The sequence below is a fragment of the Pseudomonas fluorescens genome (assembly GCF_001307275.1).
In the GTDB taxonomy this organism is placed as follows: Bacteria; Pseudomonadota; Gammaproteobacteria; order Pseudomonadales; family Pseudomonadaceae; genus Aquipseudomonas; species Aquipseudomonas fluorescens_AA.
Genome location: NZ_CP012831.1, coordinates 5,093,347 through 5,151,017 on the forward strand (window position 1 = coordinate 5,093,347; position 57,671 = coordinate 5,151,017).

41 protein-coding genes and 2 pseudogenes (2 of these 43 only partly in view) are annotated in these 57,671 nt (G+C 61.1%); 24 read left to right on the plus strand and 19 right to left on the minus strand.

All coding sequences use genetic code 11. The features are described from left to right. The 3 genes from AO356_RS22850 to AO356_RS22860 all read right to left on the minus strand — a co-directional run. Positions 1–202, minus strand: the 5' portion of a protein-coding gene (locus AO356_RS22850; RefSeq protein ID WP_058544518.1) for a histone-like nucleoid-structuring protein, MvaT/MvaU family. Its footprint begins 164 nt before the window's first position; only the first 202 of its 366 coding nucleotides appear in the window; the start codon lies at positions 200–202; its stop codon lies off the left edge, out of view. Positions 203–426: 224 nt separating this feature from the next. Then, positions 427–1,971 carry an EAL domain-containing protein gene (locus tag AO356_RS22855; protein ID WP_060741674.1) on the minus strand — a complete coding sequence of 515 codons (1,545 nt, stop codon included), beginning with the start codon at positions 1,969–1,971 and terminating at the stop codon, positions 427–429. 231 nt (positions 1,972–2,202) lie between these two features. After that, the gene (locus tag AO356_RS22860) at positions 2,203–3,066 is read right to left on the minus strand and encodes a LysR family transcriptional regulator (RefSeq protein WP_060741675.1); all 864 of its coding nucleotides are present in this window, start codon (positions 3,064–3,066) and stop codon (positions 2,203–2,205) included. A 246-nt stretch (positions 3,067–3,312) separates the two neighbouring features. Between AO356_RS22860 and AO356_RS22865 the strand changes: the two genes are divergently transcribed. Together AO356_RS22865 and hppD are read left to right on the plus strand one after the other, a co-directional pair. Further along, a complete protein-coding gene (locus AO356_RS22865) occupies positions 3,313–4,257 on the plus strand; it encodes a DMT family transporter (RefSeq protein WP_060741676.1) in 945 nt (314 codons plus the stop codon). A gap of 250 nt (positions 4,258–4,507) precedes the next feature. Next, positions 4,508–5,584 carry a 4-hydroxyphenylpyruvate dioxygenase gene (gene hppD, locus AO356_RS22870; RefSeq protein ID WP_060741677.1) on the plus strand — a complete coding sequence of 359 codons (1,077 nt, stop codon included), beginning with the start codon at positions 4,508–4,510 and terminating at the stop codon, positions 5,582–5,584. 176 nt (positions 5,585–5,760) lie between these two features. Here the strand turns inward: hppD and rarD are convergent, their stop codons facing one another. The 3 genes from rarD to AO356_RS22885 form a co-directional block, all read right to left on the minus strand. Then, the gene (gene rarD, locus AO356_RS22875; protein ID WP_060743174.1) at positions 5,761–6,645 is read right to left on the minus strand and encodes an EamA family transporter RarD; all 885 of its coding nucleotides are present in this window, start codon (positions 6,643–6,645) and stop codon (positions 5,761–5,763) included. 125 nt (positions 6,646–6,770) lie between these two features. Beyond that, on the minus strand, positions 6,771–7,805 hold the full coding sequence (locus AO356_RS22880) for an aldo/keto reductase (protein WP_060741678.1): 1,035 nt from the start codon (positions 7,803–7,805) through the stop codon (positions 6,771–6,773). A gap of 194 nt (positions 7,806–7,999) precedes the next feature. After that, on the minus strand, positions 8,000–9,310 hold the full coding sequence (locus AO356_RS22885; protein ID WP_060741679.1) for an MFS transporter: 1,311 nt from the start codon (positions 9,308–9,310) through the stop codon (positions 8,000–8,002). Positions 9,311–9,494: 184 nt separating this feature from the next. On the opposite strand from AO356_RS22885, the gene AO356_RS22890 reads away from it, so the two are divergent. The 8 genes and pseudogenes from AO356_RS22890 (at position 9,495) to AO356_RS22920 (ending at position 20,826) form a co-directional block, all read left to right on the plus strand. After that, positions 9,495–10,619, plus strand: coding sequence for a sugar diacid recognition domain-containing protein (locus AO356_RS22890; protein ID WP_060741680.1), 1,125 nt, complete (start codon positions 9,495–9,497; stop codon positions 10,617–10,619). Positions 10,620–10,903: 284 nt separating this feature from the next. Further along, a complete protein-coding gene (locus AO356_RS22895; RefSeq protein WP_060741681.1) occupies positions 10,904–12,040 on the plus strand; it encodes a glycerate kinase in 1,137 nt (378 codons plus the stop codon). A 188-nt stretch (positions 12,041–12,228) separates the two neighbouring features. Next, a pseudogene (locus AO356_RS33445) lies at positions 12,229–12,951 on the plus strand (MCP four helix bundle domain-containing protein); the annotation flags it as partial. A 303-nt stretch (positions 12,952–13,254) separates the two neighbouring features. After that, positions 13,255–13,854, plus strand: a pseudogene (locus AO356_RS33450) (methyl-accepting chemotaxis protein); the annotation flags it as partial. Positions 13,855–13,895: 41 nt separating this feature from the next. After that, positions 13,896–15,083, plus strand: a complete 1,188-nt coding sequence (locus tag AO356_RS22905) for a pyridoxal phosphate-dependent aminotransferase (protein WP_060741683.1) — start codon at positions 13,896–13,898, stop codon at positions 15,081–15,083. 371 nt (positions 15,084–15,454) lie between these two features. Next, positions 15,455–16,258, plus strand: coding sequence for a hypothetical protein (locus AO356_RS22910; protein ID WP_060741684.1), 804 nt, complete (start codon positions 15,455–15,457; stop codon positions 16,256–16,258). Positions 16,259–16,353: 95 nt separating this feature from the next. Further along, positions 16,354–18,363 carry a hypothetical protein gene (locus AO356_RS22915; protein ID WP_060741685.1) on the plus strand — a complete coding sequence of 670 codons (2,010 nt, stop codon included), beginning with the start codon at positions 16,354–16,356 and terminating at the stop codon, positions 18,361–18,363. A 222-nt stretch (positions 18,364–18,585) separates the two neighbouring features. Beyond that, a complete protein-coding gene (locus AO356_RS22920; RefSeq protein ID WP_060741686.1) occupies positions 18,586–20,826 on the plus strand; it encodes an autotransporter outer membrane beta-barrel domain-containing protein in 2,241 nt (746 codons plus the stop codon). A gap of 134 nt (positions 20,827–20,960) precedes the next feature. Here the strand turns inward: AO356_RS22920 and AO356_RS22925 are convergent, their stop codons facing one another. Continuing rightward, complete coding sequence (locus AO356_RS22925) at positions 20,961–21,449, minus strand: hypothetical protein (RefSeq protein ID WP_060741687.1); 489 nt, start codon at positions 21,447–21,449, stop codon at positions 20,961–20,963. 429 nt (positions 21,450–21,878) lie between these two features. On the opposite strand from AO356_RS22925, the gene AO356_RS22930 reads away from it, so the two are divergent. Beyond that, positions 21,879–22,580 carry a response regulator transcription factor gene (locus AO356_RS22930; RefSeq protein ID WP_060741688.1) on the plus strand — a complete coding sequence of 234 codons (702 nt, stop codon included), beginning with the start codon at positions 21,879–21,881 and terminating at the stop codon, positions 22,578–22,580. 4 nt (positions 22,581–22,584) lie between these two features. Next, positions 22,585–23,886: an ATP-binding protein gene (locus tag AO356_RS22935; RefSeq protein ID WP_060741689.1), complete on the plus strand. Its 1,302-nt coding sequence runs from the start codon at positions 22,585–22,587 to the stop codon at positions 23,884–23,886. Between the two features lie 56 nt (positions 23,887–23,942). On the opposite strand, the gene AO356_RS22940 is transcribed toward AO356_RS22935, so the two are convergent. Continuing rightward, positions 23,943–24,584: a DUF1345 domain-containing protein gene (locus AO356_RS22940; RefSeq protein ID WP_060741690.1), complete on the minus strand. Its 642-nt coding sequence runs from the start codon at positions 24,582–24,584 to the stop codon at positions 23,943–23,945. A 41-nt stretch (positions 24,585–24,625) separates the two neighbouring features. Then, positions 24,626–25,279 (minus strand): bifunctional nicotinamidase/pyrazinamidase, encoded by a 654-nt coding sequence (gene pncA, locus AO356_RS22945; RefSeq protein ID WP_060741691.1) that lies wholly within the window; start codon positions 25,277–25,279, stop codon positions 24,626–24,628. A gap of 570 nt (positions 25,280–25,849) precedes the next feature. Here pncA and AO356_RS22950 point away from each other — a divergent pair. Further along, positions 25,850–27,928 carry a putative bifunctional diguanylate cyclase/phosphodiesterase gene (locus tag AO356_RS22950; protein WP_060741692.1) on the plus strand — a complete coding sequence of 693 codons (2,079 nt, stop codon included), beginning with the start codon at positions 25,850–25,852 and terminating at the stop codon, positions 27,926–27,928. A gap of 5 nt (positions 27,929–27,933) precedes the next feature. On the opposite strand, the gene AO356_RS22955 is transcribed toward AO356_RS22950, so the two are convergent. Continuing rightward, on the minus strand, positions 27,934–29,037 hold the full coding sequence (locus AO356_RS22955; RefSeq protein WP_060741693.1) for a DNA alkylation repair protein: 1,104 nt from the start codon (positions 29,035–29,037) through the stop codon (positions 27,934–27,936). Between the two features lie 251 nt (positions 29,038–29,288). Between AO356_RS22955 and AO356_RS22960 the strand changes: the two genes are divergently transcribed. Next, positions 29,289–29,597 (plus strand): RcnB family protein, encoded by a 309-nt coding sequence (locus tag AO356_RS22960; protein WP_060741694.1) that lies wholly within the window; start codon positions 29,289–29,291, stop codon positions 29,595–29,597. A gap of 4 nt (positions 29,598–29,601) precedes the next feature. Here the strand turns inward: AO356_RS22960 and AO356_RS22965 are convergent, their stop codons facing one another. Further along, positions 29,602–29,925 carry a protealysin inhibitor emfourin gene (locus AO356_RS22965; protein ID WP_053122893.1) on the minus strand — a complete coding sequence of 108 codons (324 nt, stop codon included), beginning with the start codon at positions 29,923–29,925 and terminating at the stop codon, positions 29,602–29,604. Beyond that, positions 29,925–30,986, minus strand: a complete 1,062-nt coding sequence (locus AO356_RS22970; RefSeq protein ID WP_060741695.1) for a M4 family metallopeptidase — start codon at positions 30,984–30,986, stop codon at positions 29,925–29,927. Before AO356_RS22970 ends, AO356_RS22965 begins: the two co-directional genes overlap by 1 nt. Positions 30,987–31,131: 145 nt before the next feature. Between AO356_RS22970 and AO356_RS22975 the strand changes: the two genes are divergently transcribed. Continuing rightward, positions 31,132–31,473, plus strand: coding sequence for an FKBP-type peptidyl-prolyl cis-trans isomerase (locus AO356_RS22975; RefSeq protein WP_060741696.1), 342 nt, complete (start codon positions 31,132–31,134; stop codon positions 31,471–31,473). A 44-nt stretch (positions 31,474–31,517) separates the two neighbouring features. After that, complete coding sequence (locus AO356_RS22980) at positions 31,518–32,285, plus strand: ArsR/SmtB family transcription factor (protein ID WP_060741697.1); 768 nt, start codon at positions 31,518–31,520, stop codon at positions 32,283–32,285. Positions 32,286–32,351: 66 nt separating this feature from the next. Here the strand turns inward: AO356_RS22980 and AO356_RS22985 are convergent, their stop codons facing one another. After that, the gene (locus tag AO356_RS22985) at positions 32,352–33,143 is read right to left on the minus strand and encodes an AraC family transcriptional regulator (RefSeq protein ID WP_060741698.1); all 792 of its coding nucleotides are present in this window, start codon (positions 33,141–33,143) and stop codon (positions 32,352–32,354) included. A gap of 109 nt (positions 33,144–33,252) precedes the next feature. On the opposite strand from AO356_RS22985, the gene AO356_RS22990 reads away from it, so the two are divergent. Then, a complete protein-coding gene (locus tag AO356_RS22990) occupies positions 33,253–34,182 on the plus strand; it encodes a DMT family transporter (protein ID WP_060741699.1) in 930 nt (309 codons plus the stop codon). A gap of 83 nt (positions 34,183–34,265) precedes the next feature. Here the strand turns inward: AO356_RS22990 and AO356_RS22995 are convergent, their stop codons facing one another. The 5 genes from AO356_RS22995 to AO356_RS23015 all read right to left on the minus strand — a co-directional run bounded on the left by AO356_RS22995 (position 34,266) and on the right by AO356_RS23015 (position 40,496). After that, entirely contained in the window at positions 34,266–35,285 is a 1,020-nt protein-coding gene (locus AO356_RS22995) for a branched-chain amino acid aminotransferase (RefSeq protein ID WP_060741700.1), read from the minus strand. A gap of 257 nt (positions 35,286–35,542) precedes the next feature. Beyond that, entirely contained in the window at positions 35,543–36,928 is a 1,386-nt protein-coding gene (lpdA, locus tag AO356_RS23000; RefSeq protein ID WP_060741701.1) for a dihydrolipoyl dehydrogenase, read from the minus strand. 3 nt (positions 36,929–36,931) lie between these two features. Next, complete coding sequence (locus tag AO356_RS23005; RefSeq protein ID WP_060741702.1) at positions 36,932–38,200, minus strand: dihydrolipoamide acetyltransferase family protein; 1,269 nt, start codon at positions 38,198–38,200, stop codon at positions 36,932–36,934. After that, positions 38,201–39,259 (minus strand): alpha-ketoacid dehydrogenase subunit beta, encoded by a 1,059-nt coding sequence (locus tag AO356_RS23010; protein WP_060741703.1) that lies wholly within the window; start codon positions 39,257–39,259, stop codon positions 38,201–38,203. Position 39,260: 1 nt separating this feature from the next. After that, on the minus strand, positions 39,261–40,496 hold the full coding sequence (locus tag AO356_RS23015; protein ID WP_060741704.1) for a 3-methyl-2-oxobutanoate dehydrogenase (2-methylpropanoyl-transferring) subunit alpha: 1,236 nt from the start codon (positions 40,494–40,496) through the stop codon (positions 39,261–39,263). A 192-nt stretch (positions 40,497–40,688) separates the two neighbouring features. Between AO356_RS23015 and bkdR the strand changes: the two genes are divergently transcribed. Further along, positions 40,689–41,177, plus strand: coding sequence for a Bkd operon transcriptional regulator BkdR (gene bkdR / locus AO356_RS23020; RefSeq protein ID WP_003202929.1), 489 nt, complete (start codon positions 40,689–40,691; stop codon positions 41,175–41,177). Positions 41,178–41,304: 127 nt separating this feature from the next. Here bkdR and AO356_RS23025 read toward each other — a convergent pair whose 3' ends face one another. Then, the gene (locus AO356_RS23025; protein WP_060741705.1) at positions 41,305–42,168 is read right to left on the minus strand and encodes an MBL fold metallo-hydrolase; all 864 of its coding nucleotides are present in this window, start codon (positions 42,166–42,168) and stop codon (positions 41,305–41,307) included. Positions 42,169–42,375: 207 nt separating this feature from the next. Between AO356_RS23025 and AO356_RS23030 the strand changes: the two genes are divergently transcribed. From AO356_RS23030 to AO356_RS32190, 6 genes are all read left to right on the plus strand, one after another. Then, the gene (locus tag AO356_RS23030) at positions 42,376–43,176 is read left to right on the plus strand and encodes a sulfite exporter TauE/SafE family protein (protein ID WP_060741706.1); all 801 of its coding nucleotides are present in this window, start codon (positions 42,376–42,378) and stop codon (positions 43,174–43,176) included. Positions 43,177–43,336: 160 nt separating this feature from the next. Continuing rightward, positions 43,337–49,564, plus strand: a complete 6,228-nt coding sequence (locus AO356_RS23035; RefSeq protein ID WP_060741707.1) for a hypothetical protein — start codon at positions 43,337–43,339, stop codon at positions 49,562–49,564. Between the two features lie 217 nt (positions 49,565–49,781). Continuing rightward, positions 49,782–53,804 carry a hypothetical protein gene (locus AO356_RS23040; RefSeq protein WP_060741708.1) on the plus strand — a complete coding sequence of 1,341 codons (4,023 nt, stop codon included), beginning with the start codon at positions 49,782–49,784 and terminating at the stop codon, positions 53,802–53,804. 60 nt (positions 53,805–53,864) lie between these two features. Next, positions 53,865–54,791 carry a hypothetical protein gene (locus AO356_RS23045; RefSeq protein ID WP_060741709.1) on the plus strand — a complete coding sequence of 309 codons (927 nt, stop codon included), beginning with the start codon at positions 53,865–53,867 and terminating at the stop codon, positions 54,789–54,791. Further along, positions 54,788–56,404 (plus strand): hypothetical protein, encoded by a 1,617-nt coding sequence (locus AO356_RS23050; protein WP_103308835.1) that lies wholly within the window; start codon positions 54,788–54,790, stop codon positions 56,402–56,404. Before AO356_RS23045 ends, AO356_RS23050 begins: the two co-directional genes overlap by 4 nt. A 25-nt stretch (positions 56,405–56,429) precedes the next feature. Beyond that, positions 56,430–57,671, plus strand: partial view of a hypothetical protein gene (locus AO356_RS32190; RefSeq protein WP_152032442.1) — the beginning only. The gene runs 1,902 nt beyond the window's last position; the window shows 1,242 of its 3,144 coding nt (coding positions 1–1,242); it begins with the start codon at positions 56,430–56,432; its stop codon lies beyond the right edge, outside the window.

A 57,671-nucleotide genomic window follows, 5' to 3' on the forward strand; every position in this document is an offset into this window, starting at 1 on the left:
GCAGGCTCGCCTTGGACGGGTTCGGATCGAGGATCGCGACGATATCGCGCAGGCTCTTGCCGTAGGTTTTCATCAGTCCCTGGAGCTTTTCCTCGAATTCGATTTCCTTCTTGAGCCCGGCATCGTTCTTCAGCGATTCCAGCTGCTTGAGCTGTTCTTGAAGGGCCTTTTCGGCTGCACGAAATTCAGCGAGTCTGGACAAAATGATTACTCCAATCAAAATATTTGGCTGATACCAACCGCAAACAAAGCTATAAGCCAAGCGCCTTGAAGCGACTCGGTGTTAATGACTCTCTCCTGTTATGTGGCACAGGTAGAAAAATTGTAGTAGTTAATCCAGAAAGTGTAAATCGTAACTTTTTCGTTATGTAACAACAGTAAACGCTTTTATCAATTGGCAGGACATCGTCAATAGATCGACGGCAGTTAACTGCCATTAGTGCCGGTCAAGGTCTCGACGAATGCCTGCCCGCTCATCGGTCGGCCAAATAGATAGCCTTGTAGAAAGTTCACCCCATGGGCGCTCAGGTAGTCGCTTTGTTCGACGGTTTCGACGCCCTCGGCAACCATATCCAGGTCCAACTTGCCCGACAGTTCGATGATGCTATCGAGGAGGTGGCGCGACAGGGCGTCGGCACCGATCATCGCGACAAAACTCTGGTCGATCTTCAGGAAGTCCACATTGAACTGGCGCAAGTACGCCAGGCTGGAATGACCGGTGCCGAAATCGTCGAGGGCGATCTTGACGCCCAAATCCCTCAGTTGGTCGAACAGTTGGCGGGTCACGGGGGTCGGTTCGATCAGCTCGCGCTCGGTCAACTCCAGTACCAGGGTCATCGCACCCGGCGCGAAGGCATTGAGAAACTCGCGGCAATCGTCCACCAGCGCCAGATCCTGGCAGTGGCGCGCGGTGATGTTGATGCCGACATGAAACGGCGCTTCGAGGCGAGGCGCAAGCGGCGCTAGCAGGTGCATGGTTTGCTGCATCAGCGCGCGGGTCATCGGCACGATCACGCCACTGTGTTCGGCGAAGGGAATGAACAGATCCGGGCGGACCAGGCCTTCCTTGGGATGGTTCCAGCGCATCAGCACCTCGACGCCGGCCCAGCGTTTGCTGTCGCTGTGCACCACCGGTTGCAGGTAGGGCACGAACTCGCCGGCTTCCAGCGCCCGTTGCAATTCACGGCTGGGAGACGAGGCGCGCTGTTGCAGCCAGTGTCCGAGCGTCCCGGCCACAACGCCGAAGAAGATCAGCAAGCTGAACAGCGGCGGATATTCCCTGGCCATGTAGCGCCAGGTTTCACCCTCGTCGAATCCGGCTTCTACATTGAAGGCGTAGCGCGCTGAACTCAGTTCGGTCTGGGCCACCGCCGACCCGGGCAAGGGGGCTGGCTGGACCTTGCCGTCCGCCGCCAGCCAATTCGGCCCGACTTGCAACCGCAGCCGGGTCTGGCGGCCGATCAGGCGCAGGACGTTGGCCAGGTGATACCCGTCAAGGGTGGCCAAGGCGCCTTGCCGACCCTCATTGAGCCGGTAGATCAGCAACGCGGTGTCCGGCGTCACCGGGTTGCCGTCCAGGAGCCACAGCGTGCCTTGGTGATAGTCGCTCGGGTTGACGCGTTCCTCGAACGCCCCGAACAGCGAGCTGCAATAGAGGTTGTTGTCCCAGATCAGGTTGGTCGAGCGGACAAAGGGCCGGCGCGTCACTTGCTCGCGCAAGGCCAGCTTCACCGCTTCGCAGGGCTGGCCGGCCAAGGGCAATAGTTCACGGGCCGCCAACGCGGTGTTGTCGAGCATCAGTTCGATTTGCCTGACCGACTCCTCGGCGGTCTGCCGGGTGTGTTGCGCCAGCGTCCGTTCGGCTTGCATGTACAAAATGACCAGCCCTGAAAGGATTGGCACCAGGCCGCAAAGCAGGGTGATCAGATAGCGACGGGGCCGGGTGTGCGAGCGGGTGGCGGTCAAGGGCATCGGCACAACCTGAGAATAAAAGGATGAGGGGGAATCGTCGGATGCCGACCATGATAGATGGCTTGCCGAGAGCTTGCTGACCGCAGCGTGACTGTGGGAGCGAAGTCTGTGGGAGCAAGGCTTGCCCGCGATGAACGATCATGCGGTCTGGAGAACCGAGGTGTCTTCATCGCGAGCAAGCTTTGCTCCCACAGGTTCAATGCCAGGCTCCCCCCAGGTTTGATGCCGGGCTCATGACTGTCGGGCCAGTTCGATGAACGCCAGGGTGGCGGGCGAGGCCTGGCGGCTGTCCAATACCGCCAGGCCGATCTGGCGCGGCACCCGCGGCGACAAGGGCCGGGCGACGTAACCGGGATTTCCCTCGTCCGGCAATGACCCTTCGGACACCACGCTCACCGCCTCGCCACGCCTGACGACATCCAGGGTGCTGAGCAACTGCGAACAACGAAAGCGCACGTTCGGTGTCAGCCGGGCGGCATTGAACAGGCGCGTGACCAGCTCCGACGATCCCGCCTCGGTGTGCACGAAGGGGTCGTTGCACAGGTCCTTGAGGCTCAGGCTGGCCTGGGCGGCGAGGGGATGTGAGGCGGGCAGCAGGGCGACCATCTGATCTTCCAGCAACGCGAACGTATCGAAACGCTCCTCGGGCAGCACCACGAAACCGACGTCGATCCGCCGTTCGTCCAGCCATTGGATGATCTGCCTGTCGGGCCCTTCGTCGATGTGCACTTCGATCCCGGGATGCAAGGCTCGATAGCGCCGCAGGATTCCGGGCAACAGTTTCATCGATGACGTCGGCCCGAACGAGCCGATGCGCAAGGTGCCTCGGCGCATGCCCCGGGCATCGGCGGCTTCCTGACGCAAGGTGTTGGCCAGCCCGAGCATGGCCCTGGCTCGCAGCAGAAGCTGCTGGCCAATGTCGCTGAGTTCCACCACCGACTGATGGCGCCTGAGCAACTCCACGCCCAACTCTTGTTCCAGGGATTTGATGGCGTGGGACACCGCGGACTGGCCAATGCCCAAGCGCGTGGCCGCGGCGGTGAAACCCCGCAGCTCGGCGACCAGGGAGAAGATTTCGAGTTGAGTGAGGGTCATGAGTGATCGCTCATTTTACGATGACAATGCATGAGCCAGATAATGAGGTATCTGACTTGAATCAGGAAGCAGCACAACACCTGTAGCGAGGTCGCAACCTGTGGGAGCAAAGCTTGCTCGCGATGAACGATGACTCGGTTTGCCTGCTGAGTCGCGCCGCCTTCATCGCGAGCAAGCTTTGCTCCCACAATTAATCCCCCCGCCACAGGTTTTGCGTTGTTCTCATTAGCGTGCGGTGGTGAAACCATGAAAACCCTCGAACAAACCGTCCCGATCCCGTCGGACCTGCCCGTCTACCTGAAGCTCGCCATGGTCACCATGATCTGGGGCGGGACCTTCGTGGCCGGCCGGATCCTTGCCGATGCCCTGGCGCCGATGTTTGCCGCCAGCCTGCGGTTCCTGCTGGCGAGTCTCGCGCTGCTGGCGTTTCTCGCCCTGGCCGGGATCCCGCTGGCCAGGCCCACTGTGAAGCAGGGGCTGCAATTGGCGGCGCTGGGGTTCTTCGGCATCTTTTTCTACAACCTGTGCTTCTTCTATGGCTTGCAGTACATCAATGCGTCGCGGGCTTCGCTGATCGTGGCCTTGAACCCGGCGGTGATCGGGCTGGCGTCCTGGTGGCTGTTCAAGGAGCGGCTCAGCCGCCTGAAAGTGACGGGCATCGTGCTGTGCATCGGCGGGGCGGGGTTGGTGATTGTCAGTCGTGATCCGTCCTTGCTACAAGGCTCGACGCAGGGCTGGATCGGCGACCTGTTGATTTTTGGCTGCGTGCTGGGCTGGGGCATCTATTCGCTGTTTTCGAAAAAACTCAATGACAGCCTCGGCCCCTTGCAGACCGTGACCTGGTCGATTCTGCTGGGCACGCTGATGTTGTGGCTGACCTGCGCGGCGGCGGGCGAGGTTCGGCTCGATGCCCTGCGCGCGCTGGACATGGAGCAATGGCTGAGCCTGTTGTACCTCGGCGTGCTGGGCTCGGCCCTGGCCTATATCGCCTGGTATGACGGCATTCGCCGGATCGGCGCGACCCGCTCTGGCGTATTCATCGCGCTCAACCCCCTGACGGCGGTGCTGCTGGGGGCGCTGCTGCTGGACGAACGGCTCACGGCCTTGATGTGCGTCGGCGGGGGCGTGATCCTGGTGGGTATTTTCCTGTGCAACAAACCCCTTGCGCGGTCGAAGGAAAAGGCGATTTGATACAGAAGGCGGACAAATCCGGTTACGCTGTGTAGAATCGATTTACGCATATAAGAATAACGTCTTCTGGCAGCAGAAGCCTCGCCCGCAAGAGCCTTGGGTCGACAATGAAGATACTTGGGTTTCAACTGATCTACGGCGATTTCCTCGCCCGCAGCGTTCGTGGCATTTCCTGCGCGCCGCCCCGTGTCTCCAGCATTGCCTGCAACTAACGTTTTTTGTTAATTGACCAGAATGATGAGGCGCCGACATGGCAGATCTATACGAAAACCCCATGGGCCTGATGGGCTTCGAATTCATTGAGTTCGCATCCCCGACCCCCAACACCCTGGAGCCGATCTTCGAGATCATGGGCTTCACCAAGGTGGCCACCCACCGCTCCAAGGATGTGCACCTGTATCGCCAGGGCGCGATCAACCTGATCCTCAACAACGAACCCCACAGCGTGGCCTCGTACTTTGCCGCCGAGCATGGCCCGTCGGTGTGCGGCATGGCGTTCCGGGTCAAGGATTCGCAACTGGCCTACAAGCGCGCCCTGGAACTCGGCGCCCAGCCGATCCACATCGAGACCGGCCCAATGGAGCTGAACCTGCCGGCCATCAAGGGCATCGGCGGCGCGCCGCTGTACCTGATCGACCGTTTTGGCGAAGGCAGCTCGATCTATGACATCGATTTCGTGTTCCTCGAAGGTGTGGACCGCAACCCGGTGGGCGCGGGCCTGAAAATCATCGATCACCTGACCCACAACGTCTACCGCGGCCGCATGGCCTACTGGGCCGGCTTCTACGAGAAGTTGTTCAACTTCCGCGAGATCCGTTACTTCGACATCAAGGGCGAATACACCGGCCTGACCTCCAAGGCCATGACCGCCCCGGATGGCATGATCCGCATCCCGTTGAACGAAGAGTCGTCCAAGGGCGCCGGGCAAATCGAAGAGTTCCTGATGCAGTTCAACGGCGAAGGCATCCAGCACGTGGCCTTCCTCACCGATGACCTGATCAAGACCTGGGACCACTTGAAAAGCATCGGCATGCGCTTCATGACCGCGCCGCCGGACACCTACTACGAAATGCTCGAAGGCCGCCTGCCGAACCACGGCGAACCAGTGAATGAACTGCAATCGCGGGGCATTTTGCTCGATGGTGCTTCCGAACAGGGTGATAAGCGCCTGCTGCTGCAGATCTTCTCGGAAACCCTGATGGGGCCGGTGTTCTTCGAATTCATCCAGCGCAAGGGCGACGACGGCTTTGGCGAAGGCAACTTCAAGGCGCTGTTCGAGTCCATCGAGCGTGACCAGGTGCGTCGTGGTGTGCTGGCGACCGAGTAACACCTGAGTGCAAAAAAAGCCCGCCTGGCAGTGATGCCAGGCGGGCTTTTTATTGAATGACGCAGACCCCTGTGGGAGCGAGCTTGCTCGCGATAGCGGTGGGTCAGCTTGTATCAATATTGGCTGATCCGACGCCATCGCGAGCAAGCTCGCTCCCACAGGGGCTGATGTTGGCCTCAAGCCCTGCGCCGCTGCCGCACCAGGTGCTTGAAGCCTTCGAACACCAACACCGCCACGGCCATCCAGATGGGGATGTAGGTCAGCCATTCACCGGCCTTGATGCTTTCGCCCAACAGCAGCGCAACGCCCAGCAGCAAGACTGGTTCGACGTAACTCAACAAGCCGAACAGGCTGAACGGCAGCAGCCGGCTGGCGACGATATAAGACACCAGCGCGCTGACGCTGATCACCCCGAGCAACGGGATCAGCAGCGACAGCCGCGGGTATTGATCGAACACGTTGAAACCCTGTTCACCGCTTTGCACGAACCACAGCGCCACGGGCAGCATCAGGGTCATGTCCAGCCAGAGCCCGCCGAGGTTGTCGGTCTTGATGCGTTTGCGCAGGATGAAATAGATCGGGTAGCCGATCACCACCAGCAAGGTTGCCCAGGAAAAACCGCCCACCCGGTACAACTCGTTGAACACGCCAAGGGTGGCGAAGAACACGGCGACTTTCTGCAGGTAGGACAGGCGCTCGCCATAGACGATGCGCCCGGTCAGGACCATCGACAGCGGCAACAGGAAGTACCCCAGCGACACGTCCAGGCTGTAGCCATTGAGCGGCGCCCACATGAACAGCCACAGCTGCGCACCCATCAGCACCGAAGAGACGATTGCCGCGATCAATAGCCGTGGCGTGGCAACCAGGCGTTGGATCAGCGCCGTGACCAGGTGCCAGTCCCGCGTCACCAGCAGGAAGGCGGTCATGCATGGCATCGTCAGCAGCATGCGCCAACCGAAGATCTCCACGCCGCTCAGGGGTGAGAGCAATGAGGTGTAGTAGTACATGACGGCGAACAGCGCAGAGGCCGAGACCGATAGAGCGATGCCTTTGGACACGGTGATTCTCTTGAGGGCGATCAATCAACCCAAACTGTTGGCTGGCAAGGTTATCCATGGGAGCAAGTGTGTGGGAGCAAGGCTTGCCCGCGATGGCCGCGCTGCGGTTGAACGGTTGAACCGCGTTATCGTTCATCGCGGGCAAGCCTTGCTCCCACGGGCACTCGCCCCGGCACGAAATGACTCACATCATTGAACCCCGGCGTCGACGCATGCCCCGGCGTCACCAGCGAATCGATGAAGGCTTCATCTTCCGCGCTGATCTTCACTGCCTGTGCCTTGGTGTACGAATCCCATTGCTCCTCGGTGCGCGGCCCGACGATGGCCGAAGTCACGGCGCTGTTGTTCAGCACCCAGGCGATGGCGAACTCGACGATACCCACGCCCCGGCCCTGGGTGTATTGCAGGATCTGCTGGGCAATGCGCAGGGACTCGACCCGCCATTCGGTTTCCAGGATGCGTTTGTCCTGGCGGCCGGCACGGCTGTTGGCGTCCGGTGCCACATCCGGCGCGTACTTGCCGCTGAGTACGCCGCGGGCCAGCGGGCTGAACGGCACTACGCCGAGGCCGTAGTTCTGCGCGGCGGTGATCTGCTCGGTTTCCGCCTGGCGGTTGACGATGTTGTACAGCGGTTGGCTGATCACTGGGCGGTCGATGCCCAGGCTGTCGGCGATCCGGATCACTTCGGCGATGCGCCAGCCACGGTAGTTCGACAGGCCCCAATAGCGGATCTTGCCCTGGCGAATCAAGTCGCCGATGGCCGACACGGTGACGTGCAGCGGGGTGTTGTGGTCTTCGCGGTGCAGGTAATAGATGTCCAGGTAATCGGTGCCCAGGCGCGTCAGGCTGGCCTCGATGCCATTGAACAGGTGCTTGCGGCTCAGGCCGCTGCGGTTGGGCACGCCGTCCGGCGGGCCGAAGCCGACCTTGGTGGCCAGCACCCATTCATGGCGGTGACGGGCGATCGCCTCGCCGACGATTTCCTCGGAGCGACCGTTGGTGTAGACGTCCGCGGTGTCGATGAAATTGATGCCCTGGTCCCAGGCCTTGTCGATGATCCGCAGCGAATCCTCGGTGCTGGTCTGTTCGCCGAACATCATCGTGCCCAGGGTCAACGTCGAGACTTGCAACCCGGAATGGCCTAGCGTGCGGTAGCTCATGACAAGATCCTTTCATCCATGGGAAAGGCTCAATCAAACCCCAGAACCACCGCACGGATCAAACAGAATTCTCAAACCCCCCAAATCAACTGTGGGAGCGAGCTCGCTCGCGATGGCGGTCGAACAGTCAACATCAATGCCGACTGATCCGGCGCTATCGCGAGCAAGCTCGCTCCCACAGGGAAAAAAGGGCCTCAGGTGCGCAGGGTGCGGGTCATGCGCAGCGCCAGCAGGCTGCCACACACGATCACCCCGGCGAGCAGGTACAGCGCCGCGTCGGTCGAGCCGGTGGTGTCCTTGACCCAACCCACCAGATACGGGCTGAGGAAACCGGCCATCTGGCCCATGGAATTGATCAAGGCCAAGCCACCGGCGGCGGCTCCGGCGCTGAGCAGGGCGGTGGGCACTGGCCAGAACATCGGCAGGCCGGTGAGGGCACCCATGGTGGCGATGGACAGGCCGATGATGGCGATGGCCGGGGTGGTGGCGAAGTTGACGGCGATCAGCAGCCCGACCGCACCCATCAGCATCGGCACCACCAAGTGCCAGCGACGCTCCTTGTGCAAGTCCGCCGAGCGGCCCACCAGCAACATGAACACCGCTGCCAGCAGGTAAGGAATCGCACTCAGCCAGCCAATCACCAGGTTATCGCTGAAACCCAGGTTCTTGATGATCGACGGCAGCCAGAAGTTGATCGCATAGACGCCGCTCTGGATGCAGAAGTACACCAGGCCGAAGGCCCAGATCGCCGGGTTCTTGAACACCGCGAGCAACGAGTCGGTGGTGCTTTTTGGCTTGTTGGCCAGGTCTTCGGCATGGTCGGCGGTGAGCACGGCGCGTTCCTCGGCGGTCAGCCATTTGGCGTTGGCGAAGGTGTCGCTGAGCAGGAAGAACGCCAGAGCGCCGAGGATCACCGTCGGGATGCCTTGCAGCAGGAACATCCACTGCCAACCCGCCAGGCCGCCCTGGCCCGCGGCGAAGTGGTTGAGGATCCACCCGGAAAACGGGCTGCCCAGCAGGCCGGACACCGGGATGGCCGACATGAACAAGGCCATGATCCGACCGCGGCGGAACGTCGGGAACCATTGCGAGAGGTACAGCACCACGCCAGGAAAGAACCCGGCTTCAGCGGCGCCGGTAAACAGCCGCAAGGTATAGAACTCGGTGGGGGTGGTGACGAACAGCAGGCAGGTCGACAGCGTGCCCCAGGTGATCATCATCAATGCGATCCAGCGCCGGGGGCCGAACCGGGTCAGGGCCAGGTTGCTTGGCACGCCACACAGCACGTAGCCGATGAAGAAGATCCCGGCACCGAGGCCGTACACGGTTTCACTGAATTTCAAGGCATCGAGCATCTGCAACTTGGCGAAGCCAACGTTGACCCGGTCGAGGTAGTTGAACAGGTAGCAGATGAAAATGAACGGGATCAAGCGCAGGGTGATGCGCTTGTAGACGGTATTTTTTTCGTCGGGGGTAGCCAGGAGGGCCGTTGCGCTCTGGGACATGGCGGGTCTCTCTTTATTATGATTTTTGCGAGCCAAGGGGTAACGTTGACCGCCCCTTGAGTCTCGGCCAGCCCAAGGGCCCGTGTCTTTGTGCCTGGGCACAGGGTTTGGAGGCAGACCCTGTGCGCCTGACCAAACCCATGCCTGAAACAACAATCCACGCCGCCTGCAAGGAACACCGCCCATGTTCGAACTCGATCACGACCTGGCGCAGGACATCGTCGACCGGGCGATGGCGATCCTGCCGTACAACGTCAATGTCATGGACAATCAGGGGTTGATTCTCGGCAGCGGCGAGCGCGAGCGGGTCAATACCCGCCACGAAGGCGCGCAACTGGTCCTGGCCAACGGGCGGGTGGTGGAAATCGACGAGCATACCGCGATGCACCTCAAGGGCGTGCAGCCGGGGATCAACTTGCCGTTGATGCTCGATCAACGGCTGATCGGCGTCCTGGGCATCACCGGCGAGCCTGCGCAACTGCGTACCTATGCCGAACTGGTGCGCATGACCGCCGAGATGCTGGTGGGCCAGCGCAACCAACAGGCCGAGCAGCAATGGCGCCGCCAGCGTTGCGATGACTTGTTGGCGTTGCTGCTGGGGGACGCCGGGGATTCGCCGCGACTGCTGGACGAAGCCCGGCAAATGGGGCTCAAGCCACAATTGTCGCGGGTGCCGTACCTGTTCGAGCTGGGCCTGGAGCATGGACCGGGCCAGACCGTCGAGACATTGAGCGCCTGGCTGATGTCGCGCTACCCGGACAGTTGGTGCCTGACGTCGTCCAAATCTTCCTTGCTCTGGTGCCGGCCGGTGACCGCCTCGGTGGAGAACGAACGGCTGCTGGCCAAGCTCGACGGGTTGGGCTGGAGCATTCTGCGCGTGGCAGTGGGCGGCCAGGCCGAAGGGCTCGCGGGCCTGCGTCGTTGTTACCGGCGAGTCGGGGACCTGTTGGCCTACGGGCGCGATGTGTTGCCGCAGTCGCGCCTGCTGACGCTTGCCCGTTATCGCCTGCCGGTGATGCTCTGGCGCCATCGCAGCGACGACGCCCTGGATGAATTGCTGAGCCCTTTGCGCAAGGTCATCGCCAAGGACAGCAACGGCCAATTGCTCGCCACCTTGCGCAGTTGGTGCGAGCACGACGGCCAGAGCCAAGCCTGCGCCGAAGCCCTGGGCATCCACCGCAACAGCCTGCGCTACCGCATGGAACGCATCGCCGAACTCAGCGGCGTGGATCCGTTGCGCCTGGACGGGATGCTGGCATTGTACCTGGGGGTGCAACTGTTGCCCCAGACCGAAAGCACACCGCTGTAACCCTGTGGGAGCGAGCTTGCTCGCGATGACGGTGGCACATCCAATACCTATGCAAGCTGACACACCGCTATCGCGAGCAAGCTCGCTCCCACAGTTTGATCTGCGGCCCTACTTCTGTGGGAGCGAGCCTGCTCGCGATGAGGCCGGCAGCTTCAACCTGAATCTTCCTGGAAAACCGGTATTTGTGAAATTGAACAATAATGCGCGGTGTCTTTTGTGCGGTGGACCGGCGTCAGGCCTGCGGTCAACTGGCAGCATGCTGTGCATCGGAACCGGAGAATAATATGAAAATAATCATCGCCCCCGACTCGTTCAAGGACAGCCTCAGCGCCCAGGGCGTCGCCGATGCCATCGCCCAGGGGCTGGCCCAGGTCTGGCCGGATGCGCAGTTGATCAAGTGCCCGATGGCCGACGGCGGGGAGGGGACGGTGGAGTCGGTGCTGGCAGCCTGCAACGGTCAGTGGCGTCACACCCGGGTTCGTGGTCCGTTGGGTGTCGTCGTCGAGGCACGCTGGGGCTGGTTGGCCGAGAGCCGCACCGCGATCATCGAGATGGCCGAGGCCAGTGGCTTGCAATTGGTAGCGCCGGGGCAGCGCGATGCCTGTGCCAGCAGCACCTACGGCACCGGCGAGCTGATTCGCGCGGCCCTCGATGAAGGCGCCGAACGGGTGATCCTGGCGATTGGCGGCAGTGCCACCAACGACGCCGGCGCCGGTGCGCTGCAGGCCTTGGGCGTGGCATTGCTGGATGACCAGGGCCAACCCCTTCCTCCCGGCGGACTGGCTTTGGCGAACCTGGCGCGCATCGACCTGAGCGAACTCGACCCCCGCCTGGCCCACGTCAGTTTCGAGATCGCCGCCGACGTCGATAACCCGCTGTGCGGACCCCATGGCGCATCCGCCGTCTTCGGTCCGCAGAAGGGCGCCTCGGCCTCTCAAGTGCAGGCACTGGACCGGGCCCTGGGGCATTTCGCCGAACAGTGCGCCCAGGCATTGAACAAGGATGTGCGCGACGAACCGGGCAGCGGTGCCGCTGGCGGCCTGGGTTTCGCGGCCAAGGCTTTTTTGGGGGCGCAGTTCCGGACCGGCGTGGACGTCGTCGCCCAATTGACCGGGCTGGCCGATGCGATCGAGGGCGCCGACCTGGTGATCACCGGCGAAGGCCGTTTCGACGCCCAGACCCTGCGCGGCAAGACCCCCTTCGGCGTGGCCCGCATCGCCCGCCAGCAGGGCGTACCGGTGCTGGTCATCGCCGGTACGCTGGGGGAGGGCTACCAGGCGCTGTATGAACACGGCATCGACGCCGCCTTCGCCCTGGCCAGCGGGCCGATGACCCTGCAAGAAGCCTGCGTCGACGCGCCGCGCCTGCTGAGCGAGCGCGCCCAGGACATCGCCCGGTTGTGGCGGGTGGCGCGCCGATAAAGCGGTCGCGCATTACACCTGGCGAGGGAGCAAGCTCCTTCGCCACAGAAGCCTCGTGAAATATTTTTTTACATCCCCCTGCAAAAAGCCTGGAGCCTGGCCGATAACGACCTCAGGCGTACCCACAATTATTCCAACCCGTACGCTGGCGGCATGGATGCTCGACCCCATCACAACGAGGTCTTCCCATGTCTCTACGCAGCTTGAATATCGCTCCCCGGGCTTTTCTGGGCTTCACCGTCATCGCGTTGCTCGTCGTTGTCCTCGGCTTATTCGCCGCCAATCGCATGTCAGTCATCCGCCAGGCTTCGCTGGACATGGAGCAGACCCAAGTGCCCAGCGTCGGCTACCTGGCCAACGTGCTGGAAAGCGTGTTGCGCATGCGCATTCTTTCGTTCCGGATCCTGGTCAACCGCGACCCGGCCAGTCTGGCAGAGGCCGAGGGCCGCATCGGTGTGCTGGTGGAAAAACTGAACAAGGCCAATAGCAGCTACGCCGCGTTGCCGGCCTCGCCGCAAGAGGCTGAGCTGTACAAAGTCTTTTCGGCGACCCTCGACAAATATCTGCAAGCCCAGAAAGAAATGCTCGAGTTGTCGCGCCAGAACAAGGCTGACGAACTGCGTACCCACATCAATACGCGGATCAAGGAAGGCACCGACCTGATGGGCGAGCAGCTCAATAAGCTCATTGCCCTCAACATAGCCAGTGCCGGTGAGGCATCGGCCCTGGCCGGCGAGCATTACAACAGCGCCATCACCGGCATCATCGTCGTCTCGCTCATTGCCGCGCTGGCCACGGTCGTGTTGGCCTTGCTGCTGACCCGCAGCATCGTCGCGCCACTCAACCGGGCCTTGGAGGCCGCCCGGATCATTGCCAGCGGCAACCTGGTCCAGGTCATAGCGGTTGATGGCAAGGATGAACCCGGTCGCTTGCTCCAGGCCTTGGCCGCGATGCAGGGCAGCCTGCGCCAGACCATCGAGCAGATCGCCGGCTCCGCCAGCCAATTGGGCGCGGCGGCCGAAGAGCTGAGCGCGGTCACCCAGGAATCCTCCCGCGGCCTGCAACAGCAACACAATGAAATCGAGCAGGCCGCCACTGCCGTCAATGAGATGACCGCCGCCGTCGAGGAGGTCGCCCGCAACGCGGTGTCCACTTCCGAAGCTTCGAACCAGTCGACCCAGGCTGCCCAGGAAGGGCGCTCGCGGGTGGTGGAAACCGTCGATGCGATCCAGACCATGACCCACGACGTGCAAGCCACCGCTTCGATGATCGAAGGCCTGGCGGTCCAGGGCCGGGACATTGGCAAGGTGCTGGACGTGATCCGCGCCATCGCCGAACAGACCAACCTGCTGGCGCTCAACGCGGCCATCGAAGCCGCCCGTGCCGGGGAAGCCGGACGCGGTTTCGCAGTGGTAGCCGATGAAGTCCGGGCCCTGGCCCATCGCACTGCCCAATCGACCCAGGAAATCGAAAAAATGGTCGCCGGCATCCAGAACGGTACCGGCCAGGCCGTGCAATCGATGCAGCAGAGCAACCAGCGCACCCAAAGCACTCTGGAGATGGCCCGGGCCGCCGGCGTGGCCCTGGAGCAGATCACCCAGTCGATCCACCAGATCAACGAACGCAACCTGGTCATTGCCAGCGCCTCGGAAGAACAGGCCCAGGTCTCCCGCGAAGTGGACCGCAACCTGGTGAACATCCGCGACCTGGCTACGCAATCGGCCAGCGGCGCGAAACAGACCAGCGACGCCACTCATGAACTGTCGCGCCTGGCGGTGGGTTTGAATGCGATGGTGGCGCGGTTTGTGATTTGAGATAGGGTTGAGGCTGGACATCGCGCAACCAGGAGACGTACATGCGCTTTTCAGCCTTGACCCAACGCATCACCGGCGACGGTGCCGCTGCCTGGGATATTCACGACCGGGCGCTGGCCATGCGCGAACAGGGCATGGACGTGTTGCTGTTGTCGGTGGGCGACCCGGACTTTGACACGCCACGGGCCATCGTCGATGCGGCGGTGGGCAGCCTGCGGGCTGGCGACACTCATTATTCGGACATCCGCGGCCTGCACACCCTGCGTTCCAGCATTGCCCGGCGTCACCGCCTGCGCTGCGGCCTAGGCGTAGGCGCCGAACATGTGGTTGTGCTGCCGGGGGCGCAATGCGCGGTGTACGCGGTCGCGCAATGCCTGCTCAACGCAGGCGACGAAGTCATCGTCGCAGAGCCGATGTATGTCACCTACGAAGCGGTGTTCGGTGCCTGCGGGGCAAAAGTGGTGCCGGTGGCGGTCCGCCCGGAGAATGGTTTTCGGGTCGAACCGGCGGACGTTGCCCGCCTGATTACCCCGCGTACCCGGGCGATGCTGCTCAACAGCCCGAACAACCCGTCCGGCGCCAGCCTGCCGATGTCCACCTGGCAAGCCTTGGCGCGGTTGTGCATCGAACATGACCTGTGGCTGATCAGTGACGAGGTCTACAGCGACCTGATCTACGAAGGCGAACACATCAGCCCGGCCAGCCTGCCGGGCATGGCCGAGCGCACCGCGACCATCAACAGCCTGTCCAAATCCCACGCCATGACCGGCTGGCGCATCGGTTGGGTCATCGGGCCGCAGGCGTTGGCCGGGCACTTGGCGAACCTGTCGCTGTGCATGCTGTTCGGCTTGCCGGATTTCGTGCAACGCGCCGCCCAAGTCGCGCTGGAGCAGGCTCTGCCTGAGGTGGCGCAGATGCACGAGGAATATCGCCAGCGCCGCGACCTGGTCTGCGCCATGCTCGATGACTGCCCGGGCCTCAAGCCGGTGCGGCCCGACGGCGGCATGTTCGTGATGGTCGACGTGCGCCAGACCGGCCTCGACGCCCAGGTGTTTGCCGAGCGGCTGTTGGATGGGTATGGCGTGTCGGTGCTGGCCGGCGAGGCGTTCGGACCGAGTGCGGCGGGGCATATTCGGATCGGGTTGGTGGTCGATCAGGTGAAGTTGGCGGATGCGTGCCGGCGAATTGTGTTGTGTGCAGCAGACCTGTTGCGGGTACGGCAGGTTTGAAGAATTGGTCATCGGATGGTCGGACCTCGGCGGGCATTGCGATACATATCCTGTGTGAGAGCGATCTGTTCGCGATAGGCCATTAGTCCATCGTAACCTCAGCGATTGTCCCCTGATTAAACCAGATGCTCGGTTCGGTATCTGGGTCATCAGTGTTACGCAAGCGCTTCAGCCTTTAGTGATAACCCTTCGAATAGACAGTCTGTCAGTTCACGTCCTGCATGGCGTATGGGCATGCATGGTTGTTTTTTCGAGAGCAGCGCATTCCGATAAACGGTATTGAGACCTGTCAGACCTGACAGTAGTCACCGCATCCGCCTCGGCGTTAAATCGCTTCAGTAAAAAAATGAACATGAACAGTGGACTTACCTATGGCGCCCAATCAACCGCTGATATTCGAGACACCCAAGGTGGTGGGCGTTGCTGATCCGGATGTCGATCCTGAGGGACATATTCCACCTGACTTATTACTGACGGGAATTGAGGTCGTCGTTCCTTTATGGCCTCAGCATGCAGAGGAACCAGGAGAAAGGGATATTTTGACTGTCCGTTTTGAACAAGTCGGACAAGCTCCGGTGGAGATAGTAAATGTCTATGAGCCGGCGGATATGAAACCTGAGTTCCTTATACCTATTGGCCCGGAGTATCTGACGCATGATGGTGTAGGCCAGTTGTGGTATGAACTTCTCGATACGGCTGATAATCCAGCCGAGTCATACAAGCGATTACTGACTATCGATCATGTACCTGTCCCTGATGATCTTCTGAAAGCTGTATTTGTACACGCCACCCCTTGGGGTTATCTGAATTGTGACACGGTGCCTCCGTTATGGGAGGGCGTCACAGTCAAGATTCCACCGTTAACCGGATTTCTCGTTGGGGATCGCTGCGAAGTATTCTGGCGGGGGTTTTTAAGTCTGAATGACAGCGGTCCAGAAGTCATCAGTGCAAGAAAGACCGTTATTCGCCCTGCTTTAAGTGAGCAGGATATTCTCGAAGGCTACGAAATAGTTATCTTGCCCTATGATGTTCATATAAAGCCAATGGAGCGGAGCTCCTCTGCTACCGTCACCTATCGTGTTTATCGCGGTACGAAACTGGTTGGCTCTTCGGAGCTGGCGTTGGTGAAAATAGATAGGATTCGAGCGGGGCAGGAACTTCCGTGTGGTCCTTGAATGGGGTAAAAAAACAGGTATTTGATCGGGAGGCTGCAGAAGTACATCCTTCTTGGCATCGTGTCGCAATGATTGTGAAGAAATGGAGACGCTAAATGAACTCGATATTTAAACAAGCCGAACTGTCCAGAAGAGCAGTACTTGAAAAAAAGTATGGGAAATCCGGTGGGCCACTTGCAAACCCTCCGGCTGTCACCATTACGGCACAAACACTTCCGAACGACTTGAGAATTCCGGTGGCGGCGCTCGACGCGCCACTACGGTACACCATTCCTCGACCCTCCGAGCCTGAGGACCCAGATGATCTGATCGAGTTCAAAATCCGCAAAAAAGGTGAGGCAGGTTGGCAGGATATTGAAGAGTTTCTTGAGTTAGGAGCTATTGCGGATCGGGAGTGGCCATTGTCGCGCTTTATTCCCATGGAATACTTGACAGAAGACAGGGTTCCAGAAACACCCACTGAATATGAAGTTCAGTATATTTATTGGTATGGCGGGACTAATGAGGGGTTGTCGGATATTACGACGTACGCCATTGACCGTACTCCTCCTTATAGAGTCAAGGAGCCGCCATCGAACCGGTCCCCCCAGGCTGCTGCATTTCCTGCGGATCTGGGGCCGAATGATCCGATTGATGAAGCCTATATTGGCAATAATCCGAACGGCATCACGATCAAAGTTGGAAGTTACAACTATCATGCGACGGATACAATCAAGGTTTTCTGGGGTGTGGCACCGGACGTTAATCGCGACGAACCCGCCTATGAGGGGCCGCTGCCATCCTCATATGAAGTTCTCGTGCCCATCAGGGTGTTTGTAGAGTCCGATGAGGGCGTCAATACACTTCGATATGTAGTGACGGACCTTGCAGGTAATATCAGCAAACCCTCCGATCCCAGCTATCGTGAGATCAAACGTATCCCCGATCCGACGGTTTTTCCACCACCGGTGGTGCCACTGGCCAACGGCGAGGATGGCGATGATTTAATTGATTTGCGCGACTGTAATGAAGGGGTCGATATCATTGTCGAGGTGCCCACGCCGAACGTACCTACGGACACTGTTATGGCTTATTGGGGCAGTGAGCCACTTGGCGAAAAAAGGGTGCAGGAAAGTGTTGATGGAAAGTTGACTTGGAGGAACGTTGATTTCGAAATTATCAAACGGGTTTATGGCGATACGGACGGAGATGAACTGACAAATATCAGTTACCAGATGTTCAGGGGGACTCCTAAGGGTGGGAGTGATGTGGATATCAAGGTTAATATTTTTTATGTTGGTCCGGAAAATCCGGATGAGCCCAGCCCAATAAATCCGAGGATGACTGCTCCTACTTTAGAAACCCTTAAAGGCTCTATTGATGAGGTTCTAGAGTCGGATTTCGGTGATCCGGCAACGATTAAAATTGATCTGTTTTCCGCGCCTCCGACCCAAGAAGGATGGTTGATTGATGTATTCTATGATGACGTCAAAGTAGGCGACACTATCCGTTTGACCAATGGACAAGAAGGTACCCAGCTTACACCAGCGTTGCCATGGCAAACGATTCTTGACCAGGGGAGCGGAACGAAGGTGCTGCGATGGTCGCTCTATACCGCGACCAACCCTAACCCGATGGGTTCTCTCCCTAAAGATGTCCAGGTAGAAGAGTTTCCTATTCAGACGCCTATGCCGGAGGTGTTGAACCTGGCTGGACCCCTTAAACGGATCGGTTGTTCCACTTTGAACTTTGGGGCTTCCGGTGATGGCACCCCACGACGTAACTTGCAGGTGCGCATTCCGAAAAGCTCTTACACGGTTGACGGAGAAACTGTCACTTTGTCATGGGCCGCCTATACCAATGAGATCCCCCCAATCCTTATTCCAGGCACGGGAACTACGGTGGATCTTAATATCAGCGGTACGTTTCCCGATGCGGGAGAGGTCATCGAGATAGGTACTTACGAGACGCACTTCAAGCCGGCTAATCGTGGCAACGGTCGCCTCAGTTATACCATTACGCGAACAGGCACGACGCCAACGCCACCGTCAGCGGAAGCCGAACATTATGTGTTGGTGACCAACAGTGAAGCGCAGTATTGCGAAGATGTTAACCCAGGGCCATAACGGAGTGGCGGTTCGAAAGCGAGTGGCGAAGCTGTTTTCGCCGCTCGCTATGACGTCTGGTTTGTTATGGAGAAACCATTTCCTCATGGGATTTTTCAACGCCAAAAATCAGATTATTCCTACATCGATTTGCATAGTTGCACGCTAGCCTAGCGCCCCTCATTTGGCCGGCGTTCCAATCCGCGAGTGACAGCCATTCAGTTCTTCAAGCAGGTGTCTACTATGCGAAGCAAGTTTTCATTCATTTCGAACACGCCTTTCCGTTTTGTTCTCCTATGTTCACCTCTACTGGTATTTTCCAGCCAGATTGCTGCTGCGCCCATTGTGGGCGGTACGGAGACCATTACCGGTGGCACTCCTGAGCGTTGGGACCTCACTTCGAACGCTACATTGAATGTCAACGGTGCACAGACGCTGTTCATCAATGCAGACGGTTCGACACTCAACGTCAATGCCGGTACCACCCAACAGATCAATGCCGGAAATGGATCCAAGGTCAACTTGAGTGGCGCGACCGTTACGGGGGTTGGCGGTTTGGCGGCTGTCCTGTTGAGCAACAGTGAGGCCAATATCGAAAACAGCACCATTACTGGCAATCGCGTCGGGTTGCAGGTCGTGCGTGAAGTGAGCACGTCGACAGGATCCACTGCGACTGTGAATGGAAGTACGATCACTGGCGTGACAGGTGGGGCGCTGGTGAGTGGGTACAGCAGCCTGGACGTCAACAATTCGACGGTTCAGGGTACCGGGGCTACCAGTTACGGGGTGAGACTGCTCAGTGCTCAAGCCATGGCCACCAACAGCACGATAATCGGTGGACAAGATGGCATTATCCTTGGGCTCGACTCGAGCGCGATTCGACCGGTGGACCTGACGCTGGACAATACAACCGTCCAAGGCCAGACCGGCTCGGCCATTGTGGTTGACTTCGCCAACGCAGGCACCTCTAAAGCGACCATCACCCTTAACAACTCACAACTTGTGGCCGGTAACGACACCTTGCTGGATGTCCGCGGGGGAGCCAACGCCTCTATGGAGGTCAACAACAGCGTATTGACCGGCAATCTCGTTAATGAAGCCGGCAGCACGCTCGATGTCACCTTGCAGAACAACTCGGTGTTGACCGGTCGCCTGGAAAATGTCTCCAGCATGACCATAAATGAGACCGGTCTCTGGGAGTTGGCTGGTGATAGTCAAGTCGAGACGTTGGCCCTAAATGGCGGAACGGTTCGTTTCGGTTCCGATAGCAGTTTTTATCAATTGGATGTGAATGAGCTTTCCGGGAACGGTCGGTTCGAGTTGGGTACGGACTTCGTTACCGGCCAGACCGATCTGTTGAACGTGACGGGCAATGCCAGTGGTCGACATGAGTTACTGATCAGTAGCAGTGGCGTGGATCCGGTCGAGATGGGTGAAGCCATTCGGGTGGTGCAAACCGCGGGTGGTGATGCGCAGTTCTATATGGACAGGGACGTGGATTTCGGAACCTTTTCATACGGTCTGGCAAAAAGCGGCAATGACTGGATTCTGGATCCGAGCACCCGTACGGTCAGCCCGGGTACGCGTTCAATTCTGGCGTTGTTCAACACGGCGCCAACGGTATGGTATGGCGAGCTTACGTCGCTACGTACACGCATGGGGGAACTGCGTTTCAACGGTGCTGAGGCGGGCTCCTGGGGCCGCGTCTATGGCAACAAGTACAATGTGGCCGATGCTTCGGGTGTTGGGTATAAACAAACTCAGCAAGGTTTCACCCTCGGTGCCGATGCGCCGCTACCATTTGGTGACGGCCAATGGTTGGTGGGCGTGATGGCCGGGCATAGCAAATCCGACCTGGACCTTACCGGGGGCACCTCGGGCACGGTCAACAGCAATTACTTGGGCACTTACGCCACTTGGATCGATGCCGAAAGCGGTTACTATTTCGACGGTGTGGTTAAGTTCAACCACTTCCAGAATGACGCCAAGGTCGGTTTGAGCGATGGTCGCAGAGCAAAAGGTGACTATGACAATACCGGCTTGGGTGGGTCTGTCGAGGTCGGTCGGCACATCAAGCTTGACGATGATTATTTCATCGAGCCCTACACTAAATGGTCAGCCGTGGTCATTCAGGGTAAAAACTTTTCCTTGGACAACGGTATGCGTGCCGATGGTGATCGCACCCGTTCATTGCTGGGTGAGGCGGGAATGACCGTGGGGCGCAACTACACGTTGGAAAACGACATGCAGGTACAACCTTATGTACGTGTCGGGTTGGCTCATGAGTTCGTCAAGAATAATGAGGTCAGTGTTAACAATAATGTCTTTAATAACGATCTGTCAGGGTCTCGGGGTGAACTGGCTGCCGGTGTTGCTGTAGCGCTCACGGATCGACTGCAGATGCACGTCGATCTTGATTACAGCAAAGGTGAGCATATCGAACGCCCCATTGGTGCAAACTTCGGTGTTCGATACGGGTTCTAAAAGCTTGCGACCCGAATGAATATCGCGAAAGCCAGGAAGGTTGTGTGAGGACGCACCTAAGGCCGCCCAGACAAACGCCCCGATAGGTTCGGGGCGTTTGCTGTTGGGCACGAAAGGGCGAAAAAAGGCGGGCGTCAGGCCGCTTGAGTACCACGATAAGCCTTGAGTGCAAGTGAACGGTCAACTTTTGCATTAAAGGTCAGATTGATAGTTAATGTCGTTTTTTCTTCGTTCTCGTCTTCATACTCGACGACGGCGTTTGTCAGTGTGCCTAAAAAGGTCTCAGTGATCAGATTGAATGCAAGATCTGCGTCGCCACTTACTTGTGTATACAAAATCGGTTTTGACGGATCGCTGTTATCAACGAAGTTCAACCGTACGGCATCGGAGTCCGGACTCAAGGAGTAGACCGCATTGGGTAATCTGCGGCTGAACGACAGATTGATTTCCTTCGTGATATAGCCAGGTGCCGGTCCGCGCTGCCGGGCAAATAACACACGAGCCTCTCCATGTTCTGGCGGGAAGGTTTTGTAGGTAAGTTCTACCAAGCCAGCGTTGAATGTTTCACTGTTTATCGTTCCTGTGCAGGTGCCGAATTTTTGTGTGTTTCTGATCGCGTTCATCAATACGCTCTCCACTGTCGTGACGAAAGGTATCCTGGCGAGAGTTCCGGGATGACGTATCAAAGCGCTGATAGTTTGTTCTGTAAACTGTCACCCATGACAGTTTACAGGCTGAAAAAAATGTGTTTCTAAAATATTGCCTGGGAGATGATGGTCAGAGGGACTTCATCTCCGGGCTTGAGGATGTCGTGGGATGATGGAGGGGATCGGTAAAGCTTTGTAGCGTCTATGTGAAATTGTGTAAGGGGTTTGCTCGTAGGTGGGTGAGGGCGTATATCCTTGGCCGCTTGAGATTCTCTGCGTCTGGCAGGCCCTCATCGCGAGCAAGCTCGCTCCCACAGTGGTTTTGTGTCGTACCGGACATCCCTGTGGGCGCGAGCTTGCTCGCGATAGCGGCATGGCCGCGCCACAGCACTTTCTGGAAACACCATGCCCAACATCCTCCTGGTGGAAGACGACACCGCACTTTCTGAACTGATCGCCAGTTACCTGGAGCGCAACGGCTATCAGGTCAGCGTCCTCAGCCGTGGCGATCATGTGCGTGAGCGGGCGCGGGTCGATCCGCCGGACCTGGTGATCCTCGACCTGATGTTGCCGGGGCTGGACGGCTTGCAGGTCTGCCGCTTGCTGCGGGCCGATTCGGCGACTTTGCCGATCCTGATGCTCACCGCCCGGGACGACAGCCACGACCAGGTCCTGGGCCTGGAGATGGGCGCTGACGACTACGTCACCAAACCGTGCGAGCCTCGGGTGTTGCTGGCGCGGGTGCGCACCTTGTTACGGCGCAGCAGCCTCATCGAGCCGCAGACGGCCAACGACCGCATCCTGGTGGGCAACCTGTGCATCGACTTGTCCGAGCGCACGGTGACCTGGCGCGGGCAGGCGGTGGAATTGTCCAGCGGCGAATACAATCTGCTGGTGGTGTTGGCCCGGCATTCCGGCGAAGTGCTGAGCCGCGACCAGATCCTGCAACGCCTGCGGGGTATCGAATTCAACGGCACCGACCGTTCGGTAGACGTGGCGATTTCCAAGTTGCGGCGCAAGTTCGACGACAACGCCGACGAAGCCCGCAAGATCAAAACCGTGTGGGGCAAGGGCTACCTGTTCAGCCGTTCCGAGTGGGAATGCTGAGCCGATGTGGAAGCTGCTGATTCGCCTCTACCTGGTCACCATCGTGTCCTACAGCGCGGCGATCTACCTGATGCCGGAACTGGTGGTCCGCCTGTTCCACGAGCGTTTCCTGACCTACAACCTCGATTATTCCCGGGGCCTGCAAACCCTGTTGGTCAAGCAGTTCCGCGCTGTGCCCAGCGCACAGTGGCCGACGCTGGCGGCGCAGATGGACAAGGAATTCGACCCGCTGCGCATCGAACTGGCCGCCATCGATGACAACGGTTTCAGCGCCGAGGAGCAGGCGCGTCTCAAGCGCGGCGAGAATGTGGTGCGCCTCGGCGACTGGGCCTGGCGAACCCTGGCGGCGGCACCGCTGGATGAGCACACGGCGGTGAAGATGGTCGTGCCGCCGGACCCGGCCGATGTCAGTTGGTTGTACTGGAGCATCAACGTGTTGATCGGCGCGACGATGCTGGCTTGCCTGTTGCTCTGGTTGCGGCCTCACTGGCGCGACCTGGAACGCCTGCGGCGCACCGCCGAGCGTTTCGGCAAAGGTCATCTGGGGGAGCGTACGCACATTGCCTCCAGTTCGAACATCGGCAGCCTGGCCCATGTGTTCGACACGATGGCGGGGGACATCGAGAACCTGCTCAACCAACAGCGGGATCTGCTCAACGCTGTGTCCCACGAACTGCGCACGCCCCTGACGCGGCTCGACTTCGGCCTGGCCCTGGCGCTGTCCGATGATCTGCCGGCACCCAGTCGCGAGCGACTGCAAGGGCTGGTGGCGCACATTCGCGAGCTGGATGAGTTGGTGCTGGAGCTGTTGTCCTACAGCCGGTTGCAAAACCCGCAACACTTGCCCGAACGGGTCGAAGTGGCGCTGGACGAATTCATCGACAGCATCCTGGGCAGCGTCGACGAGGACCTGGCGGCGCCGGACGTGGTGATCGACGTGTTGTTGCATGGGACGCTGGAGCGTTTTGTGCTGGACCCACGGTTGACCGCACGGGCGTTGCAGAACCTGCTGCGCAATGCCATGCGGTATTGCGAAAAGCACATCCAGATCGGCGTGCTGGTGGGTGGTCAAGGCTGTGAGATCTGGGTCGACGACGACGGCATCGGCATTCCCGACAGCGAACGTGAGCGGGTGTTCGAGCCGTTCTACCGCCTGGACCGCAGCCGCGATCGCGCCACGGGCGGCTTCGGCCTCGGCCTGGCCATCAGCCGCCGGGCCCTGGAAGCCCAGGGCGGCACCTTGACGGTGGAAGCCTCGCCGCTAGGCGGGGCACGTTTCAGGCTATGGCTGCCAACACCGCCCTGAATCCTGTGGCGAGGGAGCTTGCTCCCGCTGGAGCGCGAAGCGGTCCCAATGACCCCTTACCCAAACAACCCCGCCGCAATATTGATCGAAAACCCCAGGATCGCCGTGTTGAACACAAACCCGATCAACGACTGCGCCAGTACGATCTTGCGCAGTTGCCGGGTGGCGACCCCCACGTCGGACGTCTGCACCGCGACCCCGATGGTGAAAGAGAAATACAGGAAATCCCAATAGTTGGGCGTGGTCAGCCCTTCGGCAAAGCGCAGCGCCGGCTCCTTGCCCTCCCAGGTGTAATACAGCCGTGCGTAGTGAACGCTGAAAATCACCCCGATCAGCAACCATGAGCCGATCACGGTCATTGCCGTGAAGCCATAATGCAACAGCTTGCCAGCGGCCTGCAGGTCGCGGCTGCCGGCCAGCTCGAAGGTGATGGTCGCCAGGCTGGCCAAGGCCGCGACGCAGACCGTCAGCAGCACCAGCCCGGCATTTTCATCTTCGATTTCGGCGATGCGCTTCACATCGGGCGCCTTGGCCCGCACGGTCAGCCAGAACATCAGCACCAGGTAGGTCCAGACCCCGGCATTCCAACCGATCAGGATCTTGCTGATGATCGAGTCCACGGGAGCCAGGATACCCACCGCCAGGCCAAGGACCGTGGCGCTGGAAAGACGCGGGTGAGTGCGGGCGAGGAAGGGCATGGAGGCTCACTGTCCGGAAAAGAGGCGCCTAGTATGGGCCATCAAGCGAAGGGGCGACCGTCTATCGCGCTGGATTCGATCAATTGCACGCCCGCTTCCTGCATCCGCTGGATCGCCGCCTCCATCGAGCCCTCCCTGTCGATGCCCCGGCAGGCGTCCAGCACCACAAACGCGTTGAACCCGGCCAGCCGGGCATCCAGTGCCGAAAACATCACGCAGAAATCCAGGGCCAGGCCTACCAGGTAGACGGTGTCGATGCCGCGTTCCTTGAGGTAGCCGGTCAAACCGGTCGGGGTCTGGTGGTCCGCTTCCAGGAAGGCCGAGTAGCTGTCGATGTCCGGGTTGCAGCCTTTGCGAATGATCAGCTTGGCATGGTCAAGCCCGAGTGCCGGGTGCAGCGCGGCACCGTGGCTGCCCTGTAGGCAGTGGTCGGGCCAGAGTGTCTGCTCGCCGTAGGGCAATTGGACGGTGTCGAAAGGTTGCTTGCCCGGGTGACTGGAGGCAAACGAGGCGTGCCCGGCCGGGTGCCAGTCTTGCGCTAGGACGACGTGCCTGAATGATTGGCCGAGCTGGTTGATCAACGGCACGATCTCATCGCCTCCTGGCACGGCCAGTTGGCCACCGGGGATGAAGTCGTTCTGTACATCGATCACCACGAGTGCGGTGGTCAAGGCTCGGTTGGCTGGAATGCTCATGAGTGGAATCCTCCTTGAAGTGGTTCTTCGAGAGTAGCTGAACGCCCCGGGGCCGGTGTGCAGACTGATCCACAGCTATCGCGAGCGAGCTCGCTCCCACACTGGATCTCCAGTGAATCTAAAACCTGTGCCCGACCCCAATCCCAATGTGGGAGCGAGCTTGCTCGCGATGACGGCGGCCCATTCAACATTGATGCAAGCTGATCCACCGCTATCGCGAGCAAGCTCGCTCCCAAACTGGATCTCCAGTGAATCTAAAACCTGTGCCCGGCCCCAATCCCAATGTGGGAGCGAGCTTGCTCGCGATGACGGCGGCCCGTTCAACATTGATGCAAGCTGATCCACCGCTATCGCGAGCAAGCTCGCTCCCACAATGGAACTGCGGTGAACGCATGATGGATGGCTTGCAGAAAAAATCTCCCTGCGCGGGGTCGTGTCTTTCGTCGAAAATATTCCAGGTTTGATGGCTTTTTGACATTTGGTTCGTGCGTCCCTGTCACGATTCAGTACAATCGCCGGCCTCCAACCGGGCATGGAAGCAGTCCGGTTCTCCAGTTACGAGAAAAAACCATGCTCATCGGCAGTTATTCCCCCGCCCTCGTTTCGATCTCCTTGTTTGTTGCCGTGCTGGCTTCCTACACCGCGCTGGATCTGGCCGGGCGTATCGCGACCGCCCAGGGGCGCGCCGCGCATTGGTGGATGACTGGGGGCGCGCTGGCGATGGGGGTGGGCATCTGGTCCATGCACTTCATCGGCATGCTGGCGTTCACCTTGCCGGTTGAGCTTGGCTACGATATTTCGATCACCGCGCTGTCACTGCTGACCGCGATTCTTTCCAGCGGTTTTGCCCTGTGGCTGGTTAGCCAGCCGCGATTGCCGGCTTGGCAGTTGGCCTTCGGTGCGCTGATCATGGGCGCCGGGATCAGCGCCATGCATTACACCGGCATGGCCGCGCTGCGGATGCAGCCGGGCATCGATTACGACCCGACGCTGTTCGGGGCTTCGCTGGTGATTGCTGTCGGCGCCTCGGCGGCGGCGCTGTGGATTGCCTTTCGCCTGCGCCAGAACACCCCCCACGTGCGTCTGGCGCGCGCGGGCGCCGCGGTGGTCATGGGCATCGCCATCGTCGGCATGCACTACACCGGCATGGCCGGGGCGCGCTTCAGCGAGGGCAGCTTCTGTGGTTCCCTGGACGGCTTGAGCGGCAAGGGCCTGGACAATCTGGTGTTGATCACCACCCTGGCGGTGCTGGCCATTGCCTTGCTGACATCGATTCTTGATGCGCGCCTGGAAGCCCGCACTGCCGAGCTGGCCCAGTCCCTGACCCGGGCCAACCGGGAACTGACGCAGTTGGCCCTGCACGACCCCCTCACCGAACTGCCCAACCGTGTGCTGCTGGCCGACCGGATCGACCAGGCCATGCATCGGGTGCAAGAGCAGGGCGGCTGCTTCGCCTTGATGTTCATCGACCTCGATGGTTTCAAGCCGGTCAACGATGCCTTTGGTCACCACATGGGCGACTTGTTGCTGCGGGACGTGGCCCTGCGCCTGCGCGAAGACCTGCGCAGCCAGGACACCCTGGCGCGGATCGGTGGTGATGAGTTCGTGCTGCTGGTGCAACTGGCCGAGCCCGACGATGCCCTGCGACTGGCGGCACGCCAGGTCGGCTTGATCGGGCGCACGTTCCGGGTGTCTGAACATGACTTGCAGATCTCCGCCAGCGTCGGCATCGCCCTTTACCCCGGCAACGGCCAGAGCGCTGAAGAGCTGCTGATGAACGCCGACGCGGCGATGTACCACGCCAAGGGCGCCGGCAAAAACGGCTACAGTTTTTTCGACGCCTCGATGAACAGCAACGCCCGCAAGCAATTGCAGCTGTTGCAAGACTTGCGCATGGCCGTCGAACAGCGGCAGTTCAGCCTGCATTACCAGCCCAAGTTCGATGCGGCCAATGGCCGTCCGGTCGGGGCCGAAGCCTTGTTGCGCTGGACCCATCCGACCCAAGGCCTGTTGATGCCCGACACGTTCATCGACTTGGCGGAAAAGACCGGGCTGATCATCCCCATTGGCGAATGGGTGTTGAACGAAGCCTGCCGGCAGATGCGCGAATGGTACGTGCTCGGTTATACCGACTGGCGCATCGCGGTGAACCTCTCGGCCTTGCAGTTCTGCCACACCGGTCTGGTGCAGAGCGTGGCCAAGGCGTTGGAAACGCATAAGCTGCCGGCCAACAGCCTGACCCTGGAAATCACCGAAACCACCGCCATGAGCGATGCGGACGCGAGCATGACGGTGTTGCAACTGCTCTCGGACATGGGCGTGGATTTGTCCATCGACGACTTCGGCACCGGCTATTCGAGCCTGATGTACCTCAAGCGCCTGCCGGCCAACGAGCTGAAGATCGATCGCGGCTTCGTGCGGGACCTGGAGCACGACAGCGATGACGCGGCCATCGTCTCGGCCATCGTCGCCCTCGGCCAGGCCCTGGGCCTGCGGATCGTCGCCGAAGGCGTGGAGACCGATGTGCAACAAGACTTCCTGACCCAGTTGGGCTGCGATTCGCTGCAGGGCTATCTGTTGGGCCATCCGCTGCCGGCCGAGCGTTTCCTGCAGGAAATTCGCCAGGCGAAAGCCGTGGCGATAGCCTGACCCCCTCAGGAGACGATATCGAACGCCGTGCTGCCCAGCCGCTCGCCGTTGACCAGCAGGTGCACGGCATGCCGGCCCGCGTAGTGTTTGCGGGTGGTCAGCTCGCGAATATGTTGCGAACGGCTGAGGTTGACGCGACCCTGGGCGGGCAGGTCGAAGGTCTTGAGTTTGAAAACCTTGGCCGAGGTGCCGCCCGAGGCTTTCACGTAGTCGACGGCGTAGTCGATCACCAGGCGCTGGCTCTGCCCGAGGGTTGATTGCACCGTGAAGGACAGCGTGACCTGTTCGCCCAAGCGAATCACCGCCGGCGTCACCTGCAAATCCAGCACCTGGACCTGCGCCTTGCCGCCGGCGCCGATGATCCCCAGTGCCCTGGGGTTGCCTTGTTTGATCAAGCTACGCAGCGCATGCCGGGCAATCCACGCGGTGTGGCGGTCTTGCAATGGCCAGCCTTCGATCTGGTCCAGCACCCAGTCGGGATGCTGCTTGGTGACGTCGTTGAGGTGGTTGGCCACGGATTTGCGCACATAAAGGCTGTCGTCGGCCTTGAGCGTGTCGAGGATCGCGGCGGCCAGGTCGGGGTTGGCCTGGATCGGCTCCAGGTGAAACGACCACGGCAGGCGCGGCCGGCTGCCTTCGCTGGCCAGGCGGCGCACGTGCTCGTTGGCGTCCAGTGCCCAGCCGTGCATGACCTTGAGGGTGCGTTCCAGGTCGTCCCGCAAGAAGTGCCGCACGGCGAACTCCGACGAGCCGAACCGAGTGAAATACTGCAGTGCGTCCAACGACACGTCGAAGTGATTGCGGCCGTAAGACGCCACGTAGTGCGGTAGGAACATGCTGACAAACATGCTGTTCAGGCGCGGGGCCAGGGCGCGCAGCACCTCCAGCGACGCTTCATAATCGAGAGGCAGCACCGCGTGCAGGCACTCGCTGACCCGGGCCATGCGCTGCATCACCGACAACTCGGCCAGCCCGTCGTTGGCCATGCGCAAGAATGCCTTGGCGTCGAAGGCCGGATACACCGCGCGCATTTCGCTGGCGATGTGTTCCAGGCGGGCGCTGTTGAAGATTTCCTTGAGGGCAGGGGAGGCAGTGGTCGGGGTCGTCATGGCAGGGTCCGTCGTGCAGGGCTTGTCACTATATCCCGTGGCGAGGGAGCTTGCTCCCGCTCGGCTGCGCAGCAGTCGTACCCCCCGTGAATGCCGTATCACTGAATGACCGCGTCGCCTGGATTGGGGCTGCTGCGCAGCCCAGCGGGAGCAAGCTCCCTCGCCACGGGGTACAGTTTCCAGGAATTAAGGAATGATTTGCCGCCCGCGAAGTCCCAGATTCAGTCCCTCGAATAACTGGAGTTTTTTCTATGCGCAAACCCACCCTGATCGCCAGCCTGGTCCTGATTGCCGGCCTTGGAGCCCTTGGGCCTGTTGCGCAAGCGGTCGAGAAAACCGGAGACGCCCTGGAGCATTCGCCGAGCAATGGCCGCAGGCTGGTGGAGAACGACCGGGTACCGGCGGACTACCAGCGCGCGGACAGGGCCATGAAAGACTGGAAACAGAAGAAGCTCGAACAGCCGACAAGCGAGCAGCAATGGGTGCAGATCGACGACAAGTACCTGCTGATCGAAACCGTGTCCGGCGCGATCGTCAAGATCGTGCCGGCCACACGTTAAATCTTCAGAGCACTTCGCCTTTGTCCCATAGGTGAACCAGCTCGCCGGGTGCCCGGTCCTCGGGCACCTGCAGCACCATCTCGTCGTCCTGGTCGTTGGCGCGATAACGCACCTCGATCTGGAAAAACCGCTGGTCGCCGCGCCCGGGCGTGGAGGAGGTCAGCGGCAGGCAGCCCTCCAGGACCGAACAGATGCGAGTGCGCTGGTCGAGGTCGCACTGGGCGAACTCGATTTCCCGTGGTCGGGTCAACGCATGGATGGCGGCCACGCCGCCTTGGCGCGACAGCCGTACCACGGCTTTGTCGTCGAGGTCTGGAAGGGTTTTCATCAGCTCTCCTGTGTCAGGTCGACGCCGACCTGGGCCCAGCCGTTCTGTACCGCTTGCACTTCCCGCGTGCCGAAGCGCTGGCGGGCATGCTCGACGGTCAAGCGGGCGAAGGCGCTGAAGGACGCGTCATTGGCCAGTCTTCGGTCGCACAAGGTGTCATACCAGATCCGGCCGGCCTTTTCCCAGGCAAATCCGCCCAGCGTGGTTGCCACCAGATAAAAGGCCCGGTTGGGAATGCCGGAATTGATGTGCACGCCACCGTTGTCTTCACGGGTAATCACGAATTCGCGCATGTGCGCCGGTTGCGGGTCCTTGCCCAGCAGCGGGTCATCGTAGGCGCTGCCGGGGTTGGACATGCTGCGCAGGCCGTCGCCGTTGATCTTGTCGGTGAGCAGGTCGGCGCCGATCAGCCAGTCGGCCTGGTCGGCGGTCTGTTCGAGCACGAACTGCTTGACCAGCACACCGAACACGTCGGAGATGGACTCGTTCAACGCACCGGACTGGTTGGCGTAGATCAACCCGGCTTCGCTTTCGGTGACGCCATGGGCCAGTTCGTGAGCCACCACGTCCAGGGAGCGGGTGAAGCGCTGGAAGATTTCGCCGTCGCCGTCGCCGAATACCATCTGTGCGCCGTTCCAGAAGGCGTTCTCATAGCCCTGGCCGTAATGCACGCTGCCCACCAGGGCGAAGCCTTTGTTGTCGATGGAATCGCGCCCCAGGACCTTCCAGAAAAAATCATAGGTGGCGCCCAATGCATCGTAGGCCTCGTCCACGGCCGGGTCGCCACTGGCCCGCTGGCCTTCCAGGCGTACCGGCTGGCCGGGCAGTTCCATGCTGTTCTGGGCGTCGTGCACGCTGCGTTGCGGGTGTCCGGCCTTGCCGGACTTGGGCAGCGCCGCCGCGACGGGCGGAGTGCTGGGCGGGCCAGGGTTGTGTCGTAGGTTGCGCACGTGGGTCAAGGTGCCGAGGGCGCTGGAACGTTGCTGTTCGGAACCGTGGGCGATGATGCGGTTGAGGATGTACGGGGGAATGAAACCGTGGTGCGGACGAGAGTCGATCATCAGAAAGTCCTTATCTGAAATGCAGGGTCGATACCCATGTGAACCGAATAGGCCGTTGCGGTTCCCTGATGCAGAGCAGACAACGTTTGCCATGCGTCCTGATTTCTGCGAAAACCTCGCGCCTGGATCACACGAGGGATACGCCATGAATGAAGAACTGCAAATCATCGACCTGCACCAGGGCGACGGCAAAAGCGTAGTCAAAGGTGCGCTGATCACCACCCAATACCGCGGCACCCTCGAAGACGGCACCGAATTCGATTCGTCCTACAGTCGCGGCAAGCCCTTCCAATGCGTGATCGGCACCGGTCGTGTCATCAAGGGCTGGGACCTGGGCCTGATGGGCATGCAAGTCGGTGGCAAGCGCAAGTTGCTGGTGCCGGCCCACCTGGCCTACGGTGAACGGTCCATGGGCGCCCACATCAAGCCCAACGCCAACCTGATCTTTGAAATCGAGTTGCTGGAAGTGCTGACCCGGGACGATTGAGGGCCGAAACCGCTCGGTGCGCTTGTTCCATTGTGGAGTGAAATATGAACGCAGAACGTCATGACGTAGGCGTGTCTCAAGTGGCCGCAGCGATTGCCGAGCCGGCCCGTACCCGAATGCTCTGCGCCTTGATGGATGGCCATGCCCGCACCAGCACCGAATTGGCGAGCATCGCCGAGGTCAGCGCCTCGACCGCCAGCGCCCACCTGGCGAAACTCAAGGACCTGGCCTTGGTGCGCCTGCATGTCCAGGGCCGGCATCGCTATTACAGCCTGGCGGACCCACGCGTCGCCCAGGCCCTCGAAGCACTGATGGTGATCGGCCAGAACGCCGCGCCGACCTTCACGCCACGCACACCGGATCGCCTGCAATTCGCCCGCACCTGCTACGACCACATGGCTGGCACCCTGGCGGTGCGGCTGCATGATCGGATGATCGAGGCCGGATGGTTGGAGGCGGTGCAAGGCCAGGACTATCGCCTGAGTGAGTCCGGCGAGGCGTTGTTCGAGGGCTTTGGCATCGACGTCCAATCACTCGCCACGCGACGGCGCCGATTCGCCTGCCCGTGCCTGGACTGGAGCATGCGCCGTTCGCACCTGGGCGGCGCACTGGGGGCGGCCTGGCTGCAGTTGGCGATCAAGCGCAAATGGCTGGTCCAGGACCTGGATAGCCGGGCCCTGGGGTTGACGGCCAGTGGGCGCCGGGAGCTGGCGCGGCGGTTTGGGGTCAGTGTCGAAATCGACGGCAAACCCACTGGCGCTATCGCGAACAAGCTCTCTCCCACAGTGGGCCAGCGCCGAACACAAGGTTGATACCCACCGACAAACCCTGTGGGAGCGAGCTTGCTCGCGATAGCCATTTCAGCATCACCCCCATCATCAAGCCATATGCCTGCGTCGATACTCATCCGGCGTGGTGCCCATCATTTTGCGAAACATGCTGATGAACGCCGAGGCGCTGCTGTAGCCCAGGTCCAGGCCAATGGTTTCCACGCTCTGGCCACGTTCGAGCAGGGCCAGGGCCTCGATGACTTTCAGGCGCTGGCGCCACTCCACCAGGGACATGCCCAGGTCCCGTTGGGCCCGGCGCATCAGCGTGCGTTCGGTGGTGTTGGCGGCGCGGGCCAGTTGCGGCAAGGAGCGCGGGTCGCTGGGATTCGCCTCCAGGGCCCGCAATACAGGGCCCAGCAGTGGATCATCCGAGGAGGGCAGGTAGCTACCGGCATGGGGCGCCTGAGTCAGCTTGTCCACCAGCACTTGCAACAAGCGCTGCTGCTCGGGTGTCTGCGGTTGGCTCGGCGGTTCGTTGCGCAGCTCTTCCAGCAACGCGCGGATCAGTGGGCTCAAGGTCAGCGCGCAGGGGACGGCCGGCAGCGCAGCGCACAGTTCGGCCGCCAAGTACAACGAACAATGACAGGCCTCATGCCGATTGAACCCAACGTGTTCCATGTCCGGCGGCAGCCAGATGCCGTACTGCGGTGGCGCGAGGTAATGGTGCTGGGCGATCTCGATTTCCATCACTCCACTGTAGGAGTAGACGAACTCACCCCAGGCATGTCGATGCCGGGGGTAAGTGGCGTGGGCCGGCATGCAGGCGCTGCGAAAGAAAATCGGCGAGGGCAGGGCCGCGTCGAACGGAGGCATTTTCAGATGTTGGGCTGGAGGCTGCATATCGACCGCAATGGCGGATTACCGGGATGGCTTGTCGGGTAATCACTATATCCAGCAAAGGTGTCAGGCAGACAATCCTTTCATCCATTTCTGCCCAAGGATCTTTCCCATGACCACCCGCCGCGCCCTGGATGGCCAGGTCAGTGCCCTGATGACTGGACTCTGTGCCATCTGGGGTTTCCAGCAAGTCGCGATCAAGGCCAGTGCCGCCGACATGGCGCCGATGCTGCAACTGGGCGTGCGCTCGGCCATTGCCGCGGTACTGGTCTGGCTATTGGTGCTGGCGCGGGGTGAACGCCTGTCCCTGGCCGATGGCAGTTGGCGTCCAGGCCTGTTGGTGGGGTTGTTGTTTGCCCTGGAGTTCGTGATGGTGGGCGAAGGCCTGCGTCATACGACGGCTTCGCACATGGTGATTTTCCTGTATACCGCCCCGATGTTCGCCGCCCTCGGTTTGCACTGGAAACTGCCGAGCGAACGCCTCAAGCCGGCGCAATGGCTGGGCATCGCGGTTGCCTTCGGCGGGATCGTGGTGGCCTTCAGTGGCGGCTCGGGGGCGGCGAACGGCAGCTCGTTGCTCGGTGACGGCATGGGTTTGCTGGCCGGCGCGCTGTGGGGCGCAACCACGGTGACGGTACGCTGTTCGCGGCTGACCGACGTGCCAGCCAGCCAGACACTGCTGTATCAACTGGTGGGCGCCGGGGTGCTGCTGATCGGGATGTCCGTGGCGTTGGCGCAAACGACGATCAACCCCACGCCGCAACTCATTGCCAGTCTGGCGTTCCAGGTGTTGCTGGTGTCCTTCGCCAGTTTCCTGATCTGGTTCTCGCTGCTGCGCCGTTACCTCGCCTCGCAATTGGGCGTGCTGTCGTTCATGACGCCGCTGTTTGGCATCGGTTTTGGTGTCTGGTTGCTGGACGAGCCGCTGGAGCCGAACTTTATCGTTGGCGCGGTCCTGGTGCTGGGCGGGATCTTGCTGGTCAGCGGTTACGGCTGGTTTCACCAGCGCTGGGGGCGATGGTTGGTATTGCGGCGGGGGTAGCCGAAGCCGCCAGTAAAAAGCCCACCCTTGCCGAGGCAGGGGTGGGCTTTTTTATGCATGCACTGAGCAGGCGGTTGCCTAGGTCAAACCTTGACGATCCAACCCGCCGGCGCTTCCACGTCGCCGGTCTGCACGCCGGTCAGCTCCTTGTAGAGCTTCTGGGTGATCGGGCCGACTTCGGTTTCACTGTGGAACACGTGCAGCTTGTCCTTGTAGCTGATGCCGCCAATCGGGGTGATCACCGCCGCGGTACCGCAGGCACCGGCTTCCTTGAAGTCCGACAGCTTGTCGATGAACACGTCGCCTTCGATCACTTCCAGGCCCAGGCGCGATTTGGCCAGTTCGATCAATGACAGGCGAGTGATGCCCGGCAGGACCGAAGGGGATCTTGGGGTGACGAATGTGTTGTCGTGGGTGATGCCGAAGAAGTTGGCCGAGCCGACTTCCTCGATTTTCGAATGGGTCATCGGGTCCAGGTAGATGCAGTCGGCGAAACTGGCCTTCTTGGCCTGGGAGCCGGGCATCAGGCTGGCGGCGTAGTTGCCACCGACCTTGGCCGCACCGGTGCCTTGCGGGGCGGCACGGTCGAAGCTGGAGATCAGGAAGTTGTGCGGGGTCAGGCCGCCCTTGAAGTAGGCGCCGACCGGGATGCAGAAAATCGAGAAGATGAACTCGGGTGCGGTGCGCACGCCGATGTTGTCACCCACGCCGATCACGAACGGGCGCAGGTACAGCGCGCCGCCGGTGCCATAAGGCGGGATGAAGCGCTCGTTGGCGCGGACCACTTGCTTGCAGGCTTCGACGAACTGCTCGGTCTCGACCTGCGGCATCAGCAGGCGAGCACAGCTGCGCTGCATGCGGGCGGCGTTCTGGTCCGGGCGGAACAGGTTGATCGAACCGTCCTTGCAACGATAGGCCTTCAGGCCTTCGAAGCACTGCTGACCGTAGTGCAGGGCCGTGGAACCTTCGCTGATGTGCAGCACGTTGTCGTCGGTCAGGGTGCCCGCGTCCCAGGCGCCATCGCGCCAGTGCGACAGGTAGCGCTTGTCGGTCTTGATGTAGTCAAAGCCCAGTTTGTCCCAATTGATGCTCTCGTTACCCATGACACCCTCTATTTCTTAACAACCGTCGAAACGGTTCAAGGCTTCTGACGTTTTTTGGATGGGGACAACAATACTTCATTCCGGGGCTGTTTCGCAGCCCGCACGACAAGGTGCAGACAGATAAATGATGGTGTTCTTGAAAATCGCGAGCAAGCTCGCTCCCACATGGGATTACGTTCCGATGAACGACCGTTATCACCTGTGGGAGCGAGCTTGCTCGCGATAGGGTCCTCACTCACACCATCAACTCTCCTGAATCACAGATGCAACGCATGCCCCAACGCCCGCAACGCCGCTTCCTGCACGGCCTCGCCCAGGGTCGGATGGGCGTGGATGGTGCCGGCGATGTCCTCCAGGCGCGCGCCCATTTCCAGGGACTGGCCGAATGCCGTGGACAGCTCCGACACGCCGACGCCGACCGCTTGCCAGCCTACGATCAGGTGATTGTCCCGGCGCGCCACGACCCGGACGAAACCGCTTTTTGATTCCAGGGTCATGGCCCGACCGTTGGCGGCGAACGGGAAGCTCGAAACCAGGCAGTCCAGCCCGGCAGCCTTGGCCTCGTCCGGCGTCTTGCCGACCACCACCAGTTCCGGGTCGGTGAAGCACACCGCGGCGATGGCGGTCGGGTTGAACTCCCGATGCTGGCCGGCGATCAGCTCGGCGACCATTTCGCCCTGGGCCATGGCCCGGTGGGCGAGCATCGGTTCGCCGCTCAGGTCGCCGATGGCCCAGACGTTGCGCATGCTGGTCTGGCAACGACTGTCGATTTTCACCGCCGAACCGTTCATCGCCAGGTCCAGCGCTGCAAGGTTCCAGCCCTGGGTGTTGGGTTTGCGCCCGACCGCTACCAGCACCCGATCGGTCTCCAGGTTCAGCGTGTCGCCATTGGGATCGCGCACTTGCAAGGTGCTGGCCTGGGCATCGAACCCTTCGACGCTATGCTTGAGGTACAGCTTCACGCCCAGTTGCTTGAGCGCCTCGTGCACCGGTTGCGTCAGCTCGCCGTCGTAAGCTGGCAGGATCCGCTCCTGGGCCTCGACCACGCTGACCTCGGCGCCGAGCTTGCGATAGGCGATGCCCAGCTCCAGGCCGATGTAGCCACCACCGACCACCACCAGGTGCTTGGGCACCGAGGTGGGGGCGAGGGCTTCGGTGGAGGAAATGATTGGCCCGCCCAGTGGCAGCATCGGCAGGTTGACGCTTTTCGAACCGGTGGCCAGCAGCAGGTGTTCGCATTGGATGCGGGTATCGCCGACCTCGACCGTCTTGCCATCGATCACCTTGGCCCAGCCATGAATGACCTGGACCTTGTGCTTTTTCAGCAATGCCGCGACGCCGGTGGTCAGGCGATCGACGATACCGTCCTTCCATTCCACGCTCTTGCCGATGTCCAGCGTTGGCGCCGCCACCGTGATGCCCAGGGCCGAGCCCTGGCTGTGATGTCGGGTCTGGTGGAACTGCTCGGCCACATGGATCAACGCCTTGGACGGGATGCAACCGATGTTCAGGCAGGTGCCGCCCAACGCTTGGCCTTCCACCAGGATGGTCGAGATGCCCAATTGCCCGGCGCGGATCGCCGCCACATAGCCGCCGGGGCCGCCGCCGATGATCAGCAGCGTGGTGTTCAAAGTCTGTTGCATACCTTACTCCACGAACAGGGTGGCGGGTTGTTCGAGCAAGCCGCGCAGGGCCTGGATGAATTGCGCCGCGTCCATGCCGTCGACCACCCGGTGATCGAAGGAGCTGGAGAGGTTCATCATCTTGCGGATCACGATCTGACCCTTGATCACCATGGGCCGCTCGACGATTTTGTTCACGCCGACAATCGCCACTTCCGGCAGGTTCAGCACCGGCGTGCTGACGATGCCGCCGAGGGCACCGAGGCTGGTCAGGGTGATGGTCGAGCCGGACAGTTCATCGCGACTGGCCTTGCCCGTGCGCGCTGCTGTGGCCAGGCGGGCGATTTCCGCCGCGCTGTCCCACAGGGTACGGGCTTCGGCGTGACGCACCACCGGCACCATCAGGCCAACGTCGCTCTGGGTGGCGACGCCCACATGCACCGCGCCTGAGCGATTGATGACCTGGGCTTCGTCGTCGTAGCGCGCATTCATCTGCGGAAAGTCCCGCAGGGCCACGACCAGGGCGCGGACCAGGAACGGCAGCAAAGTCAGCTTGCCGCGACTGGCGCCGTGTTTTTCATTCAAGTGAACCCGCAGCTCTTCCAGGGCCGTGACGTCGATTTCCTCGACGTAGCTGAAATGGGCCGCGCGTTGGGTCGCTTCCTGCATGCGCTGGGCGATCTTGCGGCGCATGCCGATCACCGGGATCTGCTGCTCGTCGTGGCGTTCGGCATAACCCGAACCGCCCTTGGCCTGGGACGACGGCCCCTGGGCCAGGTAGGCTTCGAGGTCTTCGTGCAGGACCCGTCCGGCCGGGCCGCTGCCCTGGACCAGACGCAATTGAATGCCCAGGTCCAGCGCGTGTTTGCGCACGGCCGGCGAGGCCAGAGGACGCTCGTCGGGATCGCGGGCCACCGGGGCTTGCGGCGCCGGGCGAGGGGCGGCGGTCTTTTCCAGCACCGGTTCAGGCGTGGCCACTGGCGCCGGCTTCGGCGCCTGCGCAGCCGCCGCGGCGGGAGCCGGTTGTGCCGATTCTTTCAAGTTACCCGCACCTTCGACTTCAATGCGGATCAGTTCGCTGCCCACCGCCATGACTTCACCCGGCTCGCCGCCCAGGGCGATGACCCGGCCATGCACCGGCGAAGGGATGTCCACCATCGCCTTGTCGGTCATGACATCGGCGAGTACCTGGTCTTCGACCACCATGTCGCCGACCTTGACGTGCCACACCGACAATTCAACTTCGGCGATGCCTTCGCCAATGTCCGGCATCTTGATAACGTGCGTGCCCATTCAGACCTCCATGACCCGTTTCAACGCCGCGCCCACTCGGGACGGCCCAGGGAAATACGCCCACTCCTGCGCATGCGGGTAGGGGGTGTCCCAACCGGTGACACGCTCGATGGGCGCTTCCAGGTGGTGGAAGCAGTGTTCTTGCACCAACGACACCAGTTCGGCGCCGAAACCGCAGGTGCGGGTGGCTTCGTGGACGACCACGCAACGGCCGGTCTTCTTCACGGATTTGACGATGGTCTCAAGGTCCAGCGGCCAGAGGCTGCGCAGGTCGATGACTTCGGCGTCGATGCCGGTTTCTTCGGCCGCCACTTGGGAAACGTAGACCGTGGTGCCGTAGGTGAGAATTGTCACGTCCTTGCCCGGACGGGTGATGGCGGCGACGTCCAGCGGTACGGTGTAGTAACCGTCCGGAACCTGGGCCGAGGGGTGTTTCGACCACGGGGTTACCGGGCGGTCGTGGTGGCCGTCGAACGGGCCGTTATACAGGCGCTTGGGTTCGAGGAAGATCACCGGGTCATCGTTTTCGATGGAGGCGATCAGCAAGCCCTTGGCGTCGTAGGGGTTGGATGGCATCACGGTGCGCAGGCCGCAGACCTGGGTGAACATCGCCTCGATGCTCTGGCTGTGGGTCTGGCCGCCGTAGATGCCGCCGCCGCAGGGCATGCGCAGGGTCATCGGCGCGGTGAACTCGCCGGCCGAGCGATAGCGCAGGCGCGCCGCCTCGGAAATGATCTGGTCCGACGCCGGGTAGACGTAGTCGGCGAACTGGATCTCGGCCACCGGCCGCAGCCCGTAGGCGCCCATGCCCACCGCCACGCCGACGATGCCGCTTTCGGAAATCGGTGCGTCGAACACCCGCGAGGTGCCGTATTTGTTCTGCAGGCCTTCGGTGCAGCGGAACACGCCGCCGAAGTAGCCCACGTCCTGGCCGAACACCACGACGTTGTCGTCGCGCTCGAGCATCACGTCCATGGCCGAGCGCAGGGCCTGGATCATGGTCATGGTGGTAGTGGTCATGGCGGTGTCCAACGCAATATTGTTGTTGTGATCGTTCATGTCAGATCCCCAACTGCTGACGCTGGCGCTTCAAGTGCTCCGGCATCTCTTTGTAGACGTCTTCGAACATGGTCGCGGCGCTGGGAATCTGCCCGCCGGCGAGGGTGCCGTACTGTTCGGCTTCCTTCTGCGCGGCGATCACCTCGGCTTCGAGTTCGGCGCTGACCGCCGCATGTTCCTCTTCGGACCACTGGCCGATCTTGACCATGTGCTGTTTGAGGCGGGCAATCGGATCGCCCAGCGGGAAGTGGCTCCAGTCGTCGGCGGGGCGGTATTTGGAGGGATCGTCCGAGGTGGAGTGCGGGCCGGCGCGGTAGGTGACCCATTCGATCAGCGCCGGGCCGAGGTTGCGGCGGGCACGTTCGGCGGCCCAGCGCGAGGCGGCGTAGACCGCCATGAAATCGTTGCCATCGACACGCAGGGAGGCGATACCGCAACCGACGCCGCGTCCGGCGAACGTCGTGGCTTCACCGCCGGCAATGGCCTGGAAGGTGGAGATCGCCCACTGGTTGTTGACCACGTTGAGGATCACCGGCGCCCGGTAGACGTGGGCGAAGGTGAGGGCGGTGTGGAAGTCCGATTCGGCGGTGGCGCCGTCACCGATCCAGGCCGAGGCGATCTTGGTGTCGCCCTTGATCGCCGAGGCCATGCCCCAGCCCACGCCCTGGATGAATTGCGTGGCGAGGTTGCCGGAAATGGTGAAGAAACCGGCGTCCTTGACCGAGTACATGATCGGCAATTGCCGGCCCTTGAGCGGATCGCGCTCGTTAGACAGCAGTTGGCAGATCAGGTCCACCAGCGGCACCTCGCGGGCCATCAGGATGCTTTGCTGGCGGTAGGTGGGGAAGCACATGTCGTCGATGTTCAACGCCAGGGCCTGGGCGCTGCCGATGGCTTCTTCGCCAAGGCTTTGCATGTAGAACGACATCTTTTTCTGGCGTTGGGCGACCACCATGCGGTTGTCGTAGATGCGCGTCTTGAGCATGGCACGCATGCCTTTGCGCAGGATCTCGACGGGAATGTCCGCCGCCCAGTCGCCCAAGGCATTGCCCTGGTCATCGAGCACGCGGATCAGGCTGCGGGCCAGGTCGGCGGTGTCGGCGGGTTCGACGTCGATGGGAGGTTTGCGCACTGTGCCGGCATCGGACAGATGCAGGTAGGAAAAGTCGGTCTTGCAGCCGGGACGGCCCGAGGGTTCGGGGACGTGCAGGCGTAGCGGTTCGTACGCTGGGTTCATGGCTTTCTACGCTCGATCTTGTGAATTTCTTGTAGTGGGCGCGCTAGCTGACGAATGTCCCCGGGTAGGGGAAATTGTCCTACAACAATCATAGGCTCGACGAAGAAGAATATTTTTCTCTGTTAGCTTGCTGTTCAGATCATTTGCAGATAAAAAATCTGCACAACGATAAAAAACAGGATTATTTGTCTCATGCGTAAATTGGATCGCACCGACATCGGCATTCTGAACAGCCTTCAGGAAAACGCCCGCATCACCAACGCCGATCTCGCCCGTTCGGTCAATCTGTCGCCGACGCCGTGCTTCAACCGGGTCCGGGCGATGGAGGAGTTGGGCGTGATCCGCGAGCAGGTCACGCTGCTGGATGCCGACCTGCTGGGGTTGCACGTCAACGTGTTCATCCATGTGAGCCTGGAGAAGCAGGTGGAGGAAGCGTTGCAGCACTTCGAGGAGGCGATTTCCGACCGGCCGGAGGTGATGGAGTGCTACCTGATGGCCGGCGATCCGGACTACCTGATCCGCGTGCTGGTGCCGACCATCCAGTCGCTGGAGCGGTTCATGATGGACTTCCTGACCAAGGTCCCGGGGGTGGCGAACATCCGTTCGAGCTTTGCCCTCAAGCAGGTGCGCTACAAGACCGCGCTGCCGTTGCCGGCCAATGGGCTGACCTTGGGAACCTGAGGCTCATTGTTGCCTGATCCACTGCCATCGCGAGCAAGCTCGCTCCCACACTGGATTGGTGGTGTTAATCAATCCCCTGTGGGAGCGAGCTTGCTCGCGATGAGGCCATCACATTCAGTACAAGCTTCTAAAGCTGATTGATCGGAATCTTCAGGTACGTCACGCCATTGTCCTCGGCCGGCGGCAGATGGCCGGCCCGCACATTCACCTGGATCGCCGGCAACAGCAGCGTCGGCATGCCCAGCGTCTTGTCGCGCTGGGTACGCATGGCCACGAACGAAGCTTCATCGATGCCATCGCGGACATGAATGTTGTGCTGGCGCTGCTCGCCCACGGTGCTCATGCAGTGGGGCTCGCGTTCCTCCGGTGGATAGTCGTGGCACACGTACAGCCGCACTCCGGCGGGGAAGGCCAGCAGCTTGCGGATCGAGGCGTAGAGCTGATGGGCATTGCCGCCGGGGAAGTCGCAACGGGCGGTGCCTACGTCGGGCATGAACAGCGTGTCGCCCACCAGGATCACGTCGCCATCGATCAGGTAAGCCATGTCCGCCGGGGTGTGGCCGGGCACGTGCAGGGCGGTGGCCTTGAGGTTGCCAATGAGGAAGGACTCGTCGGCGGCGAACAGGTGATCGAACTGCGAGCCGTCCACCGCGAATTGCGGTTCGAGGTTGAACAGCGCCTTGAAGACGCTCTGGACCTGGTTGATGGACTGGCCGATGGCAATCTTGCCGCCCAGTTTCTGGCGCAGGTAGGGCGCGGCCGACAAGTGGTCGGCGTGGGCATGGGTTTCCAGTAGCCATTGCACGTTCAATCGGTGTTCGCCCACGAAGTCGATCACCCGGTCGGCCTGTTCGGTGGCGGTGCGTCCCGACGTCGGGTCGTAGTCGAGCACTGGATCGACCACCGCGCATTGCCCCCCGTCGTGCTCGAAAATGACGTGGGTATAGGTCTTTGAGGCGGGGTCGAGAAAGCTTTGGATCTGCGCGGGCATGACAGCGAACCTGTGCGGGAAGAGCTCATGAAAGGGGGCTGCTACGCAGCCCAGCGGGAGCAAGCGCCCTCGCCACATACCAATCTAAAATAGCTTGTTGCAACGCTTGGGACTTACAACATATGGTCCGCAGCTTAGTGAGGGCCAAGGCGTCCTGCAAATGCGATCGCACCTGCCAACAGGTGTGCGCGGCTTGAGAGAACCTGAATGTTACTGGCAAGTTTTTTTGGTGTGGTCATGGGCTTGCTCCTTGGCCTGACGGGGGCGGGCGGCGGCATCCTGGCGGTGCCGGCGTTGGTGTTGGGCCTGGGCTGGAGCATGACCCAGGCCGCGCCGGTGGCGTTGTTCGCGGTGGGTAGCGCGGCGGCGGTGGGGGCCATCGACGGGCTGCGCCATGGCCTGGTGCGCTACCGTGCGGCCCTGCTGATCGCACTGCTGGGCGCGGTGTTTTCGCCGCTGGGCATCTACCTCGCCCACCAGCTCTCGGAAAAAATCCTGATGATGCTGTTCAGCCTGCTGATGGTGCTGGTGGCGGCGCGCATGTTGCGTCGCGAAACGCCGCAAGTGGGGCCCAGTGATCATGGCGCCGCCAGTTGGGGCCAGAAAAACTGCATGCTCGACCGCCAGACCGGCCGCCTGGCCTGGACGCCTCGTTGCACCGCCACGCTGTCGGCATTGGGCGCAGTGACCGGTATGGTCTCGGGGTTGCTCGGCGTGGGGGGCGGCTTCCTGATCGTGCCGGCGTTCAAGCAACTGACCGATGTGCAGATGCGCGGGATCGTCGCGACGTCCTTGATGGTCATCAGCCTGATTTCGTTGATTGGCGTGGTGGGCGCGTTTCATGCCGGGGTGAGCATCGACCGGGTAGGGATGGCGTTCATTGCGGCGAGCATCGTCGGGATGGTGCTCGGGCGGCGAGTGGCAGCCAAGGTTCCGGCCCGGGCGCTGCAAGTGGGGTTCGCCGGGGTGTGCCTGGGGGTAGCGTTGTTCATGTGGGTGCGGGCGTAGCCGCCCTGAACCGGGCCGCGGGAGGCCTTACCGTTCGTCGAAACTCCCCACCTACCTGTTAGTTCCGACAGTAGCCGATCCGGCTCATGTGGTGCCAAATCCGACCTATCGCGTCGCGATCTGAAAAGCCACCGCATCGTGCTGGATAAAGGAACTGGCCATGACTTTTTTTCGCCTTTATTTACCACCCCGCAGGCCCTCCAGCGACGGGCATCTGTCACTGTGGCCGCTCATCATCGCAGGTATGGCCAGCCCCATTGTGGACGGCGATGGCGGTATTGGCCTGGGCGTGGTGGAGGACCACGAAGAGGGGGTTTTTTGCATCATCGATCCGTGGAGCGCCCCCATGCAAGCGGGCGACATCGTTGATCTCTACCTGGACTCGAATGTTGTCTGGCACCACGAGCTGCTGGCTGACGAAGAGAACGAACCCCTGTTCTTTTTCGTCAGCAGGGAGTGGTTCGTGCCCGGCTGGATCGAACGTTGCTACTACGTGCTGCTTCGCAAAGATGAAACGGCACCCGACGATCCGTCCGCCGCACTGCGGTTGCTGGTCAAGCTGGACCGACCCGGTGGCCGCGACAAGGAGCCGCACCTGCCGGGGCACTCGGAACTCAAGAGGGTGCAATTGCCGCCGGAAGTGATCGCTCAGGGTGTCGATGCCGCATGGGCCGCCAAAGGCGTGCCCATGACGATCCTGCCCTATCCCAACATTGCTGTGCGCGATGTCATCCAGGTGAAATGGGGCAGTGTCTTCCTTGACCCCCTGGTGCTGACACCTGAGCAGGCAGAGGGTACACAGCCCATCGAAGTCATCGCCGATCAGGCCAAGATCCTGGCAGGTGGCGACAGTAATGCGTTGCTGGTGCAGTACGAGGTGCATGACGAGGTGTGGAACTACTCGGAAAAATGGTCGATCTCCACCACCGTGAAAGTCGATGCCGGGGCTTGGCGCCTGGTCGCGCCGATCATCGAGGACGCGATCGACGGCATCATTGACCTCAAGGCATTGAACCAGCAGGACGTCACCGTACAAATCCTTGTTCGAACGGAAGAATTCGATATCGGTGACACGGTGACAATGACCTGGATCGGCACGCCACAAGTCGGCAAGCCGCTGATCCACACCCAGGCGCACGAAATCACGAATATACCCAGCATCCTTCCCTTGAAGGTTCCTTACGCGGAAGTCCGCGCCATTGCCATGGGGTCGGCCGACGCTTCGTATGTGTTGACGAAAAAAAACGGTGGTCCGCCGCTTTCTTCCAAGCATGCGTTTGCCAGTGTGGTGGGCGATGTTTATGCGCATCCCGCCCCGTTTCTGCGCGAGCAAGTGGGTGATAGCCTGGACCCGGACACCTTGATGGCCAGCGTGGACATTGCATACCCGGGTATCGCCAACGGGGATGTCATCGAGCTGATCTGGGAGGGCCTGCGATCCGACAGCACGCCGTATGTGTACCCGCAAACACATACGGTCAGCCGGAATGAAGCCGAGGACAAATCGGTCACGCTTTATGTCAGCGCCGAACACATCAGCGTACTTGCCAATGGCCGCCTCGACCTGTGGTACCAGGTCTCCAATGACCAGGCGGCGGTCTACGGGGTGAGCGAATCCGAACACCTGCTGGTCAAGGTCCAGGCCCCGATAGCGACGCTGCCGCCGCCCAAGGTCCCGGACGCCCCGGACGGCGTTCTCGATCCGTCAAAAATCTTCGACAAGGTCAAGGTGCTGGTCGAGTATGAGGGCACGGTCAAAGGCGACATCCTGACGTACTACTGGACCGGCTCCAATCCTCTCGCGAGCACCAGCAGTTGGATTCCGATCACGGCGGTGTCCGCCGGCCAACCCGTGTCATTCCGAGTGGATGCCGATTTCGTGACGGGCAATATCGGCCAGACCGTCAAGGTACGCTATACCCTCAAGCACGCCAATGGGACCTACAGCTACTCAGCAACGCTGGACCTGTTGATCGGTTTCCTGGTTGGCGAGTTGCCCCCACCCAAGGTTATCCAGGCACCCGACGCGCTCCTTGATCCATTCAACGCGCTTGCGGGTGTCGATATCGAGATCGGCTACGAGAGCATGGAGCCAGCGCTGGACACGGTCATCTTGAAGTGGCTGGGCACCCCCGGCCCAGGTACGTCCGAGGATCTGGAGCAACCGGGGGATCAAAGCGGCAAGGTACAGTTTCATTTGGACGCGTCGTTCGTCGGGGCCAATATCAGCCGGGTGGTCAGCGTGGGTTATGACGTCGAGCGCTACGGGTTTATCACGCCGTCCGAGAGCCTGCCGTTGACCATCAGCGCCTTTGCAGACCCGGATACTCAACTACCACATCCGCAGGTTACCCAGGCGAATGCGGACCGCCAGGAGCTGAACCTGGCGACCTTCCGCGGCAACGCTGAGGCCACGGTGAGCAAATGGCCGTTCAGTGCCGCCGGGCAAAAGGTCTGGCTGCGTCTAGAAGGGCAGACCGATAACGCCACGTCCTACGATATTCCCCTACTGGCAGGCGCAAGCATTTCCGAGGGACAGGCCAGCAGCGGGTTGCGCGAGTCGGTACTGCGTAGCGAGCTGGAAAAGCTCGGCCACAATACGCCGCTGGACGTCATTTGCAGGGTGAGTTTCTCCGGTGAAGCGGAAGAGGCCAATACCCTTGAGTTTCCCGTCACTCACTACACCTTCAAGGTCCGGCATGACTGGGTCGTGCCCGATATCCGGAGGGTCTACGACACCTGGGGCGATATCGGTGAGGGTGGCTATAGCGTCGACACCCGCGTGACGCTGAGTGGTGTCGCCACGCCGGAGTCGACGCTCGAGTTCTTTGATGATACCGCTGGGGTGGGGACGGCTTCCGTGGTATTGGAGGGCGACTGGACATTTCCCCTGAGCGGCTTGCAGCCCAAGGATTATCGTCTGACGGCCCAGGCCCGGGACGGCAGCGGCAATGTCTCGAACCGTCGGACCTTCACGGCCGTGCGCCTGGTGCCGCCCACCCTGGACTCGGTGACCGACTCCAGGGGCGAACTCGCCAACGGCGACACCACTGTCGACACCCGCGTCACCCTGGCCGGCAAGGCCAGCGCCATGCAACGGGTGGAAATCTTCGACAACACCACCGTCTCACTGGGCAACGCGACCGCCAACGCCGCTGGCGACTGGAACCGGGACGTCAGTGCCTTGAGTGTCACTAGACACAGCCTGACCGCCAAGGCCCTCTATGGCGATGGCGTCGTCTCCAGTGCCCGGACGTTTACCGTGACCGCCCTCACGGCTCCCTTGATTACCTCCGTACAGGACTCCAAGGGCGAGCTCGACAATGGCGACACCACCGTCGATACCCGTGTCACCCTGACCGGCAAGGCCAGCATCCAGCAAGAGGTGGAGATTTTCGACAACCTCACGGTGTCCCATGGCCGCAAGAAAACCGACGACAACGGTAACTGGGACCTGGTCATCAGCGGCTTGAGCGTGACCGGCCACAGCCTGACGGCCAAGGCGATCTATGGCAACGGTCAAACGTCTGCCGCGCGGACGTTCACCGTGACCGCGCTGACCGTTCCCTCGATTACCTCGGTACGGGATTCCAGGGGCGAGCTCAACGATGGCGACACCACTGTCGATACCCGTGTCACCCTGACCGGCAAGGCCAGCATCGAGCAAGAAGTGGAGATCTTCGACAACCTCACGGAGTCCCATGGCCGCAAAAAAACCGACGGCAGCGGTAACTGGACCCTGGACATCAGCGGGTTGAGCGTGACCGGCCACAGCCTGACGGCCAAGGCCCTCTATGGCAGCGGTCAAACGTCTACCGCGCGGACCTTTACCGTCACCGCGCTGGCGGTTCCGTCAATTACCTCCGTACGGGACTCCAAAGGCGAGCTCGACAATGGCGACGTCACCGTCGACACCCGCGTCACCCTGACCGGCAAGGCCAGCATCGAGCAGGAAGTGGAAATCTTCGACAATCTCACGGTGTCCCATGGCCGTAAAAAAACCGACAACAATGGCAACTGGGACCTGGTCATCAGCGGGTTGAGCGAGACCGACCACAGCCTGACGGCCAAGGCGCTTTATGGCAGTGGCGCAACGTCGACCGCGCGAACCTTTACCGTTACCGCCCTGGACAGACCAACTATCGCGTCGGTGCGGGATTCCAAGGGCGAAGTCAGGAACGGGGGGACGACGTTGGACACCCGCGTGACCTTGGCCGGCAAGGCCAGTGTCCGGCAAGAGGTGGAGATTTTCGACAACCTCACGGTTTCCCATGGCCGTAAGAGGGCTGACGATAACGGAGACTGGGACCTGGTCGTCAGCGGATTGAGCATGACCAACCATAGTTTCACCGCTAAGGCGATCTATGGCGATGGTGCCAGTTCCGAGGCGCGGACCTTCAAAGTCACCGCCATCCTCACTCCGACGCTCACCGACATCGCCGACAGCCGAGGTTCGGTGGTCGGCAAGGCCACCGTCGAGACCCGCGTCACCGTGACCGGCACGGGGAGCAGTGGTCAACGTATCCAACTGCGGGACGCAGACGCCGATATCGGCAGCCCAGTCGATATCCCGGACAACGCCACCACCTGGACGGCCAATCTCACGGGCCTGACGGTCAAGGGCTACAACCTCAAGGCCAAGGCGCTCTATGACAATGGCCAGGAATCAGGGACGCTGGCCTTTTCCGTCACGGCCAGCCTGACTCCGACACTCACCGATATCACCGACAGCCAAGGCTCGGTGGTCGGAAAAGCCACCGTCGAGACCAGCGTCACCGTCACTGGTACCGGGAGCAGCGGTCAGGGAATCCAGCTACGGGACGCAAATGCCAATATCGGCAGTCCGATCAATATTCCGGGCAACGCCACCACCTGGACGGCCAACCTCACGGGCTTGACGGCCAAGGGCTACAGCATCAAGGCCAAGGCGCTCTATGGCAATGGCCAGGAGTCGGGAGCGCTGGCCTTTTCCGTGACGGCCGGCATTACCCCGACAATCACCGATATTACTGACAGCCGAGGCTCGGTGGTCGGCAAGACCACCATCGAGACCCGTGTCACCGTCAGCGGGACGGGCAGCAGTGGTCAAAGTATCCAGCTACGGGACTCAGGGGCCAATATTGGCAGCCCGATCGACATTCCGGCCAACGCCACCACCTGGACGGCCGAACTCACAGGCCTGAGTATCAAGGGCTACGACATCAAGGCCAAGGCGCTCTATGGCAACGGCCAGGAGTCGGCGGCGAAGGCCTTCTTCGTGACCGCTAACGTTGCCCCCACGCTCTCCGACATCCGTGACAGCAAAGGCAGTGTGGTCGGCGGTGTCACCGTGGAGACCAGCGTCAGAGTCACCGGCACAGGCAGTTCCGGACAACGCATCCAGCTACGGGACGGGAATACCAATATTGGCAACCCGATCAATATCCCCGCCGTCGGTACGAACTGGGAGACCACCCTCACGGGGCTTTCGGCCAAGGCGTATGGGCTCAAGGCCAAGGCGCTGTATGGCAATGAACAGGAATCGGCGGCGAAGGCCTTTACCGTCACCGCCCTCAGGTCGCCCGCCATCACATTCATCAGGAACGCAGCCAACGTCGATATTCCCCCTAATGGCTCCACCACCGATACTCAGGTCACGGTGCAGGGTAATGCGAGCAGTCTTCAGCATGTGAAGATTCTGGACAACGGCGGCGACAAGGGCGATGCCCAGGCAAACGCTGCGGGCGATTGGAGTAAGTTGGTGACAGGATTGGGAGTGGGTGCCCACCCCATGACAATCCGGGCTTTGTACGGCAGCGGGGTGCCGGATTCGGCGGTGAGAACCTTCCACGTGGCGCAGGCTTTGCCGCCGCTGGTGTTCAACACTTCGCCGGTTACCCTGAGCGGCAGGATCTATATCATCTACGGGTCGCATGTGCTTCCGGCGTTTGGCGCCGGCACCTCGGTGCACCATCAAGCCAGTGGTGGTCGACCCGGCTACAGCTACAGGTCCAGTAACGCCGCTGTCGCAGTGGTCGATGGCAATGGCTGGGTAACGGTCCGGTCGAGGGGCCAAACCACCATTACCGCGCGGGACGCCGCAGGCCAGGAGAAGAGCTACAGCGTCTCGGTCACGGGGGTCATTCTGTGCGAGGGAGTGGGGGGAGGAACTTGGCCCCAGATCAACAGCAATACCGCAGCACGAGGCGCACGGATGCCGTCCATGGGCGAGCTTCGTGAAATCTACAATACCTATGGAAATCGCTGGCCCTTGGGGAACGGCTATTATTGGTGCAAGGACGTAGCCGCCACGTGGCCAGTGACCCGATACTATATGAAGAACCTGGTCAACGGCACGGAAGCCCATGTCCAATATTATGGCAATGCCTTCGGTGTCGGCCTGAAATAGTTCGCCTTGGGCCAACTCAGCGACTAGCCCGTGGCGAGCCCTTTGGCACACCCACCTGTGGCGAGGGAGCAAGCTCCCTCGCCACAGGTGCAGTGCCCAGCCAGCCCCGACCATTCGTCTGCAAACCGCTCAAACCTGTCAGCTCTGACAGTAGTCAGCGAACACGCGCCACGTCATAAATCACTCCATCGTCCTTTCCGCGACCGGAGTGCCCGTCATGCTGACTCAACCGAAAAAAGACGTCTCAACGCTGGCCCTGCTTCCCCCGGACATCCCCGGGCGCACCGAGCAGGATCTGCCTTCGGGCGAGTGGGGCCTTAACTTCGCCGCGGTCCAGGGCAATTTTCCCAACAAGGGACTGAAGGTTTACATTCCGCCCTGGGCGACGCTCATGGACATCGGTGACAACGTCAAGTTGCTGTTGGACGGCGGGGTGGTCGATCAGCACACGATCACCGACGAGACCGAGCGCAATGAGCGCGTGACTTTGTGGGTCCCGCCAGGACGCTTGCAAACCGGTCCCCACGAGTTGACCTATGTGATCAAGCGACCCAGTCAGGCGGAGGAAACCTACACCCCGCCGGTCAGGCTTTACGTCAAGCTGGAACTGCCTGGCGGCCAGGACACCGACCCTGACCCCGGTTCACATTCCGAGTTGTACATGTACATCGACCCGGCGCTCGTCGAGGATGGCGTGGACCAGGACACCGCCGAAAATGGTGTCGACATCATCGTCCGGGCCAAGCCGGGCAGCCCGAGCCCGTTGCCCTATCCGAACATCGCCGAAGGCGACCTGATCCACTTGAGCTGGGGCGGCGCGCCGGTACCGTGCGCTCCGGTTACCCGGGAGCAGATCGACGACCCGGCCAGCTATCCCATCATCATTCACGTCAGCAAGGAAATCATTCGCGAGGAGGTAGGGGACTCGGGCCCCGAGGGCCTGGCGGTGTCCTTCAAGATCTACGACCTGGTGAACAATGTGTCCGAGGATTGGTGCCGGGAAATACGCCTGGTGGTCGACACCGGCAGTTCGCGGCTGGACGCGCCGATCCTCGAACAGGCCAACGGCAATGTGCTCGACCTGGACACGCTCGGCGATGAAGCACTCAAGCTTCAGGTATGGGCCGATGATATCGACTTATTCGAGAAGGACGATGTGATCATCCTGCGCGTCAAGGGCACCACCCTTGACGGTGACCCGGTAGAGGAGACGGTTCGCCATCCGATCGAAAAGAACCCGCCCGTCGTGGAGGTTGTGTTGTTGTCCAACAGCAGCGCCCGCGCCTTGGCCAAGACCCAGGCGGTGTTCTCCTACAAGCTGGAACGCAATGGCATCGTTATCCAACAGTCCAAGGGCCGCTTCGTCAACATCATCGGCGAGCCCACGGTCCTGGCAGCTCCCATTGCCGAAGATGCCCAGAGCGGTGCGCTCGATCCAGACCTGACCAGCACCCGCATCCGCATTCCCTTCGACGAGCGCATCGAGGAGGGCATGGCCATCGAACTCAAATGGTTCGGGACCCGTCCTGACCAAAGCAGCTACGAACCGGAGCTGGAGTGGTACTTCCCCAGCCGGGAGGAAGTCGAGTCCAAGGACGATTTCTTCATCACCGTCGAGGGCCGCCACCTCAAGACCCTCGAGGGCGGCACGCTGGACCTCTCCTACAATCTGCTCAGCGACGAAAACGGCGAGATCGTCAGGCGCGGCTCGCGACATGCGGCGCTCTTGAACGTGGGCGAACCACAATTCGAACTGGTCAAGGCCATCGTCGATGGGGAACAGGCCGGCGCATTGGAGCCGGGCGACCTGCCCAATGGCACCAGCAAGGTCACCTGTCCCGCCCCGGTGGAGAATCCGAGTAAACCTAATGACAGGGTAAGCTGGCAATTGCTCGATGCCCAAGGTGTGCAGTTGTTCGAGGACTCCAAGACCCTCAATGCACTGAGCGCCGGCAAGAAGGTTGAGTTTCCACTCGGTGCCGCCTTTGTGCAGCAATACTTCGAAGCCCACCGTGGTGAAGAGCTGACCGTCAAATACGACATCTGGCGGTCCGAGACGGGTAAATACAGCTACGCGAACCCCTTGGAGTTTGTGATTGGGGAAGCGCGACAACCGCTGCTCGACCCCGCCAAAGTCCGTGAGGCCGTCGATGATGTGCTGGATCCGGCCAACGCCCTCAACGGCGCCCATATCGACATTGAAGCCAATGACCCTGAAAACGCCGGCGATCATTTTTACGTGACATGGACCACCCAGGATGGCGTGCTTCGATTCGAAGATGACAAAAGCATCACCGGAAACATGCAGGGCAAGCCGGTCGAGTTTCCGGTGCCTCGCAGCGCCGTGCTGGCCAGCGTGGATCAAATCGTCACGATCAGCTATCGGGTGGAGTTGTTCGAAGGTGGAGAAGCGCCCGGGGAGGATTACCAACTGCTGGTAGAGGAGCAGATGTTTGCACTGCCCATCGCTACGTTCAAGGAAGCGACAGGCGAGCAAGAGGACCAACTCAACCCTGACCGTGTCTACCCCAATGGCGCCACTGTCGTCATCAAGGCATCGGCGCTGCTGAAGACCGATGATGAAATTACCGTGACGGTCGTAGGGCAGAGCACGACCCGCTACCCACACACCGTCCTGCCTTCGGAAGCCGACAAGGAGCTGTCATCGATCAAGGTTCCTTACGCGGTGATCAACGCCAATGACGGCAACAGCATCTCCCTGAGTTATACGGTGGTACGCAAGGCCGGTGGGACAGACGGGCCGTCCACCCCCAGCGTGTACGATGTCCGCAAGGTGGTTGGGTCTGGAGCCCTGAAGGTCATGGGCGCGCGCTACAACCGCAGCACCTACCGGGCCTCTGGCAGCAGTCGTGTCTTGAGCGCATTCAATGCCACCACTGGCCAGCCCATCCAGGCACAGTGGAAATACGCCACGGGGGATCAATGGACGACGGCCGACATCTGGCGCGATTCCTCCCCGCATCAACCGCTACAGGTGCGCACGAGCGATGATCAACTGACGCTCAACCCGGCCAACATCATCGGTAACGGTATAGACACCACCGTGACCGGCCTGGCCGCCTTCGTTGCCCATCGCGATGTAGGCGACGTGTTGGGTTGGGGCAATGCCGGCTATGGCGGCGCCATTCCCCCCACGATCATCACCATGGACGACATCGTTGAAGTGAGCTGCACACGCAGCGCCTATGCGGGCCGTCGGTCCAACAGTGCCGTGGTGACCTGGGGCACTTCCGCCGAAGGCGGGCTCATGACCGGGATCGATCCGTTGAATTTCACCCAGGTCGTGGGCAATGCCACGGCGTTCGCCGGTTTGAAAAACACCCGCAAGGTCGTCGCCTGGGGCGTGGCGGCCGCCGGTGGGACGGTGCCCGAGGCGATCGGCAACTTGAGCGACGTCGTCGAAGTGATCGCCGGCGGACTGGCGTTCGCGGCCCTTCGGGAGACCGAACAAGTCGTGGCCTGGGGGGATGCCACGACCGGCGGAACGGTCCCGGCTGACATCGCAGGCTTCACCGATATCAAAACCGTCCTCGGTAATTACAATGCGTTTGCTGCCCACCGCCGTAATGGTCGAGTCGTGGCCTGGGGCAGTGCAACGGCGGGTGGCACCGTCCCGCCTGCCATCGCCGCGATGACCATCATCGAACTGAGCTGTGGCAATGCCCAGGCCTTCGCCGCCAGGAATGATCAGGGCCAGGTCGTCGCTTGGGGAGCTGAAGAGTATGGCGGCACAATCGACCCCTTGATTGGAGGATTGACGGACATTATCGAAGTCTGCTCCACCTGGCGCGCTTTCGCGGCACGCCGAGAGAACGGCCACGTAGTGGCCTGGGGCAGACCGGCGGAGGGTGGCGAGGTACCCGGGGATATCGCAGGCCTGGATGACATTGTCCAAGTGGCCGGCTCGTCGATGGCCTTTGCAGCCCTGCGAAAAAACGGCACGGTGGTGGCGTGGGGCAACGCAACGGTCGGCGGCGATACCTCGGCGGTGGTTGGGCAGTTGACGCAAGTTCAAGCGCTCTACAGCAACACCCACGGTTTCGTGGCACTGACCGCCGACGGTCGAGTGGTGACGTGGGGGCATGCCGGAGGAGGGGGCGATAGCAGCGCCGTGCAAGACAGGCTGGAGGGCAAGGTTTCCTACAAGGCCAACGCGTCCTCGAGGGGGAGGGCACTCAAAGCCAACCAGTTGGCCGGTATTGTCCGGCAATCCCTTTGACGCTTGGACGTCTGGCGGGCCGCGGCTGCGCCGGACGTCATTCCTTCAGGAACCATCGACATGCCAGTCACTTTGGATTTGCAAGAACCTTCCGTGGACGAAGCACCGGGAAACGTGTTGGATCCGCAGAGCCTTCCGCCCGAAGGCGCGACGGTCCGGGTCAAGGCCTATGATCCGATGAAGTTCCGAGACAACGTCATGTTGCATTTTCATGGCGAACTCATCGACTTCATTCCAATCAGCGCCGGTGCGGTGGACCGTGATGTGGAATTTCCCGTGGGTGCTCAAACATTCATCGATCACGCCCAGGACAATGTTGTGCTGGTGCACTACGAGGTGCAGTTCGAAGGCGTCGGCACACCGCAGAAATCCGGGGTCCTGACATTGAGATTGAGCGCCGGCTTCGAAGACGATGCCATGCTCGACCTGAGCGACAGGAATTACATCGCCGCCGTTGAGAAACCACCCCTGCAAGTCCCCGATTTCGCGCACCTGACCCGCGTGGCGGAGTGGGGCAATGCGCCCTACACATACAGCAGCAGCGACCTGCAAATCGCCAGTGTCGATGAGCACAGCGGTCAGATCACCGTTCGCCGCAACGGTCAATGCACCATCAGCGCCACCGACAGCAGCACACCGCAGCAAACCCAAAGCTTTTCGCTGACGGTCAGGGGTATTCGGGAACTGCATTTCCTGACCCATGATGCTCACTGGGACGGCATGCAAAACGCTTGTACGGCGGCGGGGCTTGAGCCCGTGACGCTGGCGCAGATCAAGCAGTTCTGGACGCTGTACAGGGCTGGCTTGCCGCAAGGCGAGGGTGTGGGAACCTATCTGGGCTGGCTGAACTATCCCATCTGGACTGGCACCCTGGTGGGAGCTGGAACGGCATGGCACTACGACCTCAATGGCGACTCGGTCAACGACAACGCCAGCAGTTCGGACCTCCAGACACACCATCAGGCGGTAGGTATTTCCCGGCCATGAACACGCGTACGGGCCACCTGATGCTTGCGCTGCTGTTATCGATTGCCGCGTTGGCGGCTATGACGGTTAAGGCGGCGACGGGCCCTGAAGTGGCGCAACTGCTCAATCGTAATTTCCAGTTCACCCCTAGTGAATGTGCGGCGCAAAAACCCGCCCATGCTTGCAGCGGTGTATTGGCGCGGGGCAGTTCGCCAGGGCGATTCTGGGAGGTCGATCCGGTGTCGTCGCAACTGGGGGCACAAAGTTTCACCTACCTGCGCGCCGATCTGGGTACTCGCTCCCTGGCGCAACCCAACGGGGTACTGCTCAGCGACGGGTTCACCGCCATCAGCCAGGGCAAGACGCTGGATGTACTGTGCGCCTATCCTTTCCCATTCACCCTGCAAGCCAACCGTCCCGACTTTGGTTGCGGCTGGATCGCGGCCAATGCCACGGCGGACTCTTCCTCGTGTGCGGTCCAAGGCGTCAGCGATGCCCAAGGCTGGCTCGAACATTTCCGCCGGCAAAACCAGCAACCCACGGCCCAATGCTCCTTGAGTAGCCTGGAACCTGAACCGTTCAAGGCCAGCCTGGTGGCCCACGAAGGCCTCGACAGCACCTGGTCGGTTAAGCCCATGCAAGTCCAGGTCAGGAACTGGGATGCCAGCGCGCCGAGGCAGATGCCGATGCTCGGCCTGTTCTACGACGTCACCCAGGCCGGCGCCTTGCTCGGTGCATTGAAGGATCAACGTGACTATTTCAACGCCACGGGGGATTGGTTGCCGATCCTGCGCATGGACTTGAGCCGGGCGCCGGAGGCGGTGTTCGGTTTCAATCTTCAGGATCAGTTGTACATCGGCCATCAGGTTGCCGCGAAGATGAATGCGCGTTTCGACGCCACTGCCGCAACCTGCCGGGATGAACAGCCGGCGTTCAAATGCAATGGGGTTTTGATTCGGGCTGCGGACGCATCCCCCAATTTTCACGCTTGGAACCCAAGCGACAATTCGATTGGACGCAACGGGATTTCATTTTCCTACATCAGAGCCGATGTCGGCACTGTACGGTTGGCGGGTACGCAGGGGTACACGCTCAAGGAAACTTTTGCACCGACAGGTCATCCGGTGACCCTGCGCTGCGCTTACCCCGCCAATGCCGGGACCAATGCAATTCCCGACAGCTGTCGCGCCAGTTGCAGGTCCCTGGGGGTCATTACCGTCGCAGCCTGGCGCTCAAGATATGCCAGCACCCCACACACCAGCTGTGCTTTTGAAATGACGCCCGGGGCTTTTCAGCTCAGCGTCGACGTGCGTCAGTCCATCACTCATTCGTCCTATGTAGGCGCCTGGAACGAAATCATCATTGCGGTCTGGCCCAATGACATTCCCCGGGAGCTTCCCATCGAAGCGTTTTTCTACACGTCGGGAAATGCAACGGGGTTGGCCAATGCCAGATTCATCCAGCGTGACTATCTGGAGCAGACTGCGCTCTTCCTGCCCATCGTGCGCTTGAACCTTGCCGCACCCCAGGTCCATCCATTTGCCTTCGACGCGCAGGATCAAACGGTCCAAGGCACATCGATGCAAACGCTGACCGAAGGCATCACACCCAATCCGAACCCCCAAGGATGGTGATGACTGAATGAAAAGGTATTCGGGCGTGCCCAGCCTGAAGTCGGAGCGATCTCATCGGATGACCCATGGAGCACCGATCATGCCGTTAATCCGCATCCTGGCACTTGTCCTGCTGTTCGTGGGAGGACCGGCGCTTGCCATCACTGGCCCGGAAGTCGCGCAATTGCTCAACAGTCGCTACCAGAACACCGCGACGCAATGCGTGGGCAACAACCCGGCGTACTTCTGCAGCGGTGTGCTGGTGCGCGCAAGCCAAGGCGTGGACGAGTTCTGGAAACACGGCGCGGTGTCCGCTCAGTCAGGCGCCGAGGGTTTCGCCTACCTGCGGGCCGATCTGGACACCCGCGGGCTGACGCAGGCAAACGGCGTGATCTTTACCGATCAGTTCACCGCCATCGGCCAGGGCAAAACCCTCGACGTGTTGTGTGCCTATCCCTTCGAGATGACCCTTGCAGGCAACCGCCCTGACCATGGCTGTGGCCTGTCAGCGGCAACCGTCGCCACGCAAGACGTCAGCTCATGCGCCGCGCTAGGGATCGGCGATGCTCCTGGTTGGCTCGCCCATTTCCAGCAACAAGACCAGCAGCCCGAGCGGCAATGCTCGCTGAGCAGCCGCGATCCGGCACAGTTCAAGGCCAGCCTGGTGGCCCATCAACTGATCGATGACACGTGGTCGGCCAAGCCAAATTTGCTGTTGGTCAGGAACTGGGATGCCCAGGCTCCCAAGCAGATGCCTTTGCATGGCCTGTTTTATGACTCGACAAAAACGGGGGCATTGCTGGGTGCGCAAAAGGATCAGCGCGACTACTTCAACGCCACGGGGGATTGGTTGCCGATCCTGCGGATGGACCTGACCCAGGCACCGGATGCGGTGTTTGGCTTCAATCAGCAGGACCAGCTCTACATCGGCTATCAGGTCGCGTCGAGGCTCAATGCCCGCTATGCCGATACCGCCATGGCCTGTCCCGGCGATACGCCGGCCTATAACTGCAATGGCGTGCTGATTCGAACCACCGACGCTTCATCGGCGTTCCATGCATGGAACCCCAGTGACGGTTCCATAAGCCGCAATGGTGTTTCATTTTCCTATATGCGGACGGATGTGTATTTGTCCAGACTCGCCTGGGCCAAAAACCAGGGGCTGATCATGAAGGAGCTGGCAGCCCCCACCGGGTACCCGCTCAAGGTCCGTTGTGCTTACCCCTATGACGGCGCCACGTTTTATCGCTCGAGCAGTTGCAACGAACACACCGGCGCACCGCAAGTA

Excerpts from the sequence above, each read along its gene's own strand:
- AO356_RS22975 (WP_060741696.1), top strand. The coding sequence starts at position 31,132 with ATGAATGAAGAACTGCAAATCATCGACCTGCACCAGGGCGACGGCAAA.
- AO356_RS23045 (WP_060741709.1), top strand. The coding sequence starts at position 53,865 with ATGCCAGTCACTTTGGATTTGCAAGAACCTTCCGTGGACGAAGCACCG.
- AO356_RS22935 (WP_060741689.1), top strand. The coding sequence starts at position 22,585 with ATGTGGAAGCTGCTGATTCGCCTCTACCTGGTCACCATCGTGTCCTAC.
- pncA (WP_060741691.1), bottom strand. The coding sequence starts at position 25,279 with ATGAGCATTCCAGCCAACCGAGCCTTGACCACCGCACTCGTGGTGATC.
- AO356_RS22970 (WP_060741695.1), bottom strand. The coding sequence starts at position 30,986 with ATGATCGACTCTCGTCCGCACCACGGTTTCATTCCCCCGTACATCCTC.
- hppD (WP_060741677.1), top strand. The coding sequence starts at position 4,508 with ATGGCAGATCTATACGAAAACCCCATGGGCCTGATGGGCTTCGAATTC.
- AO356_RS22940 (WP_060741690.1), bottom strand. The coding sequence starts at position 24,584 with ATGCCCTTCCTCGCCCGCACTCACCCGCGTCTTTCCAGCGCCACGGTC.
- AO356_RS23040 (WP_060741708.1), top strand. The coding sequence starts at position 49,782 with ATGCTGACTCAACCGAAAAAAGACGTCTCAACGCTGGCCCTGCTTCCC.
- AO356_RS22990 (WP_060741699.1), top strand. The coding sequence starts at position 33,253 with ATGACCACCCGCCGCGCCCTGGATGGCCAGGTCAGTGCCCTGATGACT.
- AO356_RS22925 (WP_060741687.1), bottom strand. The coding sequence starts at position 21,449 with ATGAACGCGATCAGAAACACACAAAAATTCGGCACCTGCACAGGAACG.
- AO356_RS22955 (WP_060741693.1), bottom strand. The coding sequence starts at position 29,037 with ATGACGACCCCGACCACTGCCTCCCCTGCCCTCAAGGAAATCTTCAAC.
- AO356_RS22985 (WP_060741698.1), bottom strand. The coding sequence starts at position 33,143 with ATGCAGCCTCCAGCCCAACATCTGAAAATGCCTCCGTTCGACGCGGCC.
- AO356_RS22885 (WP_060741679.1), bottom strand. The coding sequence starts at position 9,310 with ATGTCCCAGAGCGCAACGGCCCTCCTGGCTACCCCCGACGAAAAAAAT.
- AO356_RS23030 (WP_060741706.1), top strand. The coding sequence starts at position 42,376 with ATGTTACTGGCAAGTTTTTTTGGTGTGGTCATGGGCTTGCTCCTTGGC.
- AO356_RS22920 (WP_060741686.1), top strand. The coding sequence starts at position 18,586 with ATGCGAAGCAAGTTTTCATTCATTTCGAACACGCCTTTCCGTTTTGTT.
- AO356_RS23005 (WP_060741702.1), bottom strand. The coding sequence starts at position 38,200 with ATGGGCACGCACGTTATCAAGATGCCGGACATTGGCGAAGGCATCGCC.
- AO356_RS23035 (WP_060741707.1), top strand. The coding sequence starts at position 43,337 with ATGACTTTTTTTCGCCTTTATTTACCACCCCGCAGGCCCTCCAGCGAC.
- AO356_RS22880 (WP_060741678.1), bottom strand. The coding sequence starts at position 7,805 with ATGAGCTACCGCACGCTAGGCCATTCCGGGTTGCAAGTCTCGACGTTG.
- AO356_RS23015 (WP_060741704.1), bottom strand. The coding sequence starts at position 40,496 with ATGAACCCAGCGTACGAACCGCTACGCCTGCACGTCCCCGAACCCTCG.
- AO356_RS22860 (WP_060741675.1), bottom strand. The coding sequence starts at position 3,066 with ATGACCCTCACTCAACTCGAAATCTTCTCCCTGGTCGCCGAGCTGCGG.
- AO356_RS22960 (WP_060741694.1), top strand. The coding sequence starts at position 29,289 with ATGCGCAAACCCACCCTGATCGCCAGCCTGGTCCTGATTGCCGGCCTT.
- AO356_RS22905 (WP_060741683.1), top strand. The coding sequence starts at position 13,896 with ATGCGCTTTTCAGCCTTGACCCAACGCATCACCGGCGACGGTGCCGCT.
- AO356_RS22930 (WP_060741688.1), top strand. The coding sequence starts at position 21,879 with ATGCCCAACATCCTCCTGGTGGAAGACGACACCGCACTTTCTGAACTG.
- AO356_RS23050 (WP_103308835.1), top strand. The coding sequence starts at position 54,788 with ATGAACACGCGTACGGGCCACCTGATGCTTGCGCTGCTGTTATCGATT.
- AO356_RS23025 (WP_060741705.1), bottom strand. The coding sequence starts at position 42,168 with ATGCCCGCGCAGATCCAAAGCTTTCTCGACCCCGCCTCAAAGACCTAT.
- AO356_RS22980 (WP_060741697.1), top strand. The coding sequence starts at position 31,518 with ATGAACGCAGAACGTCATGACGTAGGCGTGTCTCAAGTGGCCGCAGCG.
- AO356_RS22865 (WP_060741676.1), top strand. The coding sequence starts at position 3,313 with ATGAAAACCCTCGAACAAACCGTCCCGATCCCGTCGGACCTGCCCGTC.
- AO356_RS22995 (WP_060741700.1), bottom strand. The coding sequence starts at position 35,285 with ATGGGTAACGAGAGCATCAATTGGGACAAACTGGGCTTTGACTACATC.
- AO356_RS22965 (WP_053122893.1), bottom strand. The coding sequence starts at position 29,925 with ATGAAAACCCTTCCAGACCTCGACGACAAAGCCGTGGTACGGCTGTCG.
- lpdA (WP_060741701.1), bottom strand. The coding sequence starts at position 36,928 with ATGCAACAGACTTTGAACACCACGCTGCTGATCATCGGCGGCGGCCCC.
- AO356_RS22915 (WP_060741685.1), top strand. The coding sequence starts at position 16,354 with ATGAACTCGATATTTAAACAAGCCGAACTGTCCAGAAGAGCAGTACTT.
- AO356_RS22890 (WP_060741680.1), top strand. The coding sequence starts at position 9,495 with ATGTTCGAACTCGATCACGACCTGGCGCAGGACATCGTCGACCGGGCG.
- AO356_RS22895 (WP_060741681.1), top strand. The coding sequence starts at position 10,904 with ATGAAAATAATCATCGCCCCCGACTCGTTCAAGGACAGCCTCAGCGCC.
- AO356_RS22855 (WP_060741674.1), bottom strand. The coding sequence starts at position 1,971 with ATGCCCTTGACCGCCACCCGCTCGCACACCCGGCCCCGTCGCTATCTG.
- bkdR (WP_003202929.1), top strand. The coding sequence starts at position 40,689 with ATGCGTAAATTGGATCGCACCGACATCGGCATTCTGAACAGCCTTCAG.
- AO356_RS22950 (WP_060741692.1), top strand. The coding sequence starts at position 25,850 with ATGCTCATCGGCAGTTATTCCCCCGCCCTCGTTTCGATCTCCTTGTTT.
- AO356_RS22910 (WP_060741684.1), top strand. The coding sequence starts at position 15,455 with ATGGCGCCCAATCAACCGCTGATATTCGAGACACCCAAGGTGGTGGGC.
- AO356_RS23010 (WP_060741703.1), bottom strand. The coding sequence starts at position 39,259 with ATGAACGATCACAACAACAATATTGCGTTGGACACCGCCATGACCACT.